This window comes from Mesorhizobium sp. 1B3 (genome assembly GCF_050958605.1).
GTDB lineage: Bacteria > Pseudomonadota > Alphaproteobacteria > Rhizobiales > Rhizobiaceae.
This window is the reverse complement of the sequence record NZ_JBJHDO010000002.1, coordinates 286219-343889: the sequence shown is the minus strand read 5'-3', so window position 1 is coordinate 343889 and position 57671 is coordinate 286219. Positions and strand designations below refer to the sequence as shown.

50 protein-coding genes (1 of these 50 running past the window's edge) are annotated in these 57671 nt (G+C 62.9%); 13 read left to right on the top strand and 37 right to left on the bottom strand.

Annotated elements, in window-relative coordinates:
• Positions 1–58 precede the first annotated feature (58 nt).
• From ACCO56_RS06685 to ACCO56_RS06650, 8 genes are all read right to left on the bottom strand, one after another.
• Positions 59–856, bottom strand: a complete 798-nt coding sequence (locus tag ACCO56_RS06685; protein ID WP_433638885.1) for an ABC transporter permease — start codon at positions 854–856, stop codon at positions 59–61.
• Positions 849–1616, bottom strand: a complete 768-nt coding sequence (locus ACCO56_RS06680; protein ID WP_433638883.1) for an ABC transporter ATP-binding protein — start codon at positions 1614–1616, stop codon at positions 849–851. Before ACCO56_RS06680 ends, ACCO56_RS06685 begins: the two co-directional genes overlap by 8 nt.
• 60 nt (positions 1617–1676) lie before the next feature.
• Positions 1677–2705 carry an ABC transporter substrate-binding protein gene (locus tag ACCO56_RS06675; RefSeq protein ID WP_433638881.1) on the bottom strand — a complete coding sequence of 343 codons (1029 nt, stop codon included), beginning with the start codon at positions 2703–2705 and terminating at the stop codon, positions 1677–1679.
• 288 nt (positions 2706–2993) lie between these two features.
• Entirely contained in the window at positions 2994–3887 is an 894-nt protein-coding gene (locus ACCO56_RS06670) for an alpha/beta fold hydrolase (protein WP_433638878.1), read from the bottom strand.
• Positions 3888–3891: 4 nt separating this feature from the next.
• Complete coding sequence (locus tag ACCO56_RS06665) at positions 3892–4212, bottom strand: NIPSNAP family protein (RefSeq protein WP_433638877.1); 321 nt, start codon at positions 4210–4212, stop codon at positions 3892–3894.
• A gap of 15 nt (positions 4213–4227) precedes the next feature.
• Entirely contained in the window at positions 4228–5934 is a 1707-nt protein-coding gene (locus tag ACCO56_RS06660) for an FAD-dependent oxidoreductase (protein WP_433638876.1), read from the bottom strand.
• A gap of 19 nt (positions 5935–5953) precedes the next feature.
• Entirely contained in the window at positions 5954–7210 is a 1257-nt protein-coding gene (locus ACCO56_RS06655; protein ID WP_433638874.1) for an FAD-dependent oxidoreductase, read from the bottom strand.
• Positions 7207–8019 (bottom strand): shikimate dehydrogenase family protein, encoded by an 813-nt coding sequence (locus tag ACCO56_RS06650; protein ID WP_433638872.1) that lies wholly within the window; start codon positions 8017–8019, stop codon positions 7207–7209. Before ACCO56_RS06650 ends, ACCO56_RS06655 begins: the two co-directional genes overlap by 4 nt.
• A gap of 139 nt (positions 8020–8158) precedes the next feature.
• Here ACCO56_RS06650 and ACCO56_RS06645 point away from each other — a divergent pair, with 139 nt between their 5' ends.
• Entirely contained in the window at positions 8159–9052 is an 894-nt protein-coding gene (locus ACCO56_RS06645) for a LysR family transcriptional regulator (protein WP_433638870.1), read from the top strand.
• Position 9053: 1 nt separating this feature from the next.
• On the opposite strand, the gene ACCO56_RS06640 is transcribed toward ACCO56_RS06645, so the two are convergent.
• The 3 genes from ACCO56_RS06640 to dnaG form a co-directional block, all read right to left on the bottom strand.
• Positions 9054–9434 (bottom strand): thiol-disulfide oxidoreductase DCC family protein, encoded by a 381-nt coding sequence (locus tag ACCO56_RS06640; RefSeq protein ID WP_433638868.1) that lies wholly within the window; start codon positions 9432–9434, stop codon positions 9054–9056.
• 8 nt (positions 9435–9442) lie between these two features.
• Positions 9443–11458, bottom strand: coding sequence for an RNA polymerase sigma factor RpoD (gene rpoD, locus ACCO56_RS06635; protein ID WP_433638867.1), 2016 nt, complete (start codon positions 11456–11458; stop codon positions 9443–9445).
• A gap of 309 nt (positions 11459–11767) precedes the next feature.
• Positions 11768–13702, bottom strand: coding sequence for a DNA primase (gene dnaG / locus ACCO56_RS06630; RefSeq protein ID WP_433638866.1), 1935 nt, complete (start codon positions 13700–13702; stop codon positions 11768–11770).
• A gap of 321 nt (positions 13703–14023) precedes the next feature.
• Here dnaG and ACCO56_RS06625 point away from each other — a divergent pair, with 321 nt between their 5' ends.
• A complete protein-coding gene (locus ACCO56_RS06625) occupies positions 14024–15688 on the top strand; it encodes a Na/Pi cotransporter family protein (RefSeq protein ID WP_433638864.1) in 1665 nt (554 codons plus the stop codon).
• 9 nt (positions 15689–15697) lie between these two features.
• On the opposite strand, the gene ACCO56_RS06620 is transcribed toward ACCO56_RS06625, so the two are convergent.
• The 3 genes from ACCO56_RS06620 to ACCO56_RS06610 form a co-directional block, all read right to left on the bottom strand.
• Positions 15698–16168, bottom strand: a complete 471-nt coding sequence (locus ACCO56_RS06620; RefSeq protein ID WP_433638862.1) for a hypothetical protein — start codon at positions 16166–16168, stop codon at positions 15698–15700.
• A gap of 212 nt (positions 16169–16380) precedes the next feature.
• Positions 16381–18099 carry an adenylate/guanylate cyclase domain-containing protein gene (locus tag ACCO56_RS06615; RefSeq protein WP_433638860.1) on the bottom strand — a complete coding sequence of 573 codons (1719 nt, stop codon included), beginning with the start codon at positions 18097–18099 and terminating at the stop codon, positions 16381–16383.
• A 257-nt stretch (positions 18100–18356) separates the two neighbouring features.
• On the bottom strand, positions 18357–18806 hold the full coding sequence (locus ACCO56_RS06610) for a GatB/YqeY domain-containing protein (RefSeq protein ID WP_433638858.1): 450 nt from the start codon (positions 18804–18806) through the stop codon (positions 18357–18359).
• Positions 18807–19091: 285 nt separating this feature from the next.
• Here ACCO56_RS06610 and carA point away from each other — a divergent pair, with 285 nt between their 5' ends.
• Positions 19092–20294: a glutamine-hydrolyzing carbamoyl-phosphate synthase small subunit gene (carA, locus tag ACCO56_RS06605; protein WP_433638856.1), complete on the top strand. Its 1203-nt coding sequence runs from the start codon at positions 19092–19094 to the stop codon at positions 20292–20294.
• A 59-nt stretch (positions 20295–20353) separates the two neighbouring features.
• Here the strand turns inward: carA and ypfJ are convergent, their stop codons facing one another.
• Positions 20354–21283: a KPN_02809 family neutral zinc metallopeptidase gene (ypfJ, locus tag ACCO56_RS06600; RefSeq protein ID WP_433638855.1), complete on the bottom strand. Its 930-nt coding sequence runs from the start codon at positions 21281–21283 to the stop codon at positions 20354–20356.
• Positions 21284–21573: 290 nt separating this feature from the next.
• Positions 21574–22785 (bottom strand): MFS transporter, encoded by a 1212-nt coding sequence (locus ACCO56_RS06595; protein ID WP_433638853.1) that lies wholly within the window; start codon positions 22783–22785, stop codon positions 21574–21576.
• A gap of 108 nt (positions 22786–22893) precedes the next feature.
• On the opposite strand from ACCO56_RS06595, the gene ACCO56_RS06590 reads away from it, so the two are divergent.
• Positions 22894–23718 (top strand): AraC family transcriptional regulator, encoded by an 825-nt coding sequence (locus ACCO56_RS06590; RefSeq protein WP_433638851.1) that lies wholly within the window; start codon positions 22894–22896, stop codon positions 23716–23718.
• Between the two features lie 7 nt (positions 23719–23725).
• Here the strand turns inward: ACCO56_RS06590 and ACCO56_RS06585 are convergent, their stop codons facing one another.
• The 3 genes from ACCO56_RS06585 to ACCO56_RS06575 form a co-directional block, all read right to left on the bottom strand.
• Complete coding sequence (locus ACCO56_RS06585) at positions 23726–24814, bottom strand: AbrB family transcriptional regulator (RefSeq protein WP_433638850.1); 1089 nt, start codon at positions 24812–24814, stop codon at positions 23726–23728.
• A 112-nt stretch (positions 24815–24926) separates the two neighbouring features.
• Entirely contained in the window at positions 24927–25727 is an 801-nt protein-coding gene (locus tag ACCO56_RS06580; protein WP_433639782.1) for an SDR family NAD(P)-dependent oxidoreductase, read from the bottom strand.
• Positions 25728–25729: 2 nt separating this feature from the next.
• Positions 25730–27919 (bottom strand): anthranilate synthase, encoded by a 2190-nt coding sequence (locus tag ACCO56_RS06575; protein WP_433638849.1) that lies wholly within the window; start codon positions 27917–27919, stop codon positions 25730–25732.
• A 499-nt stretch (positions 27920–28418) separates the two neighbouring features.
• On the opposite strand from ACCO56_RS06575, the gene ACCO56_RS06570 reads away from it, so the two are divergent.
• A complete protein-coding gene (locus ACCO56_RS06570; RefSeq protein ID WP_433638847.1) occupies positions 28419–28862 on the top strand; it encodes a MarR family winged helix-turn-helix transcriptional regulator in 444 nt (147 codons plus the stop codon).
• Positions 28863–28941: 79 nt separating this feature from the next.
• On the opposite strand, the gene ACCO56_RS06565 is transcribed toward ACCO56_RS06570, so the two are convergent.
• Both ACCO56_RS06565 and ACCO56_RS06560 read right to left on the bottom strand, forming a co-directional pair.
• Complete coding sequence (locus tag ACCO56_RS06565; protein ID WP_433638845.1) at positions 28942–30309, bottom strand: FAD-containing oxidoreductase; 1368 nt, start codon at positions 30307–30309, stop codon at positions 28942–28944.
• Positions 30306–30770 carry a DUF4126 domain-containing protein gene (locus ACCO56_RS06560; RefSeq protein WP_433638843.1) on the bottom strand — a complete coding sequence of 155 codons (465 nt, stop codon included), beginning with the start codon at positions 30768–30770 and terminating at the stop codon, positions 30306–30308. Before ACCO56_RS06560 ends, ACCO56_RS06565 begins: the two co-directional genes overlap by 4 nt.
• 143 nt (positions 30771–30913) lie before the next feature.
• On the opposite strand from ACCO56_RS06560, the gene ACCO56_RS06555 reads away from it, so the two are divergent.
• The 6 genes from ACCO56_RS06555 (at position 30914) to ACCO56_RS06530 (ending at position 35617) form a co-directional block, all read left to right on the top strand.
• Positions 30914–31630, top strand: coding sequence for a DUF1868 domain-containing protein (locus tag ACCO56_RS06555; RefSeq protein WP_433638841.1), 717 nt, complete (start codon positions 30914–30916; stop codon positions 31628–31630).
• Positions 31631–31857: 227 nt separating this feature from the next.
• On the top strand, positions 31858–32631 hold the full coding sequence (locus ACCO56_RS06550; protein WP_433638839.1) for an amino acid ABC transporter substrate-binding protein: 774 nt from the start codon (positions 31858–31860) through the stop codon (positions 32629–32631).
• A gap of 158 nt (positions 32632–32789) precedes the next feature.
• Complete coding sequence (locus tag ACCO56_RS06545) at positions 32790–33470, top strand: amino acid ABC transporter permease (protein ID WP_433638837.1); 681 nt, start codon at positions 32790–32792, stop codon at positions 33468–33470.
• Positions 33467–34240 carry an amino acid ABC transporter ATP-binding protein gene (locus ACCO56_RS06540; RefSeq protein ID WP_433638836.1) on the top strand — a complete coding sequence of 258 codons (774 nt, stop codon included), beginning with the start codon at positions 33467–33469 and terminating at the stop codon, positions 34238–34240. The genes ACCO56_RS06545 and ACCO56_RS06540 overlap by 4 nt, the downstream gene beginning before the upstream one ends.
• A 289-nt stretch (positions 34241–34529) precedes the next feature.
• The gene (gene rnk / locus ACCO56_RS06535; protein WP_433638834.1) at positions 34530–34934 is read left to right on the top strand and encodes a nucleoside diphosphate kinase regulator; all 405 of its coding nucleotides are present in this window, start codon (positions 34530–34532) and stop codon (positions 34932–34934) included.
• Positions 34935–35089: 155 nt separating this feature from the next.
• Positions 35090–35617: a nucleoside-diphosphate kinase gene (locus tag ACCO56_RS06530; RefSeq protein ID WP_433638832.1), complete on the top strand. Its 528-nt coding sequence runs from the start codon at positions 35090–35092 to the stop codon at positions 35615–35617.
• 68 nt (positions 35618–35685) lie between these two features.
• On the opposite strand, the gene ACCO56_RS06525 is transcribed toward ACCO56_RS06530, so the two are convergent.
• From ACCO56_RS06525 to ACCO56_RS06490, 8 genes are all read right to left on the bottom strand, one after another.
• Positions 35686–36384: a DUF1236 domain-containing protein gene (locus ACCO56_RS06525; protein ID WP_433638830.1), complete on the bottom strand. Its 699-nt coding sequence runs from the start codon at positions 36382–36384 to the stop codon at positions 35686–35688.
• Between the two features lie 98 nt (positions 36385–36482).
• Positions 36483–37559, bottom strand: coding sequence for an ATP-dependent DNA ligase (locus tag ACCO56_RS06520; RefSeq protein WP_433638828.1), 1077 nt, complete (start codon positions 37557–37559; stop codon positions 36483–36485).
• Between the two features lie 65 nt (positions 37560–37624).
• A complete protein-coding gene (locus ACCO56_RS06515; RefSeq protein ID WP_433638827.1) occupies positions 37625–39304 on the bottom strand; it encodes a formate--tetrahydrofolate ligase in 1680 nt (559 codons plus the stop codon).
• 176 nt (positions 39305–39480) lie between these two features.
• Complete coding sequence (locus tag ACCO56_RS06510; RefSeq protein ID WP_433638826.1) at positions 39481–40653, bottom strand: DUF2333 family protein; 1173 nt, start codon at positions 40651–40653, stop codon at positions 39481–39483.
• A gap of 75 nt (positions 40654–40728) precedes the next feature.
• A complete protein-coding gene (locus tag ACCO56_RS06505; RefSeq protein ID WP_433638825.1) occupies positions 40729–42021 on the bottom strand; it encodes a DUF6638 family protein in 1293 nt (430 codons plus the stop codon).
• A gap of 218 nt (positions 42022–42239) precedes the next feature.
• Positions 42240–44150, bottom strand: coding sequence for an AAA family ATPase (locus ACCO56_RS06500; protein ID WP_433638823.1), 1911 nt, complete (start codon positions 44148–44150; stop codon positions 42240–42242).
• A gap of 54 nt (positions 44151–44204) precedes the next feature.
• Positions 44205–45350, bottom strand: coding sequence for a hypothetical protein (locus tag ACCO56_RS06495; protein ID WP_433638822.1), 1146 nt, complete (start codon positions 45348–45350; stop codon positions 44205–44207).
• A gap of 214 nt (positions 45351–45564) precedes the next feature.
• Positions 45565–46653, bottom strand: coding sequence for a hypothetical protein (locus tag ACCO56_RS06490; protein ID WP_433638820.1), 1089 nt, complete (start codon positions 46651–46653; stop codon positions 45565–45567).
• Positions 46654–46852: 199 nt separating this feature from the next.
• Here ACCO56_RS06490 and ACCO56_RS06485 point away from each other — a divergent pair, with 199 nt between their 5' ends.
• Positions 46853–48073 (top strand): GGDEF domain-containing protein, encoded by a 1221-nt coding sequence (locus ACCO56_RS06485; protein WP_433638819.1) that lies wholly within the window; start codon positions 46853–46855, stop codon positions 48071–48073.
• On the opposite strand, the gene ACCO56_RS06480 is transcribed toward ACCO56_RS06485, so the two are convergent.
• Positions 48051–48665 carry a thymidine kinase gene (locus ACCO56_RS06480; protein ID WP_433638818.1) on the bottom strand — a complete coding sequence of 205 codons (615 nt, stop codon included), beginning with the start codon at positions 48663–48665 and terminating at the stop codon, positions 48051–48053. The genes ACCO56_RS06485 and ACCO56_RS06480 overlap by 23 nt on opposite strands.
• A 199-nt stretch (positions 48666–48864) precedes the next feature.
• Between ACCO56_RS06480 and choX the strand changes: the two genes are divergently transcribed.
• Positions 48865–49800, top strand: coding sequence for a choline ABC transporter substrate-binding protein (gene choX, locus ACCO56_RS06475; protein ID WP_433638816.1), 936 nt, complete (start codon positions 48865–48867; stop codon positions 49798–49800).
• 295 nt (positions 49801–50095) lie between these two features.
• Here choX and ACCO56_RS06470 read toward each other — a convergent pair whose 3' ends face one another.
• The 7 genes from ACCO56_RS06470 to ACCO56_RS06440 all read right to left on the bottom strand — a co-directional run.
• On the bottom strand, positions 50096–50893 hold the full coding sequence (locus tag ACCO56_RS06470) for an ABC transporter permease (RefSeq protein ID WP_433638814.1): 798 nt from the start codon (positions 50891–50893) through the stop codon (positions 50096–50098).
• On the bottom strand, positions 50890–51795 hold the full coding sequence (locus ACCO56_RS06465) for an ABC transporter permease (protein WP_433638811.1): 906 nt from the start codon (positions 51793–51795) through the stop codon (positions 50890–50892). The genes ACCO56_RS06470 and ACCO56_RS06465 overlap by 4 nt, the downstream gene beginning before the upstream one ends.
• A 28-nt stretch (positions 51796–51823) precedes the next feature.
• Complete coding sequence (locus tag ACCO56_RS06460; protein ID WP_433638810.1) at positions 51824–52675, bottom strand: amidohydrolase family protein; 852 nt, start codon at positions 52673–52675, stop codon at positions 51824–51826.
• Positions 52672–54114: an amidase gene (locus ACCO56_RS06455; protein WP_433638807.1), complete on the bottom strand. Its 1443-nt coding sequence runs from the start codon at positions 54112–54114 to the stop codon at positions 52672–52674. Before ACCO56_RS06455 ends, ACCO56_RS06460 begins: the two co-directional genes overlap by 4 nt.
• Positions 54115–54131: 17 nt before the next feature.
• A complete protein-coding gene (locus ACCO56_RS06450) occupies positions 54132–55784 on the bottom strand; it encodes a class I adenylate-forming enzyme family protein (RefSeq protein ID WP_433638806.1) in 1653 nt (550 codons plus the stop codon).
• 98 nt (positions 55785–55882) lie between these two features.
• Complete coding sequence (locus tag ACCO56_RS06445; RefSeq protein ID WP_433638803.1) at positions 55883–56932, bottom strand: extracellular solute-binding protein; 1050 nt, start codon at positions 56930–56932, stop codon at positions 55883–55885.
• A 47-nt stretch (positions 56933–56979) separates the two neighbouring features.
• On the bottom strand, positions 56980–57671 hold the 3' portion of the coding sequence (locus tag ACCO56_RS06440) for an ABC transporter ATP-binding protein (protein WP_433638801.1). Its footprint extends 376 nt past the window's final position; the window shows 692 of its 1068 coding nt (coding positions 377–1068); the start codon falls outside the window, past its right edge; its stop codon occupies positions 56980–56982.

Here is a 57671-nt window from a genome sequence, read left to right as displayed (position 1 = left end):
CCTGGTCAGGCCGTGGAGGAAATCGTCTCTTGCAATGCGAGCATGTCGGCTTCTGTCTTCAACCACGCCAGCCTAGGAAACGCCGTTCGACCAGGCCGATCACCCAGTTCATGACAAGGCCCATGATCGAAAGGATAGTGACGCCGGCGAACAGCCGCTCCAGATCGTAGAGCGCGCCAGCCTCCAGGATGTAGGAGCCGACGCCGTATTCAGCGCCGAGCATCTCGGCGGCTACCAGCAGGATGATGGCGATCGAGATCGATACCCTGAGGCCGGAAAGGATGGCCGGGAAGGCGCCGGGAAGGACGATCTTGCGCACGATCGACCACCAGGTGAGACCGAAGCTCTGGCCCATCCGGATCAGGCTGCGATCGACATTGTCGACGGCACCATAGGTGGCGACGACCGTCGGCGTGAAGGTACCGAAGGCGATCAGCGCATATTTCGACGCTTCGTCGATGCCGAACCAGATGACGAAGAGCGGCAGCAGCGCGATCTTCGGGATCGGAAACAGCGCAGCGACGAGCGGCACGAGGCCGGCGCGGACAAGGCTGAAAAGGCCGATCATGACGCCCAGAGACACGCCCGCCACGACCCCGAGGAAGGCACCGACGATGAGCCGTTGCAAGGAGGGCAGCAGGTGCTTCCACAACAGCCCGGTTTGGTAAAGCTGCACCAGCGTCTCGAGCACGGCGGAAGGCCGCGGCAACGTGAGACTCGAGATGAATTCCGAACGGGTCCCGATCTCGGCGAGCGCGATCAGCACGACGAAGACGAGCAGGCCGATTCCGCGGACATGCTGAGGCGCGAAACCTCGGCCGCGAAACTCGACCGGGCGAACGGTGGCGTCAGACATCGATGAGCTCCTGGTCGGCGGCGGCCGCTTCCTCGCGCATCAGTTCCCAAAGCTGCTTCTGCTTGACTTCGAGATCGGGGTTGCCCAGTTCCCGCCGGTCGAGCGGCAGGTCGATGTCGACGATCTCACGAATGCGTCCTGGGCGGCGCGATAGCACGACGATGCGATGGCCGAGCCGAACGGCCTCGGCGAGATTGTGGGTGACGTAGACGGCGGTGAACGGCTGGCGCGTCCAAAGCGAAGCCAGATCGTCCATCAAGAGCTCGCGCGTCTGGCTGTCCAGCGCCGAGAGCGGCTCGTCCATCAGCATGACGGCCGGGCGGACAGCGAGCGCGCGGGCGATCGCAACGCGCTGCTTCATGCCGCCGGAGAGCTGCTTGGGCAGCGCCGCGCGGAAATCCGAAAGCCTGGTCCGCGCAAGCACATCGGTCACGATACGATCCATCTCCGCGCCACCGACGCGGTGGTCTTCCAATACGAGGCGGATATTGCCTTCGACCGTCCGCCACGGCAGCAGCGCGAAATGCTGAAAGACATAGGTGAGCGGATTGAGCGAGTCCTTCGGTGGCTCACCGACCTGCAGCACCGAACCCTTGGCCGGCACCTCGAGCCCGCCGAGGAAACGCAGCAAGGTCGACTTGCCGCATCCGGATGGTCCGACGAGACAGACGATCTGGCCACGTGGGATGTCCAGCGAGATGTCGCGCAGCACTTCCACGGCACCGTAGCCGTGGCTGACATTGTCGATGCGCAGGTCCATGGGAAACTCCAGCGGAGGCCCGGTTGCGGGCCTCCGTCATCCTAGATATCGAGGGGACGATCAGATCGTCTTCACGTAAGACGTGTCGAAGAGCATCTCGGGCGTGATGTTGTCTTTCACCATGCCCTCGGACTTGAACCAGTCGAGCTGCTCGGTCACCGATTTCAGCGACAGCGCCAAGCCCTTGTTGATACGCATGGAGCCTTCCACCAGGTTGTTCTTGGCTTCTTCGTACGGCCGGTCGGCTTCCACGTATTTGTGGCAGATCTTGGCGATTGCATCCACCTCGGCGGCATCCGCCTTCTTGTCGACGAAAGCGAGATTGTAGTCGTCGACGGCCTTCGAATAGGCCCGGATGAAGGCCTCCGTCTTCTGGCGCTCCTCGGCCGCATTCTTGGTCGAGGTAAAGACCGTGGTGACCTGATAGTCCGGCGCGTAGTCGGAGACGAGGCCGATCTGCTTGGCAGAGCCTTCCCCGATCATCTTCTTGCCGATGCTGGACTGGATCGCCCAAGAGTCGATCTGGCCCGACGACAGCGCGCCGACCACGGCGCCGACCTTCTGCAGCGGCCGCAACTGGATCTCGGAAAGCGGGATGTTGTTTGCCTGCGCGATCTTGTGCGCCATGAAGTGGAAGGACGAACCGGTGGTGGTAATGCCGAAACTTTTGCCGGCGAGTTCCTTCGGACTGGTGAGCCCTGCCTCATAGGCCTTGTTCGAGGCGAGGACGATGGCGCCGACGAGACCCTTTTCCTCCGTCAGCGCGCCGCCTATCACCTTGATGGCATCCTTTTCGGCAAGGCTGATCAGGCCGCCGCTCATCGCCGTCACGCCATAATCGGCGTCCCCCGAAGCGATCGCCACGGCCATCGGCTGCGCGGCTTCGAAGAACTTCAGTTCGACGTCCAAGCCCTCTTCCTTGTAGTAGCCGCGCTCATAGGCGATGAAGCTCGGCGCATGGCTGGCCAGCCGGATGACGCCGAGATTGACCTTGGCGGCGGCACGCGCTGGCATGCCGAGGCCCAGCATGACGCCGGCCGCTCCGAAACCGACGAGCGCCTGGCGGCGGTTCAACGAGAACTTTTGCATTTTTCGACTTTTCCTTCCCTGTGTTGCCTCTTGCGGGGCGGTTGGAACCGTGTTGCCACTTGCAACGCGGTCATTCAAGAACCGAATCTCTTGCAGGCCATGCCTTGAGCGCATGAAAGCCGGGGATCTTATGGTCACCTCGGGCCCGCCGGGTTTCCTGCGCAGCATATCGATGAGCTTTTTCGGATTGCCCAGGCGCGGGCGCTCGCGGCTCCGAGGGACTGATACTTGGAAGTCGGGCGATTTTTCGACTCTTTTCACCGTCTTGCCGCACGTGCCTTGGCATTTCTACCATCGGCCCAGGAATGCGGTCAGTTCGGCCAGCACATCGCCAGACGCCCTTTCGGGAAGCAGGTGGCCGCCCAGCAGCCCTCGCCCGGCGACGTCGTCGGCCCAATCCCGCCAGATGTCGAGCGGAACCCGCCCACCCCCGTAAGCGCGCCCCTCCTCCCACAGAACGAGCACCGGGCAACCTATCCGTCGGCCGGCCTCCTGGTCTTCCCGGTCATGGACCTCGTCTATGCCAGCGCCGGCGCGATAGTCCTCGCAGACGGCGTGACGGACGCCCGGATCGAGAAAGCAGCGCCGGTATTCGGCAAGCGCCAGCGGATCGAGATGCTCCAGCCCGCCGGCCATCTTCTTCAGCGTCGCATCGAGGAAATAGGCGGGATCGGACGACAGAAGCCGTTCGGGCAGGTCGTAGGGTTGGGCGAGCATGAACCAATGGAAAGCACCCATGCCGAAGTTCTTGTCCGCTCCCGACCACATCTCGATCGTCGGCACGACGGTGAGCGAGGCGAGCGCGGTCACGCTCTGCGGCTGATCGAGCGCCATGCGATAGGCGACGCGGCCGCCACGATCATGACCGACGACGGCATAGGTGTCGTAGCCCATGCCCGTCATCATCTCGTGGAGCTGTTCGCCCATCCAGCGTTTGCTTCCAGGGTCGGCTGGGTTGGCCGTCACCCTGCTGTCCCCGTAGCCGGGAAGGTCCGCCGCCACCACCGTGTACCGCTCCGCCAACCGCGCGGCGAGACGGTGCCACGCGGCCTTCGTCTCGGGATAACCGTGCAGGAGAAGCACCGGGTTTCCCGAGCCTCCGACGATAGTCGAAAGCCGCGCTTGCGAGGTGGCGACGGTTTCTTCCCGGAAACCCGGAAAAAGCTTGGCTGTGGCGTTCATCTGGTCAGGTGAGCGGGGAAAAGTCCGTCGGTTTGAGGATGGCCGATTTCAGCTCGACTACGGCGTCGAGTTCCTTGTTGCGGGCGCTGAACTCGACCCAGCGCGGATCACCCGCCAAGGCGGCACGGCGTGCGGCACGGTCGTCGAGGCTGTCATAGGCCCAGATATGGACGACCTGGTTCACGACGCCGAACTCGGTGGTGAAGAAGCCGACCAGCTTGCCGAGCAGTTCCTGCTGAACGGGAAGCGCCTCGCGCTTGTAGAGCGCGAGCCAATCGCCCATCCTCGTGGGTCTCAGCGTGTAGGTTCTCATTTCATAGATCATCGCAGGCAGTCCTTCCTATCGAAGCTGTTTCATCCGGTCCACCGCGTCGAGTGCGGCGATATAGCCGAAGGTGAGCGCCGGGCCCAAGGTTATGCCCGGCCCGGGATAGGTCCCGTTCATGATGGAGTTCATATCGTTGCCCACTGCATAAAGCCCTGGGATCGGCGCACCGGCGGCATCCAGCGCACGCGCATGCGCATCGGTGCGGATGCCTCGCGCCGAACCGAGATCGCCGGTCACCAGTTTGACCGCGTAGAAGGGTGCTTGCGCGACCGGCGCGAGACAGGGATTGGGTCCATGGGCGGCATCGCCCATGGACCGGTTGTAGGAACTCGACCCCTTGCCGAATTCTGGATCATCGCCGCGAACGGCACCTGCATTGTAACGCCCGACGGTTTCTCTCAGCGCTTGCGGCGCGATGCCGATCTGGCGCGCCAGCGCCTCGATGCTGTCGGCCTTCAAGAGATATCCCTGGCGGATCAGGGCGGCATTCGACGCCGGCGACGGCCGAGCGAGGCCGAGGCCATAGGCGCCGATCGCCCTGGAATCGCAGATCAGATGGCAGGGCGAATTCGCCTCGGGATCGGCCAGCATGGCGAGAACGAAACGATGGTAGGAATCCGCCTCGTTGACGAAACGCCTTCCGAGCCGGTTCACCGCGATCAGGCCGGGCTTGGCACGATCGGTCACGAGATGAGGGAATTTCTCCTCTCGGCCGTCTTCATGCGTGAGCACGGAAACCGGCGCCCAATAGAAGTTGGAGACGAGATCTTGCCCCAGAACGGCGCCGGCGGACGCGGCGAGCTCCAGGCCGTCGCCGATATTGCCGGCCGGCGACATGGAACGGTGTGACGAACCGGTTCCCGGGCGCCACCTGCCAGCCTCAGAAGAAGCGCCGAAGCCTCCGGTTGCGAAGATCACGCCGGCCCTCGCACGGATTTCCCGCACTCCTGATGGCGTATCGACGACGATGCCACGGATTTCGCCACGTTCCTCGATCAACGCCTTGGTCTTCAATCCAAGCCGCAGGTCGACGCCGAGATCGAAAGCGGACCGCGCCAGGCGGGCGATCAGCGCATTGCCCACGACGAGGCGCGTGCCGCGGTCGTGACGCAGGCGATCCCCGGCGTAGCGGATGAGCAGCTTCAGGCAATGGCGGAGCGACGCCCATGAGCGGCGCGCATTCAGGAAATGCTGGATGTCGGCACGATTGACCATCATGCCGCCGAACAGCAGCATCCCTTCCGGTGGCTTGCGCAGTTCGCCAAAGCGCTCGCCGAGCCGGCTGCCATCATATTCGAGCACCTCGAGGGCACGCCCACCGTCCGACGCGCCTCCGAGTTCCATGTGATAGTCGGGCGAGACCGGCCGAACCTTGAATTTCAGCTCCGACTTCTCTTCCAGGAAGGCCAAGGCTTCCTCGCCCCTGGCAAGAAAAGTGTCGACCAGCTGCTGGTCGATGCCGTTGCCGATCATGTTGCCGAGATAGGTTCTGGCGGCGGTGAGCGAAGCATCCAGTTTCGCTCCGACGGCTTGACGATTGCCGGGGATCCAGATCGTGCCGCCGGAGATCGCGGAGGCGCCGCCGAACCGGTCTTCCTTCTCGACCACCAGGACCTTGAGCCCGTGATATGAGGCGGTGACTGCAGCGGCGAGCCCGGCGGCACCGCTGCCGAGCACGATCAGATCGGCCGCTGCCGGCCCGTTGTCCTGTCCCTGCATCGCTCTCCTCCCCAAGCGCTCAGATCAACGCGCCCTGCCCATCCAGTGTCTTGCGCAGCATGTCCGGCCCGTGCGCCCCTCCGGCCGCGACAAGTGCTGCCGAAACGCCGGCTGCATGGCCCGTGGCGAAGGCGGTGCCCATCACCCTTGTCGAACCGTAAGCCTTGGCATCCGCGCCGATCACCCGGCCCGCCAGCCGCAGATTGTCGACGCCTGCCGCCTCGACCGCTCCCGCCCGGATGTCGAAGAAACCCTCGCCGCCAATATCGACGAAGCGGGTGCGTCCGGGAGCTTCGTGCACTTCCATGGGCCAGGCGGCGCGGGCGACGCCGTCGGCATATCGCTGCCCCGTCAGGCCATCCATCTCGGTCACATCGGCGCGCGACAGAGGCCGCCGAGTCTCACGAATGCCGATCTGCGGACCGGTCGAAACGAGATAGGCCTGCTCGAAACCTGGGTGCCTGCGCAGAACTTCCAGATTGCGCCAGGCGAGTTCGCGCGCCTTGAACTCGACGGCCGTCAGGCTCGCGCCAGTGATGCCGTCGGTCTCCAGGTCGATCGCCATCCACCAGATGTCGTTGGTGAGCGGCACGCGGGACACGACACCGCCGTCGTCGCGCAGGATCGGCATGTCCGTTGTCTTGTTGTATTCGCGGATCAACTCCGCCATCAGCGCGCGATCAAAGATCACTTTATCCGATACGCCTCCGATCCGGATCGGCAGCGAAGCAGGCTGGACATGCGCATCCTGCCCGCCCGGCTGGCTGAGCGGCACACCCGCCAGCGTCGCGAGCGTGGCCTCGCCACTGGCGTCGACGAAGGCGCTCGCTTCAACGGTCGTAATGCCGGCATGATCGATCAAGCTGACGGCGCGGATACAGCCATTCTCGACCTCGGCCCCGGCAAGCCGCGTATGGAGCAGCACATCGACGCCGTTGCGCCGGGCCAGGCGATCGAAGGCGAGCTTCGTTGCCTCGGGATCGAGCATGACGACCCAGTAGCCGCTCTTGGAAACAATCGGCGCGATCTCGACGCCGAGCGCTTCCAACTCCAGCAAAAGTTCCCGGCCGACGCCGAGCACGGCCTGCCGCGGCGTCTCGCCGCGGAGGAAGAAGCCGCAATAGGCGAGCACCTGCGCGTTGGTCGCGGCGCCGCCCATGAAACCGTAGCGCTCGACGAGAAGCGTCCTGGCGCCCGCCCGGGCTGCGCCGACTGCCGCGGCGATACCGCCGGCGCCCCCTCCGACGACCACGACATCGTAGGTCAGCGCGCTCACGACAGGGGCCTCATCACACCCACGAAGCCGCCGAGCAGGCCGAGCTGGGCCTTGGCCATCTGCGGACCTGTCTGAATTCTGAGACCTCGCGCCTGCGCAGCCTTAAGGAACGGCGTGACTTCCGGGGCGGTGACGACATCGGCGACGAGGGCGGAGCCGGGCAGCTCGCCGAGGAGATCCTCGCCGACCGGCAGGGGATCGCCTGGCTTCATGCCGAGCGGCGTCGCGTTCACCACCAGATCGAACCCAGCGGCGTCGGCGCTGGCGGATACGGCCACGTCGGTCGCTGCGAAACTCTGCCCAAGCTGATCTGCGAGCCGCTGCGCACGTGCCGTATCGACATCCGAGACGACAAGACGAGCCACGCCCGCCTCGCACAGCGCGTGAGCGATGGCACTTCCCGCGCCCCCACCCCCGACAATTAGTGCGCGCCTCCCGGCCGGATCGAAGCCGTTCGCCCGTGCGGCGGCGACGAAACCAAGCCCATCCACCATGTCGCCCCTCAACGTGCCGTCCGCCTCGCGCCGAACCACATTCGCCGCCCCCAGCAGCGCGGCACGCTCGCTGAGGACATCGATCCCTGCTGCAACCGCCTGCTTGTGCGGGATCGTGACGACGAAACCGTCGAGATTGTCCCAGCGGCGTACGAGCGACAGAAAATCCGCCACGGCTTCCGGCTTGATGTCCATGGCGATCATCGCGACATCGGCGCCGGCTTCGGCAAAGACCGCGTTGAAGTTCTCCGGCGACTTCACCTGGGTCACCGGCGAACCGATGATCGCGACGATACGCGTCGTGCCCCTGATCATTTTCCGCATTCCGCTCTTGGTCGGTCCCTTCAGCTTCGGAACGGAAAATGGCCGGGCTCTCTCCCCTTGGCCAATAGAATGTGCGACGTAGGCCATAATGCGAAGTTATAGACGGCGTCAGATTTGAGGCACCAAACTAATGGCCAAAGCAAGGCTGAAGGAAAGACAGATCGAAGTGTTCCGGGCGGTGATGGCGACGGGCTCGCTAACGTCGGCTGCGCAGCAGCTCGGCGTTTCCCAGCCAAGCCTCAGCATGACGATCCGCCGTTTCGAGGACGAGATCGGCGCCCCGCTTTTCGAACGCATCGGCGGACGGCTGCTGCCGACCGAGGAGGCAAAGCTCATTCTGGTGGAAGTCGAGCGTGTCTATGGGCAGTTCGACCGCTTGTCGGAAGCGATCCGCTCAATCGCGACAGGCGACGCTTCAGTCTTTCGATTCGGCACGACGCCGAGCATCGGCATGCGCCTTGTCCCGAAGGCACTGAAGCGCCTGAAGGAGCGTCATGGCGCCCGCACCTTCTATTGCGACTTCCTCGCGCAGAAGGACATCCGCGACTACCTGCTGTTCGGCCAGGGCTCGTGCGTGACCACGATCGCGGAAGCTAACGACCCGACGCTCGACACGAGGGTGATCGCGAGGGGAAAGCTGGTCTGCCTGATGCCGCGCGCGCATCGGCTGGCGCGCCACGCGTCGATTTCGCCGGGGATGCTGGCGAAGGAAACTCTGATTTCCTTCGCGCCGGAGACACCGCACGGCCGCTATATCGACGCCACCTACGCCCGGGCCGGTGTCGCCAGGAGAACAGATATCTTCGTCCATTTCGTCGAAGCGGCGATCTCCTTCGTCTCCGAGGATATCGGTGTCTCGATCATCGACCAGTTCTCGGCCGTGGATTGCGAGCGGGCCGGCCTCGTCGCCATCCCGATGGAAAACAGCGTCGACATTCCCGCTTATGTCCATTGGTACCGATTCCGCCCCCGGCCAAGAGCGACGGACGAACTGATCGAGGCATTGGTGGAGATCGCGGTCTGATCTACCAATGCCCCCGGCTGCGGTTCCAGCGATAGAGCAGTGCGGCGAAACCGTCATAGACCAGGCGTGTCGCCGGCAGGATGAGGGGATTGCCGAAAAGCCGGGCCAGCCAGCCGTGCCCGGGCGTCTCGCGCCAGATTGCCACCGCAACGTCGGCGCCGACCAGCAGTCGTCCCCTTCCGTCCAGCGCGTGCAGGCGACGTCTGACGTCTTCAACCGACGCGCCATGTACGGCAAGCGCGTCGGGTTCGTGATTTATGTCGCGAAAGACGATATGCCCCGCCTTCACCGCTTCAGCGAGCCGGCTCTTCTGGAATCGGATACCGGCATCACAGACCGGGCAGCGCGTATTGTACCAGACGGTCAGCGCTTGCCGGGGCATTACAGCGGCTAGCTGTCGAGGAAGCTCCGGAGCTTGCGCGACCGGCTCGGATGCTTGAGCTTGCGCAGCGCCTTGGCTTCGATCTGGCGGATACGCTCGCGGGTGACGGAGAACTGCTGCCCGACCTCTTCCAGCGTGTGATCGGTGTTCATGCCGATGCCGAAACGCATTCTGAGCACGCGTTCCTCACGCGGCGTGAGCGAAGCCAGCACCCGCGTCGTCGTTTCGCGCAGATTGGCCTGGATCGCGGCGTCGATCGGCAGGATCGCCATCTTGTCCTCGATGAAGTCGCCGAGATGCGAATCCTCCTCGTCGCCGACCGGCGTTTCGAGCGAGATCGGCTCCTTGGCGATCTTCAGCACCTTGCGCACCTTCTCGAGCGGCATGGCGAGCTTCTCGGCCAGTTCCTCCGGCGTCGGCTCGCGACCGATCTCGTGCAGCATCTGGCGCGAGGTACGGACGATCTTGTTGATCGTCTCGATCATATGCACCGGGATGCGGATGGTCCGCGCCTGGTCGGCGATCGAGCGAGTGATCGCCTGCCGGATCCACCACGTCGCATAAGTGGAGAACTTGTAGCCGCGGCGGTATTCGAACTTATCCACTGCCTTCATCAAGCCGATGTTGCCCTCCTGGATCAGATCCAGGAACTGCAAGCCACGATTGGTGTATTTCTTGGCAATGGAGATGACGAGGCGAAGATTGGCCTCCACCATCTCCTTCTTGGCGATGGCCGCCTCGCGTTCGCCCTTCTGCACCTGGTTCACGATCTTGCGGAACTCGGCGATCGAAATGGCGGTCTCGGTGGCGAGATTCTGGATCTCGGCGCGCAGTTCGCGGATGAACTCGCGCTCCCTGCCGACGAATTCCTTCCAGCCGCGCGTCGACAGGTTGGCGATGCGGGTGGTCCAGTTCGGATCGAGCTCGGAACCCTGGTATTCCCGAAGGAACTCGTCGCGACGCACGCCGTGGCTCTCGGCCAGGCGCAGCAGCTTGCCCTCGTTCTGCACGAGACGCTTGTTGATGTCGTAGAGCTGCTCGACCAGCGCCTCGATGCGAGCCTGGTTGAGCGAGAGCGACTTGACCGCGGTGATGAGCTCGTCCTTGAGCTCCTTCAGCTTGCGGTCCTGGCTGGGCGACAGCGTGCCGGCATCGGCCAGACGGTTCTCGACCTGCTGGTCCTGCAACTTGCGCAGCTTCTTGTAGGTGTCGGCGATGACGTCGAGCGTCTGCATGACCTGCGGGCGCAGTTCCGCTTCCATGGCGGCCAGCGACAGGCTCGCCTCGTCTTCGTCGTCTTCCTCCTCTTCGACCCTGTTCTCGCCGCCGACATTGGTGATGTCGTCGTCATCGCGCGAACGACGGCCAATGCGCTCCTCGGGCTTGGGCTTCTCGCTTTCCTCGATGCGCTCGACGACCGGCGCCTGCTTGGCCTCGGGGCCGGCATAGGTCGCCTCGAGATCGATGATCTCGCGCAGCAGGATCTTGGCTTCGTTGAGCTCGTCGCGCCAGATGATGATGGCCTGGAAGGTCAGCGGGCTTTCGCACAGCCCCGCGATCATCGTCTCACGTCCGGCTTCGATGCGCTTGGCGATGGCGATCTCGCCCTCGCGCGACAGAAGCTCGACCGATCCCATCTCGCGCAGGTACATGCGCACGGGATCGTCGGTGCGGTCCGTCGGCTCCTTCTTGGCGACGGTCGCGACCGCAGTGCCGGTCTGTTCGGCAAGCTCGTTGGCGTCCTCTTCCGAATCGGAATCGCCAGCTTCAGCCTCTTCGCCTGCTTCGTCGTCCTCGACAACGTTGATGCCCATGTCGGACAGCATGGCCATGGTGTCTTCGATCTGCTCGGACGTGACCTCTTCGGAGGGCAGCACCGAGTTCAGCTCGTCCATGGTCACATAGCCGCGCTTCTTGGCGGCCTTGATCATCTTCTTGACCGCATCATCGGAAAGGTCGAGCAGGGGGCCGTCGGTTGTCCCCTCGCGTTCGGTTTCGACCTCTTCCTTTTCCTTTGTCGCCATGCTTTATCGTCTCCAAGCGGCCGGTGGTAACGAGAACGACAAGGGCATTCTCGGGCCCGGGTAAATCGTGTGCGTCAGGTGGTGCGCTGCGCCATCGATGCGCGTAACCGACCTTGCGTTAAATACCGATTAACCCTGCTATCTGGGGCGAGCTTGCAGTTCGTCCAGATCGCTAAGCACTCCGTCCAGTTGCTGTTTCGGTGCGGGAGCTTTCCCGCGTTAACTTTTCGAATCGTCCTGATTCCGTTATTCCAGCACAAGGTCAAGCGGCTGTGGCATGATTCGCGCCAAAAAAGCGAATCAAATGCATTAGAAGCTTCGGCCCGCACGTCCGGACGAGACGCCAAAGCCCTCAACGAGCGCCTCAGTCGCCTGTACATCGCGAAATTGGGCCTGAATCTCGACGAGGTGACGGTAATTTTCATCCGTGGGGTTCGTCGCCAACGCCGCCTCGGCTGCTTTCAGCTCCCTATGTAGGGTGCGTGCGCTGCGGTGCAAGTGCAGGGCTTGGGAGAAGGCCTCGCGGGCATCTTCCGCCGCAGCGTCCTCCAGCGCCGGCCACTGCCTTGCCTTGCGGACCAGATCTACACAGCGTTGCCAGCAATCGGCAAGCCCGGCCTGCTGGAGCGCCTCGACGATCGCCTGCCGCTCATGCGCCGCGCCGTGTGCCAGTGCGTCGATCACGGCTGAATGGAGCCGATTGAGATCGGCATGGGCGAGGTCGAGGGTCTCGACCTCCTCGAAATGCGTGTCGATCAGGTCGGGATGATTGATTAACGTAACCACCAGGACCGTTTCGCGCAGCGGCAAAACGCCGCCTGCCTTCCTCACCAGCGACGAACGCATCAGGCTCTCGGAGATCGTCAGCCTTCCCGGCGTGGCAGCGCCACCACGCGGCCATTGTCCCCGCCCACCGGGGGGCCTGTCCCGGTCACCCGGCCGCGCAGGCCGGCCGCGCGTGGAACCGAAGAAGGAATGGACGCGGTCGCGCATTTCCTGGGTGTAATGGAACCGAACGCTTTCGTCGCGGATGCGCGAGGTAAGCTCGCGCAGGGTCTTTTCGAGTTCGGCTTTTCGTTCCGGAGTGTCGAACACGCCTCCCGCGGTCTCGCGCTGCCACAGCATGTCGGCGAGCGGACGGGCTTCGGCGAGCACTGCCCGGAAGGCATCAGGACCTTCGTTCCTGACAAGATCGTCGGGATCCTGCCCTTCCGGCAACAGGGCGAAACGAGCGCTGCGCCCGGGTTCGATGGCCGGCAGCGCGAGATCGGCGGCACGCCATGCCGCTTTCAGCCCAGCCTTGTCGCCGTCGAAGCAAAGCACGGGTTCGCTCGTCATGCGCCAGAGAAGATCGAGTTGGTTTTCGGTTAGCGCGGTGCCAAGTGGAGCGACCACATTCTCGAAGCCGGCCTGGGCCAGGGCGATCACATCCATGTAGCCCTCGACCGCGAACACCGTGCCGTCCTTCTGGATGGCTCTCCTTGCGCGAGCGTGGTTGTAGAGCACGTTCCCCTTGTGGAAGAGGTCGGTTTCGGGTGAATTCAGATACTTGGCCGAAACGTCGGACGACATGGCCCTTCCCCCGAAGGCGATAACGCGCTCCTTCGGATCGAGGATGGGGAACATGATGCGATCGCGAAAGCGGTCGTAGGAGACGGGCACGTCCGGGCCGAAATAGGTCAGGCCGCAGGCCTCCATCTGTCCTTTTTCCACTCCTTTCGCCGCGAGGTATTCCTTGAGGGCGTTGCGGCTATCCGGCGCGAAGCCCAGGCGGAAGCTCTGCTGGGTGGCCGGCGTAAGCCCGCGATCCCTTAGATAGGCCCGCGCCCTGGCGCCGGCGGACGACTGGAGTTGATCCTGGAAAAACCTGGTCGCGAGTTCCATCACCTCATGAAGCGTGGCACGCTGTTTTTCGCGTTTCTCCGCTTCCGGGTCGCGGGCCGGCATCGGCACGCCCGCCATGTCGGCCACCCGCTCCACCGCTTCGGGAAAGCTCAGCCCGTCGAGTTCGGTCAGGAAGCGGAAATGGTCGCCGGACACGCCGCAACCGAAGCAGTGATAACGTCCCTTGCGGTCCTCGCAATGGAAGCTCGGCGTTTTCTCGCCGTGGAAGGGGCAGCAAGCCCAGTAATCGCCGCGCTGGACGTTTGTCTTCCTCCGGTCCCAGTTGACGCGCTGGCCAACGACCGATGAAATCGGCACGCGGTCGCGTATCTCGTCGAGGAAAGAAGGTGGAAAACGCATCGATCTGGGCTCGTCTCGTCTCCATATAGGCGTACCGGGCGGAACAAACGACTCCTATTGCAGAACTTGCCCCGTGATTCACAGCCGCCCTTCACGTCCGACGTCGCGCCGACACGTTCCGTCGGCCCTAGACACAGCGAATGGATCGCCCCAGATTATTATCCGGCTAATATGTATGATGGGAAATTCGGCGAAAGAGACTGAAGTCTTGGCGGCAAGGTACCCTTCTCTGTCCTGCCGGACATCTCCTCCACGAGAGGAGAGATTGGCTGTCATTCGCGTCGGCGCCCGTTCTGCTACGTTGATGATCGGCGAAAGCGGATGAGCGGTTCGATTGTCCTGCTGCACCTGGCAGGTGCGGTAGCCCTGCTCTTGTGGGCCACCCGAATGGTGCGCACCGGCGTGGAGCGCGCCTATGGGGAGGTCCTGCGACGGAGACTTCGCGCCACGATGCGAAACCCGGTTGCGGCCGTCCTCACAGGTGTCGCGCTCGCCATCGCGCTGCAGAGCTCCACGGCGGTAACGCTGCTCGTCGGCTCGTTCGCGGGAGCCGGCATCGTCAGCGGCATGTCGGGGCAATTGGCAGTCCGCGGTGCCGAGATCGGCTCGGCACTGGTGGTCAAGCTGCTTTCCTTCGATCTGAGCCTGCTCGTGCCCGCCTGCCTCGCCGCGGGCACCGCGATGTTCATGGCGACGGAGCGACGCGCCTGGCGCCAGGCAGGGCGCATCCTCGTCGGCATCGGCCTTCTCATCCTCTCGCTGGAGCTGATCGGCGAGGCCTCGGAACCCTTGCGCGACAGCAGGCTGCTGCCGGTCATTGTCGACTATCTGGCCGGCGATCCCGTCACGGCCTACCTGCTGGCCGCCTTGATGACGTGGCTATTCCATTCGAGCATCGCCGCGGTTCTGCTCTTCGTCACGCTGGCCGATCGCGGCTTCATTCCTCCTGGGCTAGGCGTGGTCCTTGTGCTCGGCGTCAATCTCGGCAGTTCCGTGATCGCGCCTCTGTTGACCCGCGGCGCGGAGCCGGCCGTTCGCATCGTTCCCATCGGCAATCTTCTGATGCGTGGCGCGGGCTCGCTCGTCATGTTGATCCTATGGATCTGGCTTCAGCCCTCGCCCGACTGGCTTGGCTTCAGCGTGGCCGACCAGATCGTCAACGGGCATATTTCCTTCAACTGCCTGATCCTGATCGCCGGCCTGCCGCTCGCCGGGTTGGTCTATCGAGCCTCCCAAGGCATTGTTGCGCTTGCCGCGCCGGTGCCCTCGGCGGACAGTCTCGCAGTCGCGGAAGTCAGCGCCCTCGACGAAACGGCGCTGGACCGACCGGCCCAGGCGCTCGCCAACGCCACGCGCGAGGTGGTGCGCGTCTGCGAGACGGTGGAGATCATGCTGCGGCGCATCATCGAACTCTACGAGAGGGCGGATCCGGAAGACATCAAGGCGCTTGCCGCACTCGACGACAGGATCGACCGCAAGCATGCCGACATCAAGCTTTACCTCGCCAAGATCACCACGCGCGATCTGAACGAAGACGAGGCGCTGCGCTGTCAGGAGTTGCTCGGCGCCTGCGTCAAGCTCGAACAGGTCGGCGACATCATCGTACGCAATATGCTGGTGCATGTGCGCAAGAAGAACGAGCGCAAGCTTGAGTTCACCGAGGAAGGCTGGCGAGACCTGAAAGCGTTCCATGCGACGGTGCTTGCCAATGCCCGCCTCGCCTTCAACTTGCTGGTCACGCGCGACGCCGAGACGGCGCGCCAGCTTGTCCAGGAGAAGGATCGCCTCCGCGCCCGTGAGAAGGAATCGAGCCGAAACCATTTCACCCGACTGAGCGAAGGCTCCGCCCGTAGCCTGGAGACCAGCACGATCCATCTCGATACGATTCGCGACCTCAAGGAGATCAATTCGCTTCTCGCCTCTCTGGCGTATCCCGTCCTCGAGGAACACGGCCTGCTCAGCGGCTCGCGTCTTCGGGCAACTTGAGCCAGCCTTTCAGTAACGGCCACGCAGCAACAGGGCCTGGGCAGCAGCCGAACGTTCCCGCGGACCAAGAGCTGCCCAGCGGCGCGCCCAGAAGTCCTCGGCCTCGCTTGTGTCTTCGTTCCATTGCCGGATCTCGACCCTCGCCCGGCCCATTTCCACGGCTACGCGGCAGCCACCCAGAGCGCGATAATGATCCACGAAATCGAACGGGTCGAATACGCTGGTGGCCGTCCAGTCGAAACGGGTCCCGGCCGAACGAGCCGCCCCGACAGACCGTGACAGGCTGGTTTTCTGTCGCAGTTCCTGCGCCTTGGCTACGACGGCTCTGAGCTTACCCAACTCGATGGGAACCGGGGACCGTGCCCGCTGTAGCTCGAAGATCTGGTTGTTGACGTCCTTGAGGATGCGCCACAACGAATAACCGTCGAATGATGGGCTGCGCGCAATCTTCCCTGAAATTCTCTCTATTTCGGTCGGCATTCTGCGTGCCTCCGTCGCTGGCCTACGCCCCCAGCGAAGACAAATTTAGCAGCCGCGATGAGAGCCGTGGTTAATGTTTTCCGTAAGATTTTAGAGGCCCGCATCATCCGTTGGAGGTAGCGGCCGCCACGCCCCGGCCGAGCCCCTTGCTTCGCGGCGCGGCACCTCGGCCAGGGGCCGAGGCCCGCGATGACAGGACGTATGCTGATCCGCTATCCGGCGGCCGCGCCCTGCCCGGACGGTACGACGAACGTTGCGCCCTGAGGTATGGCGCGCACTTGCAAGGGATCAGCCCTGCCGCGAATATCGATGCTGCAGGTATTGAAAGCCGTGAGATCGACCCCCGAAAGCTTGGCGGCGGTCTCGGAGATCACGATCGCCACGTCCAGTTCCTTCGCCGCCAGCTCGAGGCGACTCGCGACGTTAACCGTGTCGCCGACGGCCGTGACGCCCATAGCGTCGCGATATCCCATGAGGCCGATAATCGCTGGACCGACATGGATTCCGATCGCAACCTGCAACGGCGCCCCTATTTCGCCGGCGAGCTCGTCATTGAGCGCGGTAATCCCTTCCATGATCGCGGCCGCCGCCGACAAGGCCTGGCGGCAGGCCTCGTTTTTGGTCGTCTGGGTGCCGAAGAGCGCCATCGCGCCATCTCCAATGAATTTGTCCACCCTTCCACCGGCCTGTTCCACGGCCTTGCCCACGACCGAAAAATAACGATTGAGGAGGAATACGATGTCGAAGGGCAGCCGGTGATCGGACAGCTCCGTGAAATTTCGGATATCGCAAAAGAGAATGGCGATCTCCCTCTCGCGCCCGGGCATCGAAATCAATCCGGCCGACGGCATTGCCCTGCCCCGCTCGGGATTGAGCAGCGGTGTGACGCTGATGCTCGTGGTCGGCCGCAACTGGCAAGCCAGCCGGACGTTCGGGCCCGCGCCGATCCTCGCAAGCGTCGCCCGCTCCATCGTGTTCGGGGGCGACAATTGCTCGAGCCCCTCCGAAACTCTGACCCGACAGGTCGAGCAGCGTCCACGACCGCCACAGACGGCGTAATGCGGGATGCCTGCGATCCGGCTCGCCTCCAGCACCGTATGTCCCCTGGCCACCCGGACGACGTGACCGTCTGAGTAGCGAATCTCGATAGGGTTGCGCCGTTCCCGCCAGATGCGGAGCACATGCAGGCCGAAGACCAGGGCGAGGATGGAGATGAAGAGCGCGTAAGTAAGCGCCAGGATCTGTTCCTTACGGCGCAAGCCCTCGACCAAAACCGCCGGATCGACGGCCGATGTGCTTGACGGCGCGCCCTCTGCCGCAAGCTCGCGCGCGGCCCCGAAGAAACCGAGTAAGGCTAGCACGGGAACGAGCACGACCACGACCAACAGCCATGGCGCGACCCGCGGATACCAGGCGCGGAAGCGCATCCAGAAATAGAGCCCGAGACAACCGTGGACCCAGACGACGACGAGGGCGACGGACTGGCGCGTGGTCAGGAACGTCGTGCTCCACAGGGCCTCCAAGACGAAGGCGTAGGTATCTTCCACACCTGTCAGCGCATGGAACACGCGGGTTCCGATCACATGCTCGGCGAGCAACAACGGTATCGCGAGGCCGAGGAAAATCTGTCCCGCTTCGCTGAGCGGCATCACGAAAGTGCGCTTTCGATAGAGAGCCCACAGAGCCAATGCCGCATGCACGGCGACGGCGCCGTAGAGAATGATACTCCCGATCGGGTTTCGCCACACCAGCAAGAACAGCGTGCGCGCCGTCTCGGCCGCCTGCAGCGAGATCAGGAGCAAGGCATGGTTGAGCAGGTGCATGACGACGAACGCCATCAGGATGACGCCCGAACCCAGCCGCAGCCCGCGCACCTCCTTCGCTGAAAGCCGCCAGCGGGCCCGGGATCGCGGAGAGGATACCGTGCTCATCCCCAGGCCAGCCCGTTCTTTGCCCAATTCATTCGTTTCCACCATGCTCGAGGCGAAGGCTCTCCACCACATAGGACGAAGAGCCGTCATCAGGAAGTCACGGTTCTGACACACACTGTCCCGGCCGACAAAACGATGGCAACGGACTGTTGGCGAGCGCCATCGTTACATGAGCCGGCCGGGCCGAAGTTAGATGAATCCAGCCGGGCCGGCTCCCGTCCCGCACGGCGCCCAGGCTTGACGGGGCAGAATTCCGCCTATTGCAGCATGCCCTTCACGACGCCACTGGCCTTGGAGAAATCCATCTGACCGGCGTATTTTTCCTTTAAGGCGTTCATGCAGCGCCCCATGTCGCGCAGGCCCTCGGCACCGACCTCGGCGATGACCTGCTGGCAGGCCTGCCGGACTTCCTCTTCGCCGAACTGCTTCGGCAGGAAGCCGCGAATGATGGCGATCTCGTTGCGCTCCTGCTCGGCCAGTTCCAATCGGCCGCCTTCCTCGAAGGCCTTGGCGGATTCCTCGCGCTGCTTCACCATCTTCGCCAGGATCTGCATGATCTCGTCATTGGTGACGGGATCCTTGCCCGCGCCGCGATGGACGATGTCGCGGTCCTGGATCGCGGCACGGATCAGCCGCAGTGTGGAGATCCGCGTCTTGTCCTGGGTTTTCAATGCGTCTTTGAGCGCTGCGTCGATTATCTCGCGCATGGCATTCTCCTCTAGCGACAGCAACAATAGCGCCGCGGGAAGCAGGAAGCAAACCGGGAGCGGGATCTAACTTCCTGTTTTAACTAGGAAAAATAAATCGCCGCAGCCCAGCGCCCGGTCATTGACCCTCTGCGCCCATTCGCCTATTGTCCGCGCCTTGCATGGACTGATTTCATTTTGTGCACGGGGGTTTGCGAGAATCGCGGAGCCCCGTGCGTTTCGCTGCGCGATATGGCCCCGAACGGGTTTCCTTTCAAGCCGCAGCCTCTACGACGGAGTGACGACATGGCCGCGACGACCGCCCCCTGGGCTCCTGAAGTGCCGACCGCGCTTCTGGTGCTGGCCGACGGAACTGTCATCGAGGGTCGCGGCCTGGGCGCGACCGGCAGCGCCGTCGCCGAAGTCTGCTTCAACACGGCTCTCACCGGCTATCAGGAGATCCTGACCGATCCGTCCTACGCGGGACAGATCGTCACCTTCACCTTCCCGCATATCGGCAACATCGGCACCAATGCGGAAGACATAGAAGATCTCAACCCGGCGGCGCGTGCCGGCGCCGTCGGCGCGGTGTTCAAGGCCGACCTGACCAACCCCTCGAATTACCGGGCGGCCGGCGATCTCGATCAATGGCTGAAGCGACGCGGCATTGCGGCGATCAGCGGCATCGACACGCGCGCGCTCACCGCGCTCATCCGTGAAAAGGGCGCGCCCAATGCCATGATTGCCCACGCACCTGACGGCAAGTTCGACATCGACGATCTGAAGCAGCAGGCGCGCGCGTGGTCGGGTCTCGTCGGCCTCGATCTCGCCAAGGAGGTGACGTCCGGCCAGTCCTCCGTCTGGACGGAAACGCCTTGGGTCTGGAATGAAGGCTACGGCTCGCAGGAAGCGCCGACGATGCACGTCGTGGCCGTCGATTATGGCGTGAAGCGCAACATCCTGCGCCTGCTCGCGGGTCTCGGCGCCAAGGTGACCGTCGTTCCCGCCAAGACCGGCGCAGACGAGATCCTGGCGATGAAGCCGGATGGCATCTTCCTCTCCAATGGTCCCGGCGATCCTGCGGCCACCGGCGGATATGCCGTGCCCGTCATCCAGGACCTCCTGAAGACCGACATCCCGATCTTCGGCATCTGCCTTGGCCACCAGATGCTCGCGCTTGCCGTCGGCGGCAAGACCGAGAAGATGCATCAGGGCCATCACGGGGCGAACCATCCGGTGAAGGACCACACGACCGGCAAGGTCGAGATCGTTTCGATGAACCACGGTTTCGCGGTCGATTCGAAATCCCTGCCCGAGGGCGTGGAAGAAACTCACGTATCGCTGTTCGACGGATCGAATTGTGGCATCGCGCTCAGGGGAAAGCCTGTCTTCTCCGTGCAGCACCACCCGGAGGCCTCGCCCGGCCCGCAGGACTCGCATTATCTCTTCCGTCGCTTCGCGAACCTCGTCCGCGAACGCAAGGGCGAGCCGGCGCTGGCCGAGCGCTGAGCGAGAAAGCCGGAAAAGACAAAGGCGGCGGTATTCGAGAGCGAGGCTGCCGCCTTCTGTTACAGCTGTTCAGATGGAATGTTGATCGTGTCGCAGTCCTGGAGCTTGCCGCTCTTGAGACCGCGCGCAAACCAGGTCTGCCTTTGCCGCGAAGTACCGTGGTTGAACGACTCCGGCACGACGTAACCCTGCATCTTCTTCTGCAGCGTATCGTCCCCAATCTGTTTCGCAGCGTTGAGCGCCTCCTCCACGTCGCCCTGCTCGAGCAGCCCCTTCTGGGCGGTGAAATGCCCCCAAACACCGGCAAAGCAGTCTGCCTGAAGCTCCACCCGGATTGACATCTGGTTGGCTTCGACCTCGCTCATGCGCTGCCGCAACTGGTTGAACTTCGGCAAGATGCCGATGAGATTCTGGACATGGTGACCGACTTCATGCGCGATCACATAGGCTTCTGCGAAATCGCCCGATGCGCCGAACTGCCGCGAAAGCTGGTCGAAGAAGGCCGTATCAAGATAGACCTTCCCGTCGTTGGGGCAATAAAACGGCCCTGCGGCCGAAGACGCGAAGCCACAGGCTGATGAGATCGAGCCGGAGAACAGCACGAGCCGGGGCTCTTCATAGGTTTCGCCCTCGGACTGGAAGATGCCGCTCCAGACGTCTTCGGTCTCTGCAAGCACGGTAGAAACGAACTGCTTCATCTCGTCGGAAGATTGCTGACCGGACTGCGTGATTTGGCCGCCGCCGCCCGGCGCCATCTGGCCACCATCCTCGGTCAGGATCTGCAGCGGATCGATTCCGCAAGCCCGCAATGCAAAGAACAGGACGACGAGGATGACGATCGTCGAGAGCCCGCCGCCGCTCGCGCCCCCGATCGGGATACGTACCGGTCCGGAGCCGCGTGGCCGCCCGAAACCGCCGGGAAAGCCCATGCCTCCTTCGCCGCGCCGGTCTTCGACGTTGTTACTCTGACGGCGGCCTTTCCAGAGCATTCCCATTTCTCCCGACGCATCCACCCAGCCGAGTAGCGGCAGAGCGTAAAACAAATGATTACCGGAACGGTTGCGCCAAGTCACAATGTTTTTGGCGCAAGCAAAGTGGGAGAATACGGAGAGCCAGTTGTTTGGCTCGACAGCCGCTCGATCTGAGGCGCAGTTGTCCACCGCGATAACGGCGCAGCAATTACCCGCTTAAAGCGTATGCGCGAAGCACAACCATGGCGCGCCGCTTGCTCCGCCGAGGTGACAGCGGCCGGCTCAATGCGGAGCCGGCCGCTATCGTCCTAGCGATGAGCGTGTGCGTGCTTCATGTTCGGCAGGAAGATGGTCAGCAACCCGAGCAGGGGCAGGAAGGAACAGATCGTATAAACGAAGTCGATGCCTTCGGCATCGGCGACGACACCGAGCACCGCTGCACCGAGCCCTCCCATGCCGAACGCGAAGCCGAAGAATATCCCGGCGACCATGCCGACCCGGCCCGGCACCAGCTCCTGGGCGAACACGATGATCGCGGGGAAGGCTGACGCCATGATCAGGCCGATGATCGCCGACAGGATTCCGGTCCACACCAGATCGACATAGGGCAAGGCCAGGGTGAAAGGCAGGACGCCGAGGATCGAGAACCAGATCACCGTCTTGGCGCCGAACCGGTCGCCGATCGGCCCGCCCAGGATCGTGCCTGCCGCCACGGCGCCCAGCAGGATGAAGAGCAGGACCTGCGACTGTTGCACGCTCACGCCGAACTTATCGATCACATAGAATGTGTAGTAGCTCGACAAGCTCGCCATATAGACGTTCTTGGAGAAGGTCAGGACTGTGAGTACCGCAAGCGCCATGACGATCTTGCCGCGCGGAAAGGGCAGCGCCTTGCTCGCGGCGGGCCGTTTGGCAGCAGCGATGCGATAGCTCGCGTACCAGCCGCTCACCCGCCAGAGAATGACCATGCCGAGCAGCGCCACCAGCGAGAACCAGGAAATGCTTTCCTGGCCACGCGGCACCACGATGAAGGCGGCGAGCAGCGGCCCGATAGCCGTCCCGATATTGCCGCCCACCTGGAACAGCGACTGCGCAAGACCGTAGCGACCGCCCGACGCCATTCTGGCGACCCGCGAGGATTCGGGATGGAAGATGGCCGAGCCGAATCCGATAAGCGCAGCGCCGACCAGCAGCAGGCCGTAATTGCCGGCATGGGCGAGCAGCACCAGACCGACCAGCGTAGAAGCCATCCCTACAGGCAGCGAATAAGGCATCGGACGCTTGTCCGTGTAGATGCCGATAACCGGCTGGAGCAGGGAGGCGGTGCCCTGGAAGGTCAGTGTCAGCAGGCCGATCTGCCAGAAATCGAGACCATATCCGTCCTTGATCATCGGATAGAGCGCAGCAAGGAGCGACTGCATGACATCGTTGAGGAAATGGCAGAAGCTTACCGCCAAGATGATGGCGTAGACGGTATTGTCCTTGTGGACGGGAACGTTAGCAGCGGTCGTATCGGTCAAAGGAATGCTCCGGCAATAAAGCCAAACGCGGCCGGCGCTTTCTATACGCCCCTTGATTGCGACCTGCTTTCGTGGTTTGGTCCATTACTTTCGAGAGTGGGCCATTTCATGCCGGAAACGGACTTCAGAACTGCTCCTCCGGCGGACCTTGGCCGTCTTCACGCCGAGCGCCTGAGCTGGCTCGAGAAGGCTGAAGACGCCGTGATCGCCCTCCCCGGCGACTATCCGGATGGCTATCGCGTGCCGGACCACAGCCACAGCCGGGCTCAACTCCTGCACGCGCGAACGGGCATCGTGAAAATCAACTCCAGCCAGGGCCGCTGGATGGTGCCACCGGAACATGCCATGTGGATCCCCGCCGGCGTAGCGCATTCGGTCGAGATGCTCGGCGTCGTGCGGATGCTGTCGGTCTATGTGAGGCCGGATGCGGTCTCCGGCCTTCCGGAAGGGCTGAGGGTCGTCGGCCTGACCGGCTTGGTGACCAACCTGATCGTCGAGGCCATGGATCTACCGGATGAGGCTCCGGCAACCGGCCGGGCCGCACTGGTCAAGGCGCTTCTTCTTCTCGAGATCGCCAACCTGCCGCAACGGCCGCTGGGCCTGCCCTTCCCCGCGGATCCCAGGCTGGCCGGCCTGTGCCGACGCTTCGTCGAGAAGCCGTCGCCGCATGCCACGATCGAGGACTGGGCAAGACGCACGGGCATGAGCCGGCGTACTTTCACCCGGACGTTCCTGCGCGAGACCGGCTTGAGCCTTTCCACGTGGCGCCAGCAGGCCTGCCTGTTCGCCGCGCTGCCGCGGCTGGCCGAAGGTGAGCCGATCACCAGTGTCGCGCTCGATCTCGGCTACGAGAGCGTGCCGGCCTTCACTACCATGTTCCGCCGCATGCTCGGCAAGGCGCCGCGGGACTATTTCAAGGGCACGAAAGACTAGAACTCGATCACCCGGGCAACCTGCGAGCCACCAGCCGGGAAATCGGTGGCCCGAACAGGAGCACGAAGAGGAAACGCGCCATCTGCAACGCCATGATGAAGGAGAGGTTCACGTTCTGCGAAGCCGCAGCGATGATCGCGACGGAATCCATGCCTCCAGGGCTTGTCGCCAGATAGGCCGTTAGGGGATCGATGCCGGCGAAGCGGGCGAGCAACCAGGCAAGCCCGCCGCAGAATATCATGAGGGCCAGGATCGAAATTATGATCTGCGGCAGCGCCCGCGTCGCGTGACGCAGGATCAGACGATTGAAGTTGAGGCCGACTGACCAGCCGACAAGAGCATAGCTGGCCGCCAGCAGCCATTCCGGCAATTGCAGATCGAGGCCAAGCCCCAGATGCAGGACAGCCCCGAACAGCATCGCGCCGAGAAAGAAAGGCGACGGCAGCTTGATCAGATAGCCCAGCGCCCCGCCAACGGTCGCGACAACCACGGTCGTGGCGAAGGCCGGCCAATCGATCGGCGGGAACCAGATCACGGCCGGGGGCTCGACGCCTGAGGTGTCGACGAAAGTGCGTGCGATCAATGCGGCCGCTACCGACACGAATATCACCCGCAAATATTGCATGAAGGCGACGAGGCGGGCGTCCGCGCCAAATGCATCCGCCATCAGAACCATGGCAGTCGCCGCCCCCGGCGCCGAGCCCCAGACGGCAGTGGTACCCGGTAGGATCCGCCACCGGCTGATGAGGTAGCCGAGAAAGCTCGACGCGGCGACCGTGGCGAGCACGGCGGCGGCGAAAAGCGGCCAGTCGTCGGCGAAGGCCGAGAGGATCTCCGGCTCTATCGACGCGGCAACGAGACAGCCGACCACGGCCTGTGCCGCGCTGAAGGCCCGGTTCGGCACACGCACGGAAGCGCCGTTCGTGCCCGCCAGGATCGCAGCCAGCATGGGCCCGATCAGAAGGGCGGCGGGAAGGTGCGCGAGTTCGAGGATGGCCGCGAAAATCAGCGAATGGGCGACGATGAAACCCCATTGGAGAGCGCGGCTCATGCCCGCCAGCCTGCCCGGCGGCGAAGACGGCTGCTTCAATTCCATGGAGCGGTCCTATTGGTGTCCTATGGTGACGGCCTGGCTGCCAGGCTCTCGGAGGGGCATACAGGATCAATCAGCGAATGCAACCTTCGCAACCGCCGCCAGACATCGGCCGCTACGGCATGAGCTGGCCGCCATTCACCTCGATGACCTGGCCCGTGATGTAGCCGCTCATCATCGCGGATGACAGGAAGAGATACGCGCCGACGCAATCTTCGGCCATGCCCGCCCTGCCCTGCGGGATTGTAGCCACCATCGCCTTCATCTGCTCGGCGCTGGAATAGCGCTCATGGAAAGGCGTCGCGATCGTGCCCGGCGCGACAGCGTTGACCCTGATGCCGTCGCCGATGAGTTCCTTGGCAAGGCCGCGCGTGACGTTCGAGACGAACGCCTTGGCCGAGCCGTAAAGCCCCGCCCCTCCTCCCGCACCGTTGCGCGCCGCGATCGACGAGGTGTTGACGATGAAGCCGCCGTTCTTCTTCAGCCAGGGGATGGCGGCGCGGCAGGCAGTGATGACCGAACGCGCATTGAGATCCATCACGGCGTCATATTGCGCGTCGGTCATCTCGGCATAGGGAACCCGACCGAGCATGCCGCCGGCATTGTTGACCAGCCCGTCGAGCCGGCCGAAATGCCGGGCACATTCCTCAACCACCCGCTCCACATCGGCCGAGATGGAAAAATCGCCCTGGACGAGGAAAACCTCGCCGCCTACGTCGCGGATAACGCGCACGAGTTCCTCAGCCGCGGCCCTGCTCGCATTGTAGTGAAGGCAGACCTTGCAGCCTTGTGCCGCATAGGCGCGCGCAAGAGCGGCCCCGATGCCGGTCGAAGCTCCGGTCACGAGGACCGCCTTTTCTGCCAGGTCGGGGATCACGAGCCTTGCGTCGGTCACCGGAGCCTTCTCCACCTTCACGTTCAAGCAGCCTTGTCCCTCGCCTTGCGTGGGAGATGCGCAACCACATTCTCGATCATGCGCATGCCGGCGTTCTGGCCAAGCGTCATGATGGATTCCGGGTGGAACTGCACCGCCGCCACCGGCTCCTTGCGGTGCTCGAAGGCCATGATGACGCCGTCCTCGGTTTCCGCCGTCACCTGGAAGTCATCGGGCAATCTCACCGGATCGGCGAAGATCGAATGGTAGCGGCCGACCGTCACTTCCCCAGGCAGGCCCGAGAAGATCACGCCGGGCTTCGACACGCGGATGCGCGACGGTTTGCCGTGCATGGGGACATGCAACTGCCTGAGCTCGCCGCCATAGGCTTCCGCAAGCGCCTGCAGTCCCAGGCAGACGCCGAAGATCGGCAAGTCGCGTTTGCGCGCCTTTCGGATGGTGGACGCGCAGTCGAAATCCTTCGGCGTGCCGGGTCCGGGCGACAGCACCACGAGATCGGGCTTGAGAGTATCGAACAGTTCATCCGCGATTGGGCTGCGCACTGTCGAAACGGCGGCCCCGGTCTGGCGGAAATAGTTGGCCAGCGTATGGACGAAGGAATCCTCATGGTCGACGAGCAGGATGTTGACCCCTTCGCCAACGCGCGCCGTCGACCGCTCCACGCCGGCCGAATTACCCACCTTGGCATCGCGGATCGCTGAGAGCATGGCGGAAGCCTTGAGTTCGGTTTCTGCCTCTTCTTCCTGCGGATCGGAATCATAGAGCAGCGTGGCGCCGGCCCGAACCTCGGCGATGCCGTCCTTGATGCGGATGGTGCGCAGCGTCAGGCCGGTATTCATGTCGCCGTTGAAATGGACCATGCCGATCGCCCCACCGTACCAGGCGCGGGGGCTCTTCTCGTTCTGCTCGATGAAACGCATGGCCCAAAGCTTCGGCGCCCCCGTGACGGTGACGGCCCAGGCATGGGACAGGAAAGCATCGAACGCGTCCATTCCGTCGCGAAGCCGGCCCTCGATGTGATCGACCGTATGGATGAGGCGCGAATACATCTCGATCTGCCGCCGTCCGATGACGCGCACCGAACCCGGCTCGCAGACCCTCGACTTGTCGTTGCGGTCGACGTCCGAGCACATCGTGAGTTCGGACTCATCCTTCTTGGAGTTCAGGAGCTTCAGGATCTGTTCGGAATCGGAAATCGCATCGTCGCCCCGCTTGATGGTGCCAGAGATCGGGCAGGTCTCGACGCGGCGCCCATTGACGCGCACGAACATCTCCGGCGACGCACCGATAAGATACTCCCCTTCCCCGAGATTGATGAAGAAGGAATAGGGTGAAGGGTTGATCGTCTTCAGTCGGCGCGAGATCTCGGACGGCGCCGTCTCGCAGCGTTCGTAGAACATCTGACCCGGCACCACCTCGAACAAGTCGCCGCGGCGGAAGCTTTCCTTGGCCCTTTCGACCAGGGCGGCATATTCGCCGGGCTCGTGATCCCCGCGTGGCGGGATGCGGTCGGACGGTCGGAACGGTTCCTCGACGCGCTCGCGCAGCAGGCCTTCGGTCGAAAAGCCGGCGCCGGAGAAGTCGTAACGATCGGTCCAGGCCCTGGCCGAATAGTGATCGACGACCAGGATCTCGTCGGGCAGAAAAAGGACGAGGTCGCGCTGGCCCGCCTTGCGCTCCAGCGTGAGATCGACTGGATCGAACTGATAAGCAAGATCGTAGCCGAAAGCGCCGTAAAGGCCGAGGTTCGAATCGTTCTCGGTGTGGAAGAGCGCCGTGACGGCGCGCAGCACCGTGAAGGCGGAGGGTACGCGGCTACGCTCCTCCTCGGTGAAGACCCGGGCGGGCTCCGCCACCTGCAGGCGCAGCAGGCGGACCGTTTCCCCGACAATCGTCACATCCGCCAGCGGCCTGATTGTCTCCGCGATGATCGGCAGCAGAACCTCGCCGCGACGGTTGAGCGCCTCGATGCTCATGGCCCGGCCACGCGCCGAAATCGCAAGCGGCGGATCGATGATGGCGGTGTCCCAGCGGGTGTAACGGCCGGGAAACTCGTAATTCGAGGAGAAGACTGCGCCGCGCCGGCTGTTCAGCCCATCGATCCAGGCTTCGATCGCGCCGTGGTACGGCACGTCATGTCGATGCCTGGTGATTTCGATGCCCCCGGCGGTCGCGAAACGCTCGGCGCCGTTCTCCAGAATTTCGACCGTCATTCCCGTCTCCTTGTCCTGCCGCTGGAGATCCGGAGGGACGCGAAAAAACAAATGGCCGCCCGGACTTCTCCTGCGGCCACCCATCATTTTCACGCGCACGCGTTCGAGAGGCCGCTGTCAGCAGGCCCGCCACCACATGTTCATGGACGAAAGCGTGTTCATGAGGATTCCCATAGCTGCGATTGCAACGGCGCGCAACTGGATTCGCTGCCGTGGCGGCAATCCCGACAAGCGGCGGGGCGCCGGAAATCGCCCCGCCGCATTGCGGCAACTACTCTACCCCAGCAGCAATGGGCGATGATGCAGTCGCCGCGGTCCGGAGAAATTGACGGGGACGATGGCCTTCAACAGCCCCTCGCCAGCCGCCACGTCGATGGCGCGCTTGGAAGCGCTTGATTTCGTGCATATCGCGCCTTGCGTCATTGATTTGGCAACAAGTGGTGCCAATACAAGGCGAAATATTGTCGCGTCCTAATGGATAACATGCTACATTCTCTGGATGTTCACGCCAAGCACCAACCGACACAATTTCGCGCAGCTCGTCCTCTCCGTCGCGCGGCTGTGGCGGCGCGCAGCCGACAAGGTGCTCGACGATTACGGCCTCTCCCATGCCACAGCCATGCCGCTTGTGACGCTGTCGCGGCTTGGCGACAGTACTCGGCAAGGCGTGATCGCGGAGCAGCTCGGACTGGAGGGGCCCTCGCTTGTAAGGGTGATCGACCTCCTTCTTGCCGAGGGGTTGGTCACCCGCATGGAAGACCCGACCGACCGGCGGGCGAAGATATTGTCGCTGACGGAATCCGGCCGCCAACGGGTGGTGGAGATCGAGCGCATCCTGGGTGACTTGCGGAGCGATCTTCTGGCCGAATTCGATATAGCCGAGTTCCAGGCCGCCGAGACATTGCTCAGACGGCTCGAAACGAAGCTCCTCGGTCAGAGCTGACGAACTCTACGGTACGGCACCGACTTTCGGCTGCGTACAAGGCGTTTGTCCAGCGTCCGGTTGGAAGCGCGACGCCATCCTAAGCCATGGGTTTCAACTCTCCGGCAATCGTCGGCAGTAGCTCCGCCACATTCGGATGGATGTGCACGGCCCTTTGCAGCGTCTTGACCGGCGCCTTGGCGTACATCAGGTCGAGCACGCTGTGGATCGCCTCGTCGCCGCCGGGCCCGAGCACCGAGCAGCCGAGGATTTCGTTGCTCTCGGCGTCCACGAGGATCTTCATGAAGCCTTGGGTCTCGCCCTTCTCGATTGCTCGCCCCACCCGCGTCATCGGACGCTGGCCGACCAGCGCCCGCCGCCCGGACCTGCGCACATCGGCTTCCGTCATGCCTGCCCGGCCAAGCGGTGGGTCGATATAGAGCGCATAGGCCTGGATCCGGTCGCTCACTCTGCGCGGGTCGTTGTCGAGCAGATTGGCCGCGACGATCTCGAAATCATTGTAGGAAGTATGGGTGAAGGCGCCCCTGCCGTTGCAGTCGCCCATCGCCCAGATATGTGGAACGCTGCTTCGCAACTGGTCGTCGACCTCGATATAGCCCCGCTTGTCCGTCCGGACGCCCGCCTTTTCCAGATCGAGGTCGTCGGTATTCGGCTTGCGGCCCAGCGCCAACAGAACGTGGGAGCCGACGACGGGCGCTTCGCCGGCCCGAAAGCCCACCGCGACATCGCTGCCACGGCGCTCGAAACTGATATCGGCGGCGTCAAGTTCGACCCTGACGCCCTCGTTTTCGAGGATGTCCTTGATCGCCGCCGAGACATCCTCATCCTCGCGCGCGATCAGCCGCGTTCCCTTCTCTATGACCGTGACCTCGCTGCCGAAGCGGCGGAACATCTGAGCGAATTCAAGTGAGATATAGCTGCCTCCGGCGATCACGAGATGGCGCGGCAATTGGTCGAGATCCATCATGGAGGAGTTGGTGAGGTAGTCGATGTCGCCGACACCCGGCAGGTCGGGGACCGATGCCCGCCCACCGACATTCAGGAAGATCCTGTCCGCCGAAAGCAGTTCGTCGCAGACACGAATATCATGGGCACTCTCGAAGCGGGCGTGCCCGCGATAAAGCGTGCAATTCGCCATGCCGCCGATCCAAGTCTCGAGATTGCCGCGCGCGTCGTTCGACACCTTGTCCTTGCGAGCCTTGACGGCCTTCATGTCGATGCCGACATGGCCGGCCAGCGTCACGCCGTAGTCCGCGGCGCGATGCGCGAGGTGAGCGGCATAGGCGCTCGCCACCATGGCCTTGGTCGGCATGCAGCCGGTGTTGACGCAAGTGCCGCCGACCAGCTTGCGCTCAACGAGTGCGACACTCATGCCAGCCTCGCTGAGGCGACCGGCGAGAGGCGGCCCGGCCTGTCCGGCCCCGACGATAATGGCATCGAACTTCATGACACGGCCCCCACGATCAACAGCGCTCCCAGGATCGCCACGGCGTCTTCGATCAGCGCCGCCGGACGGTCCCGGCCAAAGGCCAGCGCCATGCGCGCCCTCGCCTCGGCGCCACCATAGGTGCCGAGCACCGCTCCGATCGCTCCGGCGACCAGCCCGCCGACGGTCAGTCCCGCCCCGGCGCCGATCACCGCACCGGACAGCCCGCCGGCCACGATGCGGGCGCCGAACTGCTGAGGCACCTTGCGGCTCGGCGTCGACGGCAATTGGTCCGCGATCAGCTCGGCGATTGCCGCTATGGAAAGCACGGCAACGGCGATCCAGTGGCCCATGAAAGCGGCCCAGCTTCCTCCTACCGGCACCCAGCCGAGATAAGCGCCCCAGCTTACGGCAGCCGGGGCCGTCATAGTCCGCAGGCCTGCGACTATACCTATCAATAATGCAAGCAGATAAAGCGACATTTCGATCCCCTCGGTGGACCTCGGCTGCTTGACGCCAAGGCGCAGGGATCGTCCACGATCCCTGGAGCTTCCGCAAGGGTACCTGTCACATGACTTTCACGCGCCGTCGCTACCCAGCCGGCTCAACTGCAATGGGGTGATTCATGGCCTTCGAAACGAACGACGCCTTTGCCGAAACCTTCACCGAGACCGGCAAGGCGGCGCCACCACGTTACCTCGGCATCCGCTTCGACATGTCCGGCAGGTTTCTGCCAACCCCAGGCAATACGGTGGTCAGCCATGTCGTGGCGGGATCACCCACCCAAGCCGCGCTCGAGCGCGTCAGACAGGCATTGATCGACCTGCCCCATGGCGATCGTTTCGCCTACACGCCCGTTTCCAGCTACCATATGACGATCTTTCAGGGCACGGTCGAAGGCCGACGTCAGCGCGGCTTCTGGCCCGAAGGGGTGTCCGCGGATGTTCCGATCGAGGAGACTACGAGATTTTTTCTCGAGCGGCTGGAAGGTTTCCCGCCAGCTCCGCCCTTCCGGATGAAGCCCGCTGCGGTTACGCCGCTCGGGCTCGTCGTGACCGGCGCAACCGACGAAGACGAACGCGTGTTGCGCAGGCTGCGCGACGACTTGACGGTGCCCTTCGGCTATCGCCATCCCGACCACGACAGCTACAGGTTCCACATCACTCTGGCCTACCCTAAGACCTGGCTGCCGGCCGGAGCGGAAGAGGCCTATCTTCCGGCGCTGGTCAGGCTGACGGATTCCTTGATCGAAGAACTCGAGATGATCGAGCTCGACGCCCCCGCTTTCTGCGTGTTTCCCGATATGACCGAATTCCGTCCGCTCAAAATCCTTGCGCGGTGAACGCCGCTTGGCTGTGGCCCAAAAGGAGATTTGAGTTCCCCGGCCTCCTGTAAAGGCACGAGGATCGAGGAATTTTCGTCCCCACATACCCGCTTTTGGAGCATGAGATTTCTATGGGCGTCGATTTGGCAGAGGCCGCCGCCTTGTCCCGTTCGGCGGCGGGCCTAGATTAGCAGCCAATTCGTACCGATCGGCACGAAGTCTGAGAAAGAATGGAAAACAAGACAATGAGCTGGCTCAAATCGATCTTTGCCGCCGCCGTCATCCAGGCGCTCGCCATCCTGCCCGGCCACGCCGGCGCCAATCTGGACGCCATCAAATCTTCCAGCACCTTCCGGATCGGCACCGAGGGCACCTATGCGCCCTTCACCTATCACGACTCGACCGGCGCACTGGTCGGCTTCGATGTCGAGATCGGGCGCGAGATCGCCAAGCGCCTCGGCGTGAAGGCCGAGTTCCTGGAGGGCAAATGGGATGGCCTGATCGCCGGTCTCGACGCGAACCGCTACGACGCCGTCATCAATCAGGTCGGCATCACCGAGGCGCGCAAGCAAAAATACGATTTCTCCGATCCCTACATCGTTTCCAAGGCGGTGCTGATCGTGCGCGAGGACAATGACGAGATCAAAACCTTCGAGGACCTCCAGGGCAAAAGATCGGCACAGTCTCTCACCAGCAATTTCGGCAAGCTCGCCGAAGCGTCGGGCGCCACCCTGGTGGGCACCGATGGCTTCGACCAGTCGATTCAGCTCGTGCTGAACGGCCGCGCCGACGCCACCATCAACGACAGCCTGTCCTTCTACGATTTCCGCAAGCACAAACCGGACGCCAAGGTGAAGATCGCGGCGCAACAGGAGGAAGCCGATGCTTCCGGCGTGATCGTGCGCAAGGGTGACCCGGAACTGGTGGCCGCGATCAATGAGGCGTTGAAGGCCATTAAGACCGACGGCACCTACAAGCAGATCGCCGACAAGTATTTCGGCCAGGACGTTTCGAAGTAATTTTAGCTCCCTTTGTTATTGCTCCGGCTCGGCCACAAGCACGGGCCGGAGTTTTTGTTCGCTTCCGCCTTTCCACACCGGATTATCGGCGAAAACCGGTTCCCACTGCCCGGTCCAATGCTCTACACCGAAAAAGTCCTGGCTGAGAGGAACTCCCAGTGCCGCATTGGCTTCAATTGATGCTCGATTCGCTCGGTCCCTTGCTATGGGCCGGCTTGATCTTCACCATTCCTTTGACGCTGCTTTCCTTCGCCTTCGGTCTGATCGTCGGGCTCGCCGTGGCATTGATCCGACTGTTCGGCCCGAGACCGCTCGCAGCCATCGTGCAATTCTATGTCTGGATCATCCGTGGCACGCCGTTACTGGTCCAGCTCTTTCTGATCTTTTATGGCCTGCCCAGCGTCGGCGTCGTTCTCGATGCTTTTCCGGCGGCGCTGATCGGTTTCACGCTCAATGTCGGCGCCTACACCTCCGAGATCATCCGCGCCGCGATCTCCTCCGTTGCCAAGGGGCAGTGGGAAGCATCCTTCTCCATCGGCATGTCATGGGGCCAGACCATGCGCCGCACAGTACTGCCGCAAGCAGCGCGCGTCGCCGTGCCGCCGCTCTCCAACACCTTCATCTCCCTCGTCAAGGATACCTCGCTGGCGGCCGCCATCACGGTGCCTGAACTCTTCCAGTCCGCTCAGCGCATCGTGGCCGTCACCTACGAGCCGCTTATCCTCTATATCGAGGCAGCCCTTATCTACCTGGCCATGAGTTCGGTGCTTTCGGCCCTGCAAGCCCGTATCGAGAAGCGCCTCAGCCAGTACGGCGGTTTCATGGAGGCACGGGCATGATCGAGCTGATGCATCTGGAGAAGCGCTTCGACGATCATGTCGTGCTGAAGGACATCACGCTTTCCATGCCCGAAGGCAGCGTGACGGCCCTGATCGGCCCCTCCGGCGGCGGAAAGAGCACCTTGTTGCGCTGCATCAACCTGCTCGAGATCCCGACCGCCGGGCGCGTACGCATAGGCGAGGAAATGCTCGACTTCCATCCCGGGCAGCGCGTCGGTTGGGCCCTGATCCAGCGGTTGCGCCGGCAGACCGGCATGGTCTTCCAGAACTTCCAGCTCTTCCCGCATCGCACCGCTCTCGGCAATGTCATGGAAGGACTGGTGACCGTGCTCAAATGGCCGAAGGAACGCGCTCGCGAAAGGGCGATGGAACTGCTCGACAAGGTCGGCCTAGCCCACAAGGCCGACGCTTGGCCAGCCACGCTTTCCGGCGGCCAGCAGCAGCGTGTGGCGATTGCCCGCGCCCTCGCCCCTTCGCCACGCGTTCTCCTTTGCGACGAGCCGACCTCGGCGCTCGACCCCGAACTGTCCGGCGAAGTGGTCGACGTTCTCGCGCGGCTCGCACGGGAGGGCACGACCATGGTGATGGCCACCCACGATCTCAGGCTGGCGTCGCGCATCGCGGGCGAAGTGGTATTTCTCGACGCCGGCGCGGTGGTCGAGAAAGCTCCGGCGGCGCGCATCTTTTCCAGCCCGGAACGCGAGCGGACCCGCCGCTTCATCGCTTCGCTGACTCACAGGGAAGTCGAAGGCGACAACGGCGCCTCATGATCCGGGACTACCGGCCCGCTTGACATCCGGCCGCCGGTGAACCACCTTCGTAGCATGGCACGCGTCTCGTTCAAGAACCACGCTCTCTTCCGGGTTTGCCCCATCGCGGGATCCTAGCCCCGGTTCGGTGCTGCGCGCCCGAACCGCGGGCGGAACTCCAACATTTGAACGGTTCCAAATCGACAACCCCCGTTCACAGCGCGCCAGCCAACTCTCTCCCTTCTCGTAACAGCCTATCCGTAACGCCATCGCGCATCTGCGGTGAGGCACAAAAACAGGACTGTTGAAAATGACCACTAGAGCCCGGCGCAAGCCGGTGATCACCATTTCCCAGACGGAACGCGAGCGGCTGTTGGCGCTGGCCGAGGCTTTGGCCGAGCGCAACGCTGAACTTGCCGACACACTGTTCGGTGAGATCGAGCGCGCCCGCGTCGTCGCCGACGGGACGGCCCCCGAAAACGTGGTTCGCATCGGATCGCAAGTCACCTACCAGCCCGATGGGGGAGAAGCAAAGTCGGTCACGCTGGTCTATCCTGGCGACGCCGACATCGACCAAGGCCGCATCTCCGTCACCACTCCGGTCGGCATCGCGTTGATCGGCTTGTCGACCGGCCAGTCCATCACCTGGACGGCGCGCGACGGTCGCACGCACGAGCTGACGGTGCTTGACGTCCGTCAGCCGGCAGAGGCGTAGAGCCGACCTTGATGCGACTGATTCTCCACGCAGGAAGCCTGATCACGGGATAGCAGCCCCTGCGGCGATGCATGCGCGTCCCGCAGGGGCACCGGCTACCTCGGACACTCTTGCGACCGGCAGCTCCCCTCGACGGCCTGCCGTTGGAGAACGACATGTTGGACCGCGAACGCTGCCTTCTCACCACGAAGGATTTCACCATTCTTGAAGTCATGCTCGACCGGCGGCTCTCGACCGACCCCACCATGGCGCCGCTGATCCGCCGGAAGCTTGACACAGCCGTGGTCGTCTTCCGCGAAGACGTCCCCGTCAATGTGGTCACGCTCAACAGCCGGGTCACCTACCGTGTCGGCGACGGAGAAGCGGAACCCAGGATCATCAGCCATGACGAACTGCGCGGGCTTGTCGGCTTCACACTGCCCATCACCCATCCGCGCGGGCTTGCTCTGCTCGGACTGCAGGAGGGACAGTCCATCGAGATTCCGGTGAACGGCGGAGGCGTCGAAACCCTGACTGTCGAGAAAATCCTGTTTCAGCCGGAGGCGGCCGGAAGGACGATGACCGAATCGCGCCGGGCAGGACGACGGCTGCGGCTCGTCTACGACGCCGACGCGCTCCCGGTGGCCGTGAGCAATGCCGAATTCGCCGACGGGCCGGACGACCCCGGCCCCGCGGCCGCGTAAAACGAAAGTGCCGGTCGGACGGTGGTCTCGCCCGACCCGGTCAATCGAAGCCATACGGCGCCGAAACGTCACGCCGTGATGATGTAGACGATCTCCATGCTGTTCGGGTCGACAATTATGATCCGACCATCGGCCAGCACGAAATATTTGTAGCCTTCATAGGCGGGTACCAGTTCCACGATACGCGGAGGAAGCGTGTGGACCTCGACGGTCTGGGGGACGGCCGTGCCAACCGTGACGTCGAAATCCACGCTGGCGGCCGGTTCGATCTTTTCCTCGGCTATGATCTGCCGGATTTCGGTTCGCTGTTCCGTAGTCACGTCGATGCTTCCGGTGGTTTCCCCGGAAACGCCGCCTTCCGGCTTCGCTGTCTTGTCGGTCGATTGACCCTGCTGGGTCTGGGCCGAACCTTGGTTCGTGTCCTGACCAGGCTGTTGCTGGTCGCCGGCTGCGGAACCGGTTCCTTGTTGCTCGCCGGAATCTGCAGCGCCCGGCTGCGCTTGCGTTCCCGTGGTTCCTGAGTTTCCGCCTTCCGACTGAGTGTCAGATCCGGCTCCAGTTCCGCTGCCCGATCCTGCTGTCATGCCTCCCTGCGCATCCTTCGGCATGGTACCGGACTGCGGTCGCTGCGCATCGCTTTGCCCGGAGACCGATCCTGTCCCGGATTGAGCGCCAGGCTGCTGCGTGGAGTCGCTTTGGGCCAGCACCGCGCCGGGAGCGATGCCCAAACCCAAGATGACCGCGGATCTGATGATGATGCTTTTCATGGTCTGGCTCCTAGGGTTTCGTCCCTTCAGAGCGTCCGAACGTCTTCAAAAACTCGGATGTTCCAATTTTTCGGATCAGTCTTTGTTTCGAAAAGACATCAGGCCGCCACCAATTGCTGGATCAACTTGCCGGGCCTGGCCTCCCGCTCGATCTGGTCGAAAGTGCATTGGCGCGGCGCCTTGTCCGGCCGCCAGCGCAGCAGTTTCGTGCCGTGACGGAAACGATCTCCCGTCACCTGGTCGTACCGCACCTCGACCACCAGTTCATGGCGCAGCGGTTGCCATTCGGCTGAACGTTCGGTGGACCAGCGGCTCGGGCCGCCGGGCGCGTTGCCGGTGAAACCGGGCGCCCCGGTGAGAGCCTCCAGGCGTTTCGTCAATGACGGCCTCTCCTCGTTGGAGATGGTCGACGTAAAGCCGACATGATGCAGAAGGCCAGCGGAATCGAAGAGCCCCAGCAGTAGGGAGCCGACAAGCCTGCTGTCGCTGGCATAGCGAAAACCACCGACGACACAGTCGGCGCTGCGCAGCCGCTTGACCTTGAGCATCGACCGCTCGCCGTACTCATAGCGCCCATCCACCCGCTTCGCGACGACGCCGTCCAGCGCTCCACCGGAATGCTCGAGCCAACCCATCGCTTCATTCCGATCACGCGTGTACGGCGAAAGCCGGAATAGACCGCCAGGCGGCATTTCACGGAAAAGCGTCTCTAACACGGCGCGGCGTTCTGCAAGCGTCGCGTGGACGATGTCGCCAGCCTCGCGGCGCAATATGTCGAAAAGGATGAAAATGGCAGGCGTTTGCGACGACAGCTTGCGAATACGGCTCTCGGCGGGATGGAGCCGCATCTGAAGCGCATCGAAAGCGAGCGTTTCACCGATGGGGATCGCCAATTCGCCGTCGATGATGAAGTCGTCTGACGCAGCCGACAGGACGGCTCGGATCACCTCGGGGAAGTAGCGCCCCAGCGGCTTACCGGATTTGGCGCGCAGATCGGCCAATTCTCCCTTCCGATAGGCAAGACAGCGAAAACCATCCCATTTTGGCTCGAACTGCCAGACGGGCTCGTTGGGCAGGTCGTCGACGAGCCGCGCTTCCATCGGCTCGACCACAGCCTGGCCAGTCGCGGTCAGGCCCGGCGGGGGATCATTGGCTGGCTTGGCTGCTCGGCCCATCGGTGCGTCCTCCGCACCGTAACCCTATCGACAGAACCTGGTTCCCCGATGTCTTCTCGTCCTCCTCAGAACAGGCCCTCGATCTGGCCTTGTTCGTTGAGGAAAATCCTCTCCGACGACGGGATCTTGGGCAGGCCGGGCATAGTCATGATCTCGCCGCAGATAGCCACGACGAATCCCGCTCCCGCCGACAGGCGCACCTCGCGCACGGGCACCACATGTCCGCTCGGCGCGCCCCGCAGATTGGGGTCGGTCGAGAACGAATATTGCGTCTTGGCCATGCAGACGGGAAGATGCCCATAACCCTGCTGTTCCCAGGCGTGCAACTGGTCGCGAACGGGCTTGTCGGCGATCGCCTCCGAGCCGCGATAGATGCGCTTCACGATGGTGTCGATCTTGTCGAACAACTTCATGTCGTCCGGATAAAGAGGCGCGAACTGAGCCTGGCCGCCCTCGGCGAGCGAAACAACCTTGTGGGCAAGCTCCTCGATTCCCGCCGATCCCAATGCCCAGTGCCGGCATAGGATCGCCTCCTCCCCGGAGGCCGCAACGAATTCCCGGATCGCCTGCAATTCGGGCTCGGTGTCGGACACGAAGTGGTTGATCGCAACGACCGCGGGGACACCGAACTGCTTCACATTTTCGATGTGGCGCCCGAGATTGGCGCAACCCTTCTTCACCGCCTCGACATTTTCCCGACCGAGGTCCTCCTTCTTCACGCCCCCATGCATCTTCATCGCCCGCACCGTCGCGACGATGACCGCGGCCGCCGGCTTGAGGCCGGCTTTCCGGCATTTGATGTCGAAGAACTTCTCTGCCCCAAGGTCCGCGCCAAAACCGGCCTCCGTGACGACATAATCGGCGACTTTCAGCGCCGTTCTCGTGGCGACGACCGAATTGCAGCCATGGGCGATGTTGGCGAACGGCCCGCCATGCACGAAGGCAGGGTTGTTCTCCAGCGTCTGGACCAGATTGGGCTGAATGGCGTCCTTCAGGAGCACCGCCATGGGACCATCGGCTTTGAGGTCGCGCGCATAGACCGGGCTCTTGTCACGGCGATAGGCGATGATGATGTCGCCAAGCCGTTTCTCCAGGTCTTCGAGGTCGTTGGCCAGACACAGAATCGCCATCACCTCCGAGGCCACGGTGATGTCGAAGCCCGCTTCGCGCGGATAGCCGTTGGCGGCACCACCCAGCGAGCAGACGATCGTGCGCAGTGCCCGGTCGTTCATGTCCATCACCCGGCGCCACGAGACGCGGCGCGTGTCGATCCCCAGCTCGTTGCCCCAGTAGATGTGGTTGTCGATGAGAGCGGCGAGCAGATTGTGGGCCGTGGTGATGGCGTGGAAATCGCCGGTGAAATGAAGGTTCATATCCTCCATCGGAACGATCTGGGCATAGCCGCCGCCCGCGGCCCCGCCCTTCACGCCGAAATTGGGGCCGAGCGAGGCCTCGCGGATGCACACGGCGGCGCGTTTGCCGATTCGGTTCAGCCCGTCGCCGAGACCGACCGTCGTGGTCGTCTTGCCCTCGCCAGCCGGCGTCGGACTGATGGCGGTGACCAGGATCAGCTTGCCCGCCTTGTTATCCTGGACAGACTTGATGAACTCCGCCGAGATCTTTGCCTTGTCGTGGCCGTAGGGCAGAAGGTGCTCGGCTGGAATGCCGAGCTTCGCGCCGACTTCAACGATCGGCCTTTTCTTCGCCGTTCGCGCGATCTCGATGTCGGACTTCATTTCGGCCATGAGGCTCCCCCGGTGTTTTCGTTCGCCGCATTCGTGCGACGCCATGTCGTTCCGCTCGGCTGCAAGCGCTCAGACGCTCGCACCCTCCTCCGGCGCGCATAGAAGCGCGACGGACAGGTCCGCCGCCGTCTCAAAACAGCCGCCCGATGCGCGAAAAGCGACAGCGGCAGCACGCTCTATCTGTCGAGCACGGCGCGTATCTCGACGATCTGGGAGCGCGCTCGCAGGAGGTTGAACCCCATGGTTGCCAGATGCGAAGGAAAGATGAAGCTGGATTCGTTCCCGTTGGAGATGATCCAGGGCTGCATATTGAGCGAGTCGCGCATCTGCGTGTGCATGATATCCCACAGCGCGGTCAGATTGCGCTCCCGAATGATCGCGGAAAAGTCCGATCGGGCAGCCTCGAGAATTCCGTGATAGGCGTAAAGCTGGCCATAGGCGAACCAGAACCGGTCGTCGGCGCGCGGATCGAACCAGCCGGCGTCGGAGGAATCGATCTGACCGCGCAGAATATCGGTGGTCGAGCCCATGTCGCCGGCGATACGGTCGAGGAAGAGCAGCAGATTGTCGGCGCGGGCATCGAACGTGGCCTGGCATTTCTCGAGACTGTCGTTGAATGCGTTCAGCTTCCTGATCGCTTCACGATAGACGCTTGGGGTCGGGCGGGTGGGGCCGCGCAGGCCGATATACCAGGCGGTTTCGTCCCATGCGAGCGCGGTGCGTGCATCCTGCAGGTTCTGGTCGATCCGCGAAGTGCCGCGGGTGCGGCCGAGCGTGTCGACGAGTTCGGTCGTCGTGCGGCGCAGGACCTGGTTGATCCCCAGCTGGAAAGCGGCCTTGTTGTCGAAGAACGGGGTATTGCGCCACGGCATTCCGAAAAAGCCCAGCTTCGATGCCAGCATGGAGGAAATCCAAGCGTTCTGGTTGACGTTGAAGTCGACGAGATAGGCCGAAACGGCGGCAATTTCGGAGGGCTTGCAGCTCTGTACCGCGGTTCCGCCGCCGGTTGTGTCCGGCGCGGCAGGCTGTCCGCCACCGGGTTGCGGCGAGATCGGATCACCGGCCAGTACATTGGCGGCCTGAGGCGGCGTCACAGTGCCGGCTGGAACTCGATCCGGATAATCCGGATCGAACCCATTCCAGAACTGTGTAACGTAAAAGAAATAGCCGTAGAAGCCGATGATGCCCACAACGATCAGCCCGACTATGGCCTTGAGCGTCCAGCCGCGTTGTGTGTACCAGCGGCCGAGCCACATGAAGGGCCACAGGATGGCGCCGATCACCAGGCCGATGCCCCGGCCGATCCAGTGAAAGATCTTGGTGACGAAATTCACGATCGGATCAAGCATGGCAGTTCCACCCCAGGCATCTGACGTCTCGGTTGCGCCGGAAGAGCATGCGACGTCCCGAAACGAAAGCGCACGTCAATGTTTGTCGACCAGGCCGTAGAGGTGTTCGCGGAACGCCTCTTTGTCCTTGAGATATGAGGTTTTCAGAATCTCCACAACGTCCTCGCGCCACACGGCATTGGCACTCTCGTAATCCTTGTAGAAACCCTGCTTGTTGAAGATGTAGCGGGAGATGAAATCCGAGGGCACGAAATCCGAAATGAGCCGGTTGGTGAGCCAGGCGTCGGGATGATCGGGCTTCGCCCGCACCACCAGGAAGCGGTGGAGCGGAAAGACGTCCTCGAGCCGGAGGTGACCGAGCTGGGCGACTTCGCGCTTGGCCATGTTCAGGAAGGGAAAGTTGCCGTCACGGTTGATGAGCGTCGCATTGTTGTGGATCCAGGCTTGCAGCCACACCTTGTCGGCCGAGACCAGATCGCGCTGCGGATCGGTGGCATGGATGAGGCCACGGATGATCATCTCGGCGCGGTGCTCGAGATAACCGGAGGTTTCCAGCCAGGAGGCGCGTGGCAGCTCGAGCCGCCCGCTCGAGGCGAGGAAACGGAACACCCGGTCGGCGTCGCGGATCGAGAGATAGCTCACCTGCCAGGGCCGCGACCGTCGGAAACCCGGCGCCGTGGGGTCGCCGATCACCGTGATCATGTCGGGGTCGATGAAGACGTAAAGCCCGCCGAAATGACTGGTCCAGAAGGTATTGTGGCGGAAGATCACCTGGTCGGGGACCAACGCATTTTCTCGAATATCCCCACAGACTTTCGCGAGTTCGACCATGCGCTCCAGCATGGCGTTGTCGCGCCAGGCTTCGGGCTCCTGCTTCAGCCGGTCGACCAGCTTACCAAGTTCCGCCGCCTTGCCGAGCACGTCCTCCGCCGACAGGACCTTGAATTCCACCTGGTTGATCGACAGGAGATCCTCGACATCCTCCACCTTCTGGACGGAATCCTCGATCTCCCCGTAGATCACGTCCTTGATGGTCAGCGCGTCGATCGCGCGGCTGTTCTTGGAGAAGAATTCGTAGACGAGCTGCGAGGTGTTGGAGAAAGCCGTATGCACCACCGGCAGGTCGATCTGGGCCGGGGTGAGAATGATGAAACGCCGGTTGACCTCGTTGGGGTCGAGATAATTGTAGTTGCCCAGTTCCTCGGCGACCTGCGGCGAGAAGCCCGTCCGGTCGATATGGAAGGCCTCGAGCTTCACCGGCCTCAGCCCGAATGCCTTGAGCGCCTTGTTGTAGCGCTCGATCAGATGCGGCTCCTCGATCCTAAGCAGCCGGCCATAGATCAGTTCATTGTCGCGCAGCAGGTCCATGCTAGGCGCCGCTCCACTCGGCCGATGGCGAGGACCCCTCATCCGGCCCTTCGGGCCACCTTCTCCCACAAGGGGAGAAGGGAGGAGCCTGGCAAGTCCGTCCGCGCCAATCGCCAATGTTTGCGGCTTTGCGGAAGCCTTGATGCCAAGCTCCCCCTTCTCCCCTTGTGGGAGAAGGTGGCCTCGCGAAGCGAGGTCGGATGAGGGGTCCTCGCCTCTCAACCATTCCACTGCCCCTTGGCCTTCAGTTCCTCGATCTCGCGCACTGCGCGCTCGCGCAGTCGGGCGTCGCGGATCATCCTGGAAACGGCCGCGTCGTCGGACCGATCGGAATAGCGGAACTCGGAATCAGCGTAGCGGTTGATCTCCTGCATGACCATCTCCATCGAGAACGGCCCGCGCAGCTCCTCGATCATCGCTTTCTTCTCGTCATAGGGCTTGTGCATGAAGATCTCCGGCTTCTCGAACCAGTCGTCGGGAAGCTCGACGTCCATCGCCCGCATCTTGATGGCATCGGTCACGTTCTTGATGGCACGGCCGGTGAAACGCGGCTCGGCCTCCTTGATCATGTGGAGATAGATGCCGACATCGGCGAGCGTCTTCGGCGCTCCTTTTTCGCTGATGAAACGCTCATAGACCTTCATCAGCCCTTCTTCCCCGGGTTTGGAATGGCTCTCATAGGCGTCGGCCACGGCGCGCTGAATCTCCTGCGCGGCGTAGAGGTCGTGCTCTCCGAGAGGGATCTTGTGGTTCTTGCCGGCCAGCAAGACGAAGATGTCGATATAGTCGTCCCGCGTCTGCGGCCCGTCGACCAGCCAGCGTGCGCTCGCCCGCTGGCGGAGCGCATCGTCGACGTTCTCGGGATAGTTCGAGAACATGCCGAAAGAGCAATTGCCACGGATCACCGTCGTCGCGCCGGAGAAGGCCGCCATCAGCACGCCGGTGATCTCCTGCTGGCCGGCCGACGCCCGGTCGTCCGAGCGCTTGGCCGCGACCTGGTCGATGTCGTCGATCGTGCCGAAGCCGATGGCGCGCGGATTGAGTACGTTGTCGATGAACTGCCGGCAGTTCTGGCCGGACTTTCCCTGGTAGGACGAGATCTGATCGACCCCGAAATTCTCATAGACGAACGGGTACGAGGCGACCTGACAGTAGTCGTTGACCAGCCCCGCAATCATCTGGATGAGCGTTGTCTTGCCGGTGCCAGGCGCGCCGTCGCCGATGAACGTGAAAAGGAAACCGCCGAGTTCGACAAAAGGATTCATTTGGCGGTCGAAATCGTAGGCCATCAACATCTTGGCCAGCCTGACGGACTGGTACTTGGCGATGTGATTGCCCACGACCTCTTCCGGCTTCTTGAAGGTCATCACCAGCGGCTTTGCCTTCCGCCCGGGGGCGACATCGAAACCGTCGAGCGTGAAATCGTCCGCGTCGATACGGATATGCGCATCCTCGAATGCCCCAAGTCCGTCGAAGCGGCCCTTACGCGTGAGCAGCCCGTCGATCGCAAGGCGCGCGAAGGCGCGTGCCCGGGCAAGCAGTTCGGCTTCGTCCTTAGACCCGGAAAGCGACTGATCGAGCGCGGCAATGATCGACTTCACCGCGTCCTGCGGCGTGTCGAACAGGAAGCCGGGCTCGGCGATATCGTTGGGCGGCTCCCCCTCCCCGTCGATGAGTTGCAGCAGATAGGAGGCGAAGCTGAAGGCCGAGACGTAGCCGGACGCCGACAGAAGCTTCTTGAACTGCGAGGCCTCGTCCCCTTCGAGCGGCGCCCGGGCGTTCTTCGCCTGCAGGCTTTCGAGATCGGTCGAGCGGGCGAAGACATCGGCCACCGCGAGCGCGATCTCGATGCCGCGCCGGGTCCGGTAAAGAAGTGTATGCTGACCGATCGACATCAGCAGGTCGCCGGGCCGGACGGCGGCGACCGTCTTCGCCAGTTCGACCTCGCGCGTCTTGCGCACCGACCCAGTCGACACCGGCGAGACGAAACGCCGGCCAGTTCCCGCAAGCTGCGTGCCCGACTGCGCCCCCGCGTCCTCCAGCACCACGATCCGCGTGATGAAGCTCTGAGCCGTCACGCGGTGCTTCTCGATATCGGCTTCGCTGATCGTGGTCAGGCCAGTATCCATCGAACTCCCCTGGGTGCCCGCCAGCTGGCCCGCATTGCCGAAATTGAACGCGGCTTAGACATCCGAAATCACCTGCCCCTTTGACAGGATGTGCACCTTATAGCCCGCGAAGATCTTCTCGCTTTCGCCGGCGGCATAGAGCGCCTGATAGGCCTCATGCGGCACCAGCGCGTGTTTCTCGTAGCTCGACACGCCCTGCCGTGCCGCCTCGAGATCGTCCGTATTGATGAAGAACTCCTGCGTGGACTTCTCGCTGGAGAACAGCCCCCTGCGCCCGGGGCGCTCGGCCTTGGAATAGACCTCCTGGATCGTCCAGGTCAGCAGCCAGGCATTCTCGACCTTGCGCACCTTGGAGAGCACTTCGGCCACCGTCGAATTGTGTTCCGTTATTCCCGCCGAATAGAAGGGGCCGAGCACCACGCGCCTCAGTTGCTTGGGGTGGAGCGTCTCGAAATCCTTGTCGAGATTGACGGCGATCGTTGCGGGAGAGAGGGAATAGGCAGAATTCTTCTCGGTAAAATCATCGAAGCGATGGGCAAGCTCGGGGTTGAGCAGCCCGTCGACGGGAAGCGGAATTTCCACGCCCTCGTCGAGCTTGCCGTCTCGGCCGACGAGTTGCTTGATCATCGGCGTCGAGGAATCCTCCACCGTCGCCATGTAGATCAACGGCAGGTTCGCCGCTCCATCGAAGCTCGCCCAATGGACGAGATAGAAAGGCCGGCCCGTCTTCGGGTTCACCGAGACCTTGGCCGTCTGGGCGAGCGTGAATGGCCCGAAGGCTGAGCCGTCATCGACGTCCTCGAGATAGAGGCGCTCGGCCATCGACCGCTGCAGAGCGGCCGGGAATGCCTTGTGCCGCAGGATGAAATCCGCCATCTCGGCGCGGATCTCATTCGGCTCGGGAATTGCGGCAAGGCGTTGGCCGGCACTACGCCGGTCGTTCTCAAGCTCCAGCACGTTCTGGAACACCGGGAAACCGCTTTCAGCGCGGGAAATCCTGAAGCTCTCCATGAAGCCGAGACGATTTCGCCAGCAGGAGAAGGATTTTTCCAGCCGCGCGATATATTCGGCCACGACCTTGGCGACGATGCCGTGTCGGTAGAGTGGCGAACGATCGTCGCGCATGAAGATTTCCAGACCGCCGAGCGCCGCGGCGATCGCATCGAAATAGCGCGTGGCGGCATCGGTCTCTGCGGTCATGGGGCACTCCCCAAAAGTGAATGCTTCTTGACACCCCCCTCTGTCCTGCCGGACATCTCCCCCTCAAGGGGGGAGATCGGTCGGCCGCTTGGATTTCGCCACTCAGCAACGTCCCAAAAGGAGCGTTGCGGCCAGTCACAGCCGATCTCCCCCCTTGAGGGGGAGATGTCCGGCAGGACAGAGGGGGGTGTCATGAAACGCGAGCTTCCCAAGCTTACGACTGCACGTAGTCCGATGCATTATGCTTGCGCAGCACCTCGTCGAAGCGCCGGGCAAAGGCCTCGTCTGCGAGCTTCTTGCGCCGCTGGATGTCGGCGGTTGCAACCATGTTCTTCTCGTGCAACTCGAGCAGGTCGCCGATGTGCTTCTGGGCGGCCGCGCCGATCCCGGCCATGGTCTCTTCGGCTGTCGTGTCGACCTGACTGCCAAGCGTGTTGATCTTGTGGGCGACATCCTGCTGCGCGGCCGTCTTCAGGCTGTCCTCGAGAGCCTTGTAGAGGACGATACGCTGTTCGGTGTCGATGGTCAGCTTGTTGATCAGCGTGTTCTGCGCCGCGATCTGGTTGTTGAGCGAATCGACGAAGGTCTGGAACATCGAAGTATAGCGTTCGAGCGTCTGGCTCTCGGCCAGAAGTTCCTGCTCTTTCGCCTGCCTCTCATTGTACTCGGTGGCGAGCTTGGAGCGCTCCGCCTCGAGTTGCGTTCGCTCGGTCTGGTTGGTCGAGGCGGCGATCTTGTTCTCGATGTCGAGCAGCATCGGATTGAGCTCCTCGATGCGTTTCTGCGTCGCGGTGAGGTTTTCGATCGTGGACTTGCGGCGCTCGATAACCTGGGCGAGGCTTGCCTCTGACGTCTTGTAGCGTTGATCCAAGACCTGCTTCTGCGCCTTCAGTATGCCGACGATCTTGTCCGACTTCGCCAGGAGTTCCTGAAGATTGCCGGCCAGCGACATGTTGCGCACACGCTCCGTGCGCATGCGCTGCTTGCTCTGCTTGGAGAAGATGCCGACGAAGGTTTCCCAGCCGGTGAAGTTCTTCATGCTTTCGAACTCGGCGCCGAACACGTTGGTCGCGTCCTCGAGCCCGATGATCAGGTCGGCGATATTCGCCTCCATGACCTTCTGCTGCTTCAGGACGTCCTCGATCCGCGCGTTCTCGATGTCGAACTCGGCCGAGCCGATCTTCTCGTCGGTCTTGGCCAGCTTGTCCAGAAGCGTGCCGGATTGCTCGATCCTGGATCGCATCTGTTCGACGGCCTGCTGGGTCTTCTCGATCTCCGCATCGAAATTCTGCAGGGTCGCCATGGTCTTCTCCGGGGGTCGCGAGCTGGTCGGGCCGTGCAAATATAAGTGCGCGGTATAACGAATGAAAGGCGAAAGGAAGAGCGTTGCGCCGAGCACAACCGCAGCGTTAAAAATTTAGCGATCCGATTTACCTTTTCCTTCGCCACATGGGCTAGCAGGCGCGGATCACGTGCAGTGTCTCCTCCCTCCTCAGGACGCCATGAATCTCGATTTTCCGACCCTCTACGTGGTCATCCTCCTCAATTCGCTCACCCTCACGGTTATCTGGGGGGCGATCGCCTATGCTTATCACGGCTTCCCTGCCGCCAGGCATTGGCTTGCCGCCAACATCCTCACCACCACCGGCGGCGGGCTGCTCGCCATGCAGGGCGAGGCCTTCGATTTCCTCCTCGCCGCTGTCGGCAACGGCCTGGTCATACTCGGCTTTGGCCTGGTCCGGACCGGCGTCAGGAGATTTTTCGGCAGAAGCGGAGGGTGGGTCGTCAGTATCCTGGTAACTGCTGGCGCCGTCGCCGCGCTCGCCGCCTTCGGCACAAGTTCCGAGAGCCGCAATGTCATCTATGCCACCGCTCAGATCGTGCTCGTCGTCCTGGTTGCCTTTCAACTGCTGTTCCGGGAGGAGCGGAGCCTGGGCACCCGGGTCGCGGCGGTCGCCATGATCGTCGGCATTCTCGGCCAAGCCACCGAAGCCGTCACCAATCTGATGCGTATTGGCGGAGCCCTTTCTACCGACGATTATTATCGTTTCGCTGCCGTCTACCTGCTCGCCATCATCTTCGCCGCGGTGGTCTGGAATTTCGGTTTCGTCCTGATGGCGATCGACAGGTTGCGAAGCGAACTCGCCACGCTCGCCGTCATCGATGAACTGACAGGCGTGCCCAACCGTCGCGGCTTCATGGAACGTGCCGGCCTCGAGGAGCAACATGCCCGCCGCACCGGCCGGCCGTTCTCGCTCCTCTTGCTCGATCTCGACAACTTCAAGGCGATCAACGACAATTTTGGCCACGCGGCCGGGGATGCAAGCCTCGGATTCTTCGTCAGGACCGCGGCAAGGCTTCTCCCGGAGCAGGCAATGCTGGGCCGGTTGGGCGGCGACGAATTCTGCGTGCTTTTACCCGAAACGGACCTGCAGGCAGCCGAAACGGTCGCCGACGATCTCGTGCGACTGTTCAGGGCGACAGTTTTCCGCTGGAAGGGCCAGACGATCCCGCTCACTGTCAGCATCGGCGGTGCGGAATGGTCGGCATCGGACCCATCGGGCGTTGCCGGCACCATCGAGAATGCCGACACTGCGCTCTATGAAACCAAGAGCCGCGGCAGGGACGGCTGCTCTATCTTCCGCCAGACCTCGGCCGGCGCGAAATCGCCGGTCCTGCTTCGTGCACAACCAGTGGGTCCTAAGACCGCACGAACCCAATGAGATCCTCCGGTTCGATGCGACCCATCTCCTCCTCCCAATGACGGCGACAAAGCGAGACATAGACATCCTTGCCGATCGCCACCTGCTCGCCCTGTCTTGCCACCTTGCCGTCGGGCCCCAGGCGCACGACCATGGTCGCCTTGCGGCCGCAGCGGCAGATGGTTCGGACCTCGCGCAACTCGTCGGCGAGGGCGAGCAGCGCCTGGGAGCCGGAGAAGAGCTTGCCCTGGAAATCGGTGCGCAGCCCATAGCACATCACGGGAATGTTGAGCCGGTCGCCGACACGGGCAAGCTGCCAGACTTGTTCCTCCGTGAGGAACTGCGCCTCGTCGACGAAGACGCAATGCACGGTGGTGCGGTCGTGATGTTCCGCGATGCGCCCAAAAAGATCGTCGCCGTCGCGAAAGAGTTCCGCATCGGCCTCCAGCCCGATGCGAGACGAGACCACACCGGTGCTCTCGTCCTTACGGTAGTGCCCGGCGATGAACAGCATCGTGTTCATGCCACGCTCCCGGTAGTTGTACGATGCCTGGAGCAGCATCGTCGTCTTGCCGGCATTCATCGTTGCATAATGGAAATAGAGCTTGGCCATGTCCCGCTTTAAGCCGATCGCGCCCCTGGCGGGGAGTGGCTGGCCACGCCGTCCACACCAAATCTCGCCCGCGGGGCGGCCTTGCCGCATCCGGCAAAGCGCACGGCGCGACACGCGGCTTGAAACGACGGCAAAATGGTGTTGTGCTCCTGGCACAATCAAAAACCGCGTCGCGCCGACGAAGAATGGGAGACTGTCCATGTCGCGTATGAAATCCCTGGCCGCAGGTCTCGGCCTCACGGCCTTCCTCGCCACGGGAAGTGCCTTCGCCGCCGACCCTGAAAGCTGCAAGACGGTAAGGCTTTCCGACGTCGGCTGGACCGACATTCAGGCGACCACCGGCGTCGCCTCCGTGCTCCTGACGGCGCTCGGCTACGAGCCGCAGGTCATCCAGCTCTCCGTGCCGGTCACCTATGCGTCGCTGAAGAACAACGACCTCGACGTCTTCCTCGGCAACTGGATGCCGTCGATGACGACGGACATCAAGGAGTACGCCGCGGAAGGTTCGGTCGAGACCGTCGCCAAGAACCTCGACGGTGCGGGCTACGGCCTCGTGGTCCCGACCTACGTAGCCGAGGGTGGAGTCAAGGCGCTGACCGACCTTGGCAAGTTCAAGGATAAGTTCGATGGCAAGATCTATGGCATCGAGGCCGGCAATGACGGGAACCGAATCATTCTCGAAATGATCGCCAAGCCGGAGAACAATCTCTCTGGCTTCGAACTCGTCGAATCTTCCGAAGCCGGCATGCTGACCCAGGCCGAGCAGGCCATGAAGGACAATCAGTGGATCGTGTTCCTCGGCTGGACCCCGCATCCCGTTATGGGCGAGATGAAGATCACCTATCTCGATGGCATGGGTGATTCCGGCTTTGGAGCTGCCACCGTGCATACCAACGTGCGCAAGGGCTACCTGACGGAGTGTCCGAACGTCGGAAAGTTCGTATCCAATCTGAAGTTCGACCTGTCGATGGAAAACACCATGATGGACGCCATCCTCAAGGGTGGCGACGCCAACACGGTCGCAAAGGAATGGCTCAAGGCCAATCCCGATGCGATCACACCCTGGCTGAACGGCGTCACGACCTTCGACGGCGGCGATGCCCCGGCGGCTGTGAAGGCCGCGCTGGAGGGCTGATCGGCATAAGCCCTTAATTCTACCGAGTCAGAAAAACTTAGCAGCTTCAGTGGTTGGCATCGTTTTGAGGAATATGTGGAGGCGCTGAGCGGCGTTTTTATGCCGATCGCAAGCGCCTCTTTCATAACCATTGCAGCGGGCTGTTGCTGCCAGGGAGCGCCCGCCTGGGTCTTCACGGCCCTCCCCCTTTACACCGCCATGTCGAGGATCGTGCTGGCAGCGCGGGCGCTCAGCTGACGGCGGACGCGCTCGGTCGGGCTGCGCCGGCAATTGGCGCAGATCCCCTGGACGAGCATCAACGCGGCCTGTCGGGTTCGACGAAGAACTGCAATCCGACGATGCGTTCGAGGAGCAGTATCATGAGCATCGTGAACAGCACGAGGGTGGTCGAGATCGCGGCGACGACCGGCGTGCCGCTCTCCTGGATAAACGAATAGATCTGCACGGGCAGCGTCGTGACATGGGGACCTACGAGGAACATGGTCACCGTCACCTCGTCGAACGACAGGATAAAGCTGAACAGCAGCGCCGTGATGACGCCGGGACGGACAAGGGGCACGGTGACGCGCCAGAATGTCTGCCAGTTCCGTGCGCCGAGGCTGAGCGAGGCCTCCTCCATGGACGGATCGAGCTTGCGCAGGCTGACCGAGATGGGACGATAGGCGTAAGGCAGCGTTATGATGCAGTGCACGAGCAGAAGTCCCGCGAATGTCCCGTAGATTTTGAACATGGACAAGAGAGCCAGCATCGCGACGCCGAGCGCGGCATGCGGGAACAGGATCGGCATCAGCACCGCCGTCTCGAACACATTGGCGAACCGCCTGTTCGACCGTACTACAACGAGCGCTGCCATGAAGGCGGACAGCGTGCTGACGACGGCCCCGGCTGCGGCTAGGCCAAGGCTGATCATCAACCCTTCCAGCCAGCGTGGGTCCGACAGGAACTCCGCGTACCAGCGCAGCGACAGCGCGCCTGGGGGAAACCGGATGTAGCCGACCTCGCTGAACGAGGAAACGACGACGATCAGAATCGGAGCGGGCAGCAGAAAGATGAGGCACCACAGGGCGACACGACTCCACGCCACGCTCATCATGCTTCATCCTTTCGGTTGTGGGACCAGGCGGTCAGTTTGCGTTCGAGCCGCTGCAACGGCAGGACGATGGCCAGACCGGATAGCAGAAGAAGGAAAGCCAGCATCGATGCCTTCGGAAAATTGAATGTCTGGATGGCCTCCTGGTAGATCTGGGTTCCGACCATGCGGTCCTGCACGCCCCCCAGCAGGATCGGTGTTACGATGGCGCCGGTCGACATCAGGAAGACCAGGATTGACCCCGAGATGATCCCCGGAACGGACAGGGGCAAGGTCACGCGCAGGAAGCCGTGCCACGGTCGCGCCCCGAGGCTCTTGCTAGCTTCGTCGAGGCTTCTGTCCAGATGGAGCAGCACCGTCAAGATCGAAATGATCATGAACGGCACCAGCACGTGGACAAGCCCGATCACCACACCCGTGGTGTTGAACATCAGCCGGATGGGGCTTTCGATCACGCCTACCCATTTGAGCAGTTCGTTGACAAGCCCACGCGGGCCGAGAATGACGATCCAGCCATAGGTGCGCACGACGATGCTCACCAGCCAGGGCAGGATCACCAGGATCATCAGGACGTTGCGATTGCCCTTGTGCCGCCAGATGCCGAAGGCTATCGGATAGCCGACGACGATGCTGAGAAACGTGACCACGAGCGAAACGGCGATCGTGCGCACGTAGATCCAGATGTAGTCCGGGCGCGCGATGAACTCGCGATACAGCGCCAGCGTGAAGCCGTCGTCGTCCACGAACGCCATTGCGATCATCCTGACGACACTGACGAGAAACAGCGTCAGCAGCAGCAAGGCCGGCAGGAGCAGGACGAAAGAGACAAACCGGTCTCGCAGCGGCCGCCCGAGCTCTCGCGCGGGCTCCGCGGCCGATCTCGCCATTCCGGTCAATGAAGCCATAGCTACCCCTCCCTGTGCCGCATCGGGATCAGATCCGTAGGAATCTTTTCGCGTTCTCGTAAAGCCATTTGCGCTTGACGCTCTCGTCGAGCGGCAGCGCTTCTACCTCCCTCACGGTGCGTTGGATCGGCATCATCGGGTAGGCGGAGCCGAAAATGATCCGATCTTGGAGGAGCGTGCGGCCGTATTGGAGCAGCGGCTCATAGCCCGAGCCGGGCACGTTGAGATATTTTGGCCGAACCGCGACGAGACCGATATGGACATTGGCGTGGCGCCAAGCGACGCCGATCAATTCGTGCACCCAGGGAAATCCGGGGGGCGCCGCGCAGACCCGTAGTTCAGGAAAATGCACCATGACCTCGTCGAGCAGGATCGGCCGGCCGTATTCCATCAGCGTCGCGGTGGAGAAGTTGATGCTGCTGTGGATGTTGACCGGCACGTCGAGCTCGACGCATTTCGCGTAGAGGGGGTAGAGGCGCTTGTCGTTGATTGCGAGCTTGTGTTCGAAGCACTGCAGGTTCAGGCCGCGCAGGCCCATCTCGCGCACCGCAGTCTCGAACTCGCGGACCGCCGTCATGCCCTTGTGCGGATCGACTCCCGCGAAGCCGATGAAGCGCGGGCCGTTCTCGCGGCAGAACCTGGCGACGTCCTCATTGGAAATCCGCCATCCGAAGGTGGTTTCCAGATCGCGGGCCTTCACGACGATGTGCTGTGCGCCGACGCTGTCATAGGCCGCGAGGAATTCTGCGAAGGTGTCCGTGCCGCTTTCTCCGGCCGCCCGCTCGCTCGATGCATAGACGGAGCGATAACGCTGCAGGTGCGATGTGTTCGACTGCGTGAACTCGGGTACCGGAGGCCGGCTGCCATAGTCGATGATCATGTGCGTTCCGCCTCGACTGCGAGTGAGGGCCAGGCATGTCGCCACGGCTTGAGGTGCGACAGGGCCGCAGCCACGGCCACGAGACGCTGCTCCTCGTGCCAGGGCGCGACAACTTGCAGACCGACGGGGATCCCGTTCGCGGCGAAGCCGCATGGCACCGAGATCGCAGGATTTCCGCTGGGGTTGAAGGGGATGGTGTAGCTGTACCAGTTTTCACGCAGTGATCCGACCGGCGCACCGTCGACCGTGAGAGGTTCGTCGGCGCGCTGTGAGGCGGGCAGCGCGGGTGCCGAGACCGTTGGTGTGACGATCACGTCGGCATGATCGAACAGCGCCTGGATACGCCTCAGCAGCTCGGTGCGCGCGAACAGCGCCTGGCGCACCGTTTCCGCGCGCAGCTTCACGCCGTCCTCGATCGACGCCACGGTCGTGCTGTCCATTCTGTCGCGCCAGCGTGCGAGCAAGTCCTTGAAGCGTGTTCCCTGATAGGACCGCATGAGCAGGAGAGCTTCGTCCAGGGCCCAGTCAAACTGCCCGGGGCCTTCGACGATCATCGCCCCGCTTTCGGCCATCAGCGAGACGGCGTGCGAGCAATGCGTTTCGACATCGGAGTCCAGATGCCTGTTCACCGTGCGCGGCAGCCACATGACCCGCAGGCCACGCAGCACGGCGATAGGATCATCGGCGAGGCGGAGTGGCATCTTGCTGCCGCCAAAAGACCATGGGTCACGCCGGTCCGGGCCCGCCATCACATTGTGGAGCATCACGAGGTCCTCGACGTCCCGCGCCATGCTGCCGATGCAGGTCAGCGAACCGAACAGATCCGGCGAGGTTTCGTGCGGCACCGCTCCCAGGGTGGGCTTGAGCCCCACGACGCCACAGCAGGCAGCCGGTATGCGCCCGGAGCCGGCACCGTCGGTGCTGACGCCGAGGGGGCCGAATCCCATGGCCACGGCCACGGCCGCGCCGCCGCTCGAACCACCGGGGGAGTGCTCCAGCGACCAGGGATTGCGTGTGACGCCATGCAGCGGGCTATCCGTGAGGACCTTGTGGCCGAGTTCGGGCGTCGTCGTCTTGCCTATGATAATGCCGCCCGCGTCGCGCACCCGCGCGATCGCCCCTGCGTCGTGCTTCGGGATATTGTTCTCGAAAGCGATCGATCCCAGCGCCGTGCGCATGCCCGCGGTCGACAGGAGATCCTTCACGTGAACCGGAAGGCCATGAAGCGGGCCCCGGCACACGCCTGAGCTGAGCTCGACGTCAGCTGTGTCCGCGCCCCGGAGCGCCTCCTCTTCGTCGATCAGCGCGAATGCGTTGACCGGACCGTTCAGGCGCCGGATACGATCCAGGAAGATCCCCACCACCTCGCGAGACGATAGCTGTCGTTCGCGGATCAAACGCGCCAGCTCATGCGCCGGCTTCTTCCAGATATCGTCCATGATTTCTTCGTCCTCGCTCAGCGCCACAGCCCGTCGACCCGGTCATATGCACCGACCCGCAGATCGCTCTTGGCACGTATCAGCTCGCTCTTGGCGATCTTTTCGGAAGGGGTCTTGGGCAAGGAGGCCACGAATTCCAGGTATCGCGGCACCTTGAACGAGGCCAGATTTCGCGTGCAGTGGTCGAATATCTGCTGGGTGGGCAACTCGTTGGCAGAGGCGTCCGGCTGAAGGACTATGTAGGCCTTCACTTCCTGCCCGCGCAGGTCGTCCGGAACGGGCACCACGGCGGCGTCGTGCACCTCGGGCAGGTTCTTCAGCACGGCCTCCACTTCGCGCGCCGCGATGTTCTCACCGGCCCTGCGCACCATGTCCTTCAGTCGTCCGACGATGTAGAAGAACCCCTTTTCGTCCTGACGGAACAGATCGCCCGTGCGGAACCACTCGCCGAAATAGGATGCCTGATTGGCCTCGGGCTTCTTGTAATAGCCAAGCATCATGCCGGGGCCGCGTACGATCAACTCGCCGATTTCCCCCCGTGCAACGTCGTTTCCGTTCTCGTCGACGATACGGCATTCGCGAAACGCTGTCGGCACGCCGCAGGAACCGGAGCCGATCATCTCGGTAACCTCGAGCGGCATGAACAGCGTCGGCCCCGTTTCGGTCATGCCGAATGCTTCCATGGCCGGGGCATTGAACCGCTTGCGCAGCTCGGGATGAACCTCCTTTCGGACGCCGTAGATGTTCGCTCGCCGCAGGTGGGAGAGGCCGTCGTCGGGGCTCGGTGGTTGCTTGAAGACCACTTCGGGAAACAAGCAGAAATTGATGCGATGCTCGCGCAGCCAGCCCGCGAACTTGCTGGCGCTCTGGCGTTGCGCGACGTAGAGCGTCCCGCGCTGATGGAATGCCAGGAGAAGCAGCCACTGCGGATCCAGATAGAAGAACGGCGTCGAGGCCAGGACCCGTTCGAAACGCTTGCCATCGCGCATACCGTTGACCTTGCTCGCGCTCAACCAGTAGCGGTGGGTCAGCATGCAGCCCTTGGGGAAGCCGGTCGTGCCGGACGTATACTGGATGTTCATCAGATCATCGTGCCCGATCGAAGCATCCGCAACGAAAGTTTCCGTCTGGCCACGCGCCAGGTCCTCCCAAGAGCGCCCTATGGAATCGGTCGTCGGCGCTCCGAGCAGAGCGATCCGATCGGCCGTCACGGAAAACTCGTCCGCGTCGTCGGCGCTGGGCGGCAGCAACGAGGCGAAGTCGCGGTGCACGATGAGAAACCGGGCCTCGGAATCATCGAGGATGTAGCGCAGCTCGCGGCGTGTGTAGCGCACATTCACCGGCACCATCACGGCGCCCAAGCGAGCGAGCGCCAGCCAGATCGTGGGCATCTGGGGGCAGTTGGGCAGCATCACCGCGAGATGGTCGCCGCGTGCCACGCCCCAGGCCCGCAGCGCATTCGCCGTGCGGTTCACCTCCTGGACGAGCTGCCTGTAGGTGATGGTCTCCCCGCTCTCGAAGAAGTTCCAAGCCAGCGTGTCGCCGGCTTCGGCCGCGGCCTGGTCCAGCAACTGCCCGATATTGGCGGGTAGCGGGTCGGCCTCGATGGCCAACCTGCGCTGATCCGGCGACATTTGCGCCAGAGCCTCAACAAAGCTTTCTGTAGACATGGTTCGATTGTCCATGGAACGAGGTCCAGTGCCGTAATCGTTTGAAAATGGGATGGCAGCACCGGTGCGTCGCAGCCGGCACCGGCGCGTGGTTGGTGCTAGTTGGATCCCGCGATCAACTTCTCGATGGTGTTGATGCGTTCTTCCTCGTGGTCGGCGACATAGGCCCAGTCCGGCTGGTAGAGTTTCGGCATGAGCTCCTGCAGCGTCATGCCCATCTGCTCTTCCGCCTCCTTCGGTAGCTTGGCCGTCTGGTTGAGCGGGAGATAGCCGCCAAGCACGGAGCCGCGCAGCTGGGGTTCGGCTTGCGATACGTAGTCGAGGAAACGCGTGGTTGCTTCCATTTCGCTGGCGCCCTTGGGCACGACGAGCAGGTAGGGGATCATCAGGGCGCCTTCCTTGGGCACCACCATGGTCACATTTTCCGCTCCCTGCTGGCGCAGATGCCAGATGCGGCCGGAGTAATATGGTCCAGCGGCAATTTCACCGCGTGTCAGCAGGCCATTCATATGCGCGATCGAGCTGTAGGTGGTGAGCGTGTTGCTCACCACGCTCTTGAGCAGGTCGAGGCCGGGCTGTACGTTCTCGACGTCGCCGCCGCCCGCCTTGGCGAATATCGGCAGGTCATAGGACGAGAGATAGATCGGACGCGTTATCGCGATCTTCTCCTTCCATTTCGGATTCGCCAGCTCACTCCAGGAGGAAAAGTCCTCCGGCTTCGCCATGTCGGTGTTGATCGCAATGCCGTAATACATGAAATACGGGCTTGCGCCGGCCAGCCTGCCTTGGGCGTCGCGCATCAGGTAATCCGGATTGGTCTCGGCCGCCGCAGGAAGCGCATCTGCTTCGAACATCTCGATCAGCCCGTCGCGCATCAGATTGGCGCCCTGGGGATAGGTCACCATGACGGCATTGTATTGCGGGTTGCCGGCCTGAGTCCGCAGCTGCGCTTCCGGCGTCGGAACGGGCACAATGCGGATCTTGATGCCGGTCTCCTTTTCGAAGGGCTCAGCGAAGGCGGTCTCCCAGACCTTTTCGACGCCGCCGCCCCAGGTCGCCACGAGCAGTTCGGTGGCGCTCGCGCTCCAGGAGAGGGTGGTCAAGAACCCCACGGCCGCAGCCGCGCTCAATCCAAATCTGGTTGGCATATAATCTTCTCCCTTGCCTGACCTGATATCTACCTTCCGCGCGCTGCCTATGCTTCGCCTGCGGGAACGAGCGCGGCCCCGTCGATGGGCCACGCGAGCCTGACGGTATCTCCCGGACGCCAGATCCTGCCGTCGGCATGGGTACTCGGCTGGAGTGCAACGAAAGCCATTTCGCTTGTCTGGATCGTGTAGCGCGTGTTCGCGCCAACATAGGAAAGGTCCGAGACCACCCCTTCGAAATAAGTGTCCTGCATGCTGTCGAGCGCCACATGCTCGGGCCGGACCGACAGGCCGACAGGCGAGCCGACCTGGAACGAGGCAGGCGACCGGACGGGTATGATCCTGTCGGTCGCGTCGAGGCGAACCGCGAAGACGTCTCCGTCGCGGCGCGTGACGATTCCCGTCAGAAAGTTGGAATCGCCGACGAACTGAGCGACGAAAGGCGTCGCTGGCCGATCGTAGACTTCGCGCGGCGTACCCAGCTGTTCGAGCCGTCCCTGGTTGAAGACCGCGATGCGGTCCGACATTGTCAGAGCTTCTTCCTGGTCGTGCGTGACAAAGACGAAGGTGGTGCCGACCCGTTGCTGGATCTGCTTGAGTTCGCGCTGCAATTGCCGCCGCAGCTTGAGATCGAGGGCGCTGAGGGGTTCGTCGAGCAGCAGAACCCTGGGACGGATAACGAGCGCCCGGGCCAGCGCGACCCGTTGCCTCTGTCCGCCGCTGAGTTCGTGAGGATAGC

Excerpts from the sequence above, each read along its gene's own strand:
- ACCO56_RS06505 (WP_433638825.1), bottom strand. The coding sequence starts at position 42,021 with ATGGACCTGCTGCGCGACAATGAACTGATCTATGGCCGGCTGCTTAGG.
- ACCO56_RS06485 (WP_433638819.1), top strand. The coding sequence starts at position 46,853 with ATGAATCTCGATTTTCCGACCCTCTACGTGGTCATCCTCCTCAATTCG.
- ACCO56_RS06465 (WP_433638811.1), bottom strand. The coding sequence starts at position 51,795 with ATGGCTTCATTGACCGGAATGGCGAGATCGGCCGCGGAGCCCGCGCGA.
- ACCO56_RS06665 (WP_433638877.1), bottom strand. The coding sequence starts at position 4,212 with ATGATCTATGAAATGAGAACCTACACGCTGAGACCCACGAGGATGGGC.
- ACCO56_RS06615 (WP_433638860.1), bottom strand. The coding sequence starts at position 18,099 with ATGAGCACGGTATCCTCTCCGCGATCCCGGGCCCGCTGGCGGCTTTCA.
- ACCO56_RS06490 (WP_433638820.1), bottom strand. The coding sequence starts at position 46,653 with ATGGCGACCCTGCAGAATTTCGATGCGGAGATCGAGAAGACCCAGCAG.
- ACCO56_RS06610 (WP_433638858.1), bottom strand. The coding sequence starts at position 18,806 with ATGCGCGAGATAATCGACGCAGCGCTCAAAGACGCATTGAAAACCCAG.
- ACCO56_RS06680 (WP_433638883.1), bottom strand. The coding sequence starts at position 1,616 with ATGGACCTGCGCATCGACAATGTCAGCCACGGCTACGGTGCCGTGGAA.
- ACCO56_RS06555 (WP_433638841.1), top strand. The coding sequence starts at position 30,914 with ATGGCCTTCGAAACGAACGACGCCTTTGCCGAAACCTTCACCGAGACC.
- ACCO56_RS06570 (WP_433638847.1), top strand. The coding sequence starts at position 28,419 with ATGTTCACGCCAAGCACCAACCGACACAATTTCGCGCAGCTCGTCCTC.
- ACCO56_RS06460 (WP_433638810.1), bottom strand. The coding sequence starts at position 52,675 with ATGATCATCGACTATGGCAGCCGGCCTCCGGTACCCGAGTTCACGCAG.
- ACCO56_RS06480 (WP_433638818.1), bottom strand. The coding sequence starts at position 48,665 with ATGGCCAAGCTCTATTTCCATTATGCAACGATGAATGCCGGCAAGACG.
- ACCO56_RS06685 (WP_433638885.1), bottom strand. The coding sequence starts at position 856 with ATGTCTGACGCCACCGTTCGCCCGGTCGAGTTTCGCGGCCGAGGTTTC.
- ACCO56_RS06560 (WP_433638843.1), bottom strand. The coding sequence starts at position 30,770 with ATGTCGCTTTATCTGCTTGCATTATTGATAGGTATAGTCGCAGGCCTG.
- rnk (WP_433638834.1), top strand. The coding sequence starts at position 34,530 with ATGACCACTAGAGCCCGGCGCAAGCCGGTGATCACCATTTCCCAGACG.
- ACCO56_RS06450 (WP_433638806.1), bottom strand. The coding sequence starts at position 55,784 with ATGTCTACAGAAAGCTTTGTTGAGGCTCTGGCGCAAATGTCGCCGGAT.
- ACCO56_RS06470 (WP_433638814.1), bottom strand. The coding sequence starts at position 50,893 with ATGATGAGCGTGGCGTGGAGTCGTGTCGCCCTGTGGTGCCTCATCTTT.
- ACCO56_RS06565 (WP_433638845.1), bottom strand. The coding sequence starts at position 30,309 with ATGAAGTTCGATGCCATTATCGTCGGGGCCGGACAGGCCGGGCCGCCT.
- ypfJ (WP_433638855.1), bottom strand. The coding sequence starts at position 21,283 with ATGCTCTGGAAAGGCCGCCGTCAGAGTAACAACGTCGAAGACCGGCGC.
- ACCO56_RS06650 (WP_433638872.1), bottom strand. The coding sequence starts at position 8,019 with ATGATCAGGGGCACGACGCGTATCGTCGCGATCATCGGTTCGCCGGTG.
- ACCO56_RS06575 (WP_433638849.1), bottom strand. The coding sequence starts at position 27,919 with ATGACGGTCGAAATTCTGGAGAACGGCGCCGAGCGTTTCGCGACCGCC.
- ACCO56_RS06585 (WP_433638850.1), bottom strand. The coding sequence starts at position 24,814 with ATGGAATTGAAGCAGCCGTCTTCGCCGCCGGGCAGGCTGGCGGGCATG.
- ACCO56_RS06520 (WP_433638828.1), bottom strand. The coding sequence starts at position 37,559 with ATGGGCCGAGCAGCCAAGCCAGCCAATGATCCCCCGCCGGGCCTGACC.
- ACCO56_RS06495 (WP_433638822.1), bottom strand. The coding sequence starts at position 45,350 with ATGACCGCAGAGACCGATGCCGCCACGCGCTATTTCGATGCGATCGCC.
- ACCO56_RS06515 (WP_433638827.1), bottom strand. The coding sequence starts at position 39,304 with ATGGCCGAAATGAAGTCCGACATCGAGATCGCGCGAACGGCGAAGAAA.
- ACCO56_RS06500 (WP_433638823.1), bottom strand. The coding sequence starts at position 44,150 with ATGGATACTGGCCTGACCACGATCAGCGAAGCCGATATCGAGAAGCAC.
- ACCO56_RS06640 (WP_433638868.1), bottom strand. The coding sequence starts at position 9,434 with ATGCCCCGGCAAGCGCTGACCGTCTGGTACAATACGCGCTGCCCGGTC.
- dnaG (WP_433638866.1), bottom strand. The coding sequence starts at position 13,702 with ATGCGTTTTCCACCTTCTTTCCTCGACGAGATACGCGACCGCGTGCCG.
- rpoD (WP_433638867.1), bottom strand. The coding sequence starts at position 11,458 with ATGGCGACAAAGGAAAAGGAAGAGGTCGAAACCGAACGCGAGGGGACA.
- carA (WP_433638856.1), top strand. The coding sequence starts at position 19,092 with ATGGCCGCGACGACCGCCCCCTGGGCTCCTGAAGTGCCGACCGCGCTT.
- ACCO56_RS06445 (WP_433638803.1), bottom strand. The coding sequence starts at position 56,932 with ATGCCAACCAGATTTGGATTGAGCGCGGCTGCGGCCGTGGGGTTCTTG.
- ACCO56_RS06645 (WP_433638870.1), top strand. The coding sequence starts at position 8,159 with ATGGCCAAAGCAAGGCTGAAGGAAAGACAGATCGAAGTGTTCCGGGCG.
- ACCO56_RS06540 (WP_433638836.1), top strand. The coding sequence starts at position 33,467 with ATGATCGAGCTGATGCATCTGGAGAAGCGCTTCGACGATCATGTCGTG.
- ACCO56_RS06530 (WP_433638832.1), top strand. The coding sequence starts at position 35,090 with ATGTTGGACCGCGAACGCTGCCTTCTCACCACGAAGGATTTCACCATT.
- ACCO56_RS06510 (WP_433638826.1), bottom strand. The coding sequence starts at position 40,653 with ATGCTTGATCCGATCGTGAATTTCGTCACCAAGATCTTTCACTGGATC.
- ACCO56_RS06455 (WP_433638807.1), bottom strand. The coding sequence starts at position 54,114 with ATGGACGATATCTGGAAGAAGCCGGCGCATGAGCTGGCGCGTTTGATC.
- ACCO56_RS06620 (WP_433638862.1), bottom strand. The coding sequence starts at position 16,168 with ATGCCGACCGAAATAGAGAGAATTTCAGGGAAGATTGCGCGCAGCCCA.
- ACCO56_RS06625 (WP_433638864.1), top strand. The coding sequence starts at position 14,024 with ATGAGCGGTTCGATTGTCCTGCTGCACCTGGCAGGTGCGGTAGCCCTG.
- ACCO56_RS06660 (WP_433638876.1), bottom strand. The coding sequence starts at position 5,934 with ATGCAGGGACAGGACAACGGGCCGGCAGCGGCCGATCTGATCGTGCTC.
- ACCO56_RS06675 (WP_433638881.1), bottom strand. The coding sequence starts at position 2,705 with ATGCAAAAGTTCTCGTTGAACCGCCGCCAGGCGCTCGTCGGTTTCGGA.
- ACCO56_RS06525 (WP_433638830.1), bottom strand. The coding sequence starts at position 36,384 with ATGAAAAGCATCATCATCAGATCCGCGGTCATCTTGGGTTTGGGCATC.
- ACCO56_RS06590 (WP_433638851.1), top strand. The coding sequence starts at position 22,894 with ATGCCGGAAACGGACTTCAGAACTGCTCCTCCGGCGGACCTTGGCCGT.
- ACCO56_RS06670 (WP_433638878.1), bottom strand. The coding sequence starts at position 3,887 with ATGAACGCCACAGCCAAGCTTTTTCCGGGTTTCCGGGAAGAAACCGTC.
- ACCO56_RS06550 (WP_433638839.1), top strand. The coding sequence starts at position 31,858 with ATGAGCTGGCTCAAATCGATCTTTGCCGCCGCCGTCATCCAGGCGCTC.
- choX (WP_433638816.1), top strand. The coding sequence starts at position 48,865 with ATGTCGCGTATGAAATCCCTGGCCGCAGGTCTCGGCCTCACGGCCTTC.